Genomic DNA, 57,671 nt, shown 5'->3' with positions numbered 1-57,671 from the left:
CGACAATCGGTATTCGGTGAATTCACCCTGATATAGCTGCAGCACAAACTCGCACTGCTTTTGGATCTTGGCGGCATCATTCATCTGTTCCAATTCTTCCCCAAGGAACTGAATGAACTCGTAATCCTTGTCGCCGAACAGCCGCAGGTGTGGATGATCGCGAAGATCTTCGAGCACTTGGCCAACCAGAAAGATCGCATCTTGGCGATCACTCTCGATTTCAAACTGCCTGGGTACGGGCAACTGAATCAACAGCCAAACCAAGTAGAAAATCGCCAGCATCGACAGAACGATGTATACGATTGCCAAGCGATACACCCAGGTGTTCGCCGAGTACGACAAACGCTTGTTGATCGACGGAGAAACCGGTTCGTCGTGCAAGGGTCTAAATCAAGTCGGTGCTCTAGAAACGGATGAACGCTTTGCGTTTTCGCCCTGAAATAACGGGTGATGGCCTGAGCCAATTCGCTGACATCCCGGGCCAAATGGCTGACATTCCGGAACAGCTATGCGGCGACAGCCTGCTTCGCACGATCGTCTTCGATCAAGCCGTCTTTCATGCGCCAGCAGACATCGGCACCGGCAGCGATTTCGTCATCGTGGGTGATCATCAGAATCGTCATCCCATCGGTTCGATTCAATTCATCGAGCAACATTAGGATGTCGTGGCCTGTTTCGGTATCCAGGTTACCGGTGGGTTCGTCGGCAAGCAACATTTTGGGATCTGTCATCAAAGCCCGAGCGATCGCGACCCGTTGCATTTCCCCTCCACTCATTTCACTTGGACGGTGACTGGCACGGTGAAGCAACCCGACTCGATCCAACATCGCTTCGGCACGTTTGCGATTCTCGCCACGGTTTTTCAGATAGCGAAAAAACCCCTGGCCAATCATCGCCGGAACCAAAACATTTTCAATCGCGGAAAGCTCTGGAAGCAAGTGATAGAACTGAAAGATCACACCGATTTCATGGTTGCGAAAGTAGTCACGTCGCTTGCGAGATGCATTGTCAACTCGCTTCCCTTGAAACCAAACCTCACCGGCATCGGGCCGATCCAACGTCGCCAGCAAGTGCATCAAAGTGCTCTTGCCGCTACCGCTCCGCCCGACCAAGACCGTGACCAAGCCCTCTTCGACCTCAAGGTCAACGCCACGCAAAACCGGGACCGCGATTCGATCCTTGTGATAACTCTTGGTCAGCCCGCGAGCGCTAAGAACGATGGAGTCAGACATTGTGAAAGGATACTTTGGAAGGGACGGAATGTTTTCGGGGAGGGGAAGTTGTGCCAAGTGCAGCAACCCGCCTATTCAAAACGCAGTGCACGTACCGGATGCATACGGGCAGCACGCAGTGCCGGCAATACGCTCGCCATCACAGCGATCGTCATCGCACCAATCATCACCCAAACCAGAGTTAGCGGTTCAATGATGGTGGGGATCTCGCTGAAGTAATACACGGTTGGATCAAAGACCTCTTGCCCCGTGATCCGTTCGACAATTCCCGCGATCCCGTTGATGTTGTCGACGAATAGCAATCCGCCAACCAATCCTGCACCACTGCCGACAAAACCGAGCAGTAGGCCGTATGTCAGAAAGATACTGCTGACGCCATGGCCGGACGCGCCAAGTGCCTTCAGCGTTCCGATGTCGCGTGTCTTTTCAACGACGATCATGAAAAACGTTGCCAAGATGCCAAAACCTGCAACCGCGATGATCAAGAACAGCAGTATGTTCAGGATCGTGGTTTCAAGTCTGACGGCAGACAACAGTGGACCTTGCAAGTCACGCCAAGTCTGAATGTTGTAAGGGTAAACTTCCGGAGGAAAGCGACGACGAAGAGCATCACGCACCAGGTTCAACTCAACGCCTTCGGCGACTTTCAATTGAATTGTCGTCACGCTACGAACGCCCGATTCAGGATTGATCATTCCGCGAGCTTCCTGCAGACGATCCAGACGAACGAACGCAAATGTGCTGTCGTATTCGCTCATCCCAGATTCGTACAAATCCACGACCGTGAATTTCTGGTTGAGCACTTTAGGTTCGTCGCTCGCACTCGGAAACATCATCCGAACGTCATCGCCGGGCTGAGCGTAATAGTGGTCGACGACTTCACCATCAGGATTTCGGCCGCGAACGCTGCACGTTGAAATGCCCAAGATGATTCCGTCGAACTGGTTTTCCATCGGATCAACCGAATCGGCCAAACGGCTTTCGCTGCTACCAATGTTTTCCTCTGTCGCAGAGCTACCAGAAGCAGTGTCACCAGCACCGACCAGTGCGGAAGGCATCATCGACGCACCGAAGGTTGGCCCCGCAGCCGCAGCGGCATTGGCAGCTTCCTCGGCAGCAATCTCTTCCGGCGTCATCTGCTGACGTTTGACCTGTTCCAACAGTCGACGCTCTTCGGCCAGCATCGCTTCGATTTGACGATCGCTGGCAACACGTTCTTTGCGGTGAGCCCACCCAGCTTTGGAAAGCTCCTTGCGATCGGGTGCATAACCGTCATCACGCAATTGGAAACTCGCCGACTTTTGATTCTCGGGATGCAACAGGTATTTGCCGAAGTCGCTGACTCGGTCATAGGACACAGGATCCAAACCGATCAAATTGACGTGACGTCCGATCTGCTGGCCCCGATAGTTGATGTTCAACATCGCAGGCACACTCACACTGACCGAAGACCCAACGATGGCCGGTCCACAAACACGTTCAATTTCGCGTAAGTGACCTTCCGGATCAGGCATTCCGCCGGTCGCATGACATTCGATCATGATGTCCGATGCCAACCCGTGAAGCCGCTCGTGCATCTCGGCAGAGAAGCCGCTCATCACCGCGTTGACAACGATCAATGTCGCCACACCTAGCGTGACGCTGATGATCGAAGCGAGCGCGATATAACGCGTTTTCAAATAACGAAAGCAGAGTAACCAGCGGTACATTCGGCCCTTCCTTTGGCAAATCCCGTTCGGTGTGGCAAAGCATACGAGCCGTAGCTAGCCAAAATGTGTCGCCTTCCGCTCCGCGAAAGTAGCGATCAGTCGCGCATCGCAAACGCGCGATCGCCGCGAAGTGTACGAGAGTCAGACGCGCGGCGTAAAGATTGATGATAAAGTCGATTTCGACTCAAGTTTTGCATCGCCAGATGCCGGTCGCCTAGAAACCAAATCCGCCTGTCGTGCACCAAAATGCTAGCATCATGCAGAGCCAAACGATGTCCAAGAAGTGCCAGTACTGAGCTGCAAAATCGACCGGCCAATGACGCTCGTGGTCATAAAGCCCGATCGAAGCACGTGCGGCCACGATCCCGAGTGCAATGATTCCGCCGAGCACGTGCAGCGCGTGAAGAACGGCAAGGACAATCACCATCCCGGCCACGCCCTGCCCTGTCCCGGCAAAGGCATCTGAACCCAGCAGCATTTTCAACATAGCCCAGCACTGGATCACGGTGAAAACGATCGCCGCAAACGTACTGGCACCCAACAGGATGGCTGTTTGGCCAAATCGGTCCCGCCGGACCGTCCGCGTTGCCCAATGCACCAAACCGCTAATCGAGACTAAAAAAATCGTGCTCACCAAAAACGCACCTGGCAGCTCAATTGCGCTACGCGGGTCGTTTCGACGGCTGTAGACGTATAGACCGTACAGTAGAATGCTGGTGACAAAGAAAACCAGCAACGAGCCGATAAAAATCCAGCCCCCTTGGCGAACGCGTTCATCCACCGGCAAGACCGGACGTGTGGCTTCACGAGGATCCCCTGTTGGATCTGTTTGCAGTGCTTCTGAAGGCATTACGGCTAATTAGGGCGGTAACCAAATGGTTGTGAAGTCAGTATGCTGGCCAAAAACAGGCGGTCTGGAAAACGCGTTGGCAGGCACCGATTGGGACGCTCCCTTCGGCGAACAACAACGGTGATTTAACCGATAATCGATCGCTTCGGTAATCTGATCAGAGAAGTTTCCTACGTCAAATGCCCGAAATACGCGACTTCTGTAACGCCGACCTTCCAGACCTGACACGGGTTTGGAGTCAACATTGGTCCACAACAGGAACCCCGCCCCCGATCAGCACGACGATTATCGAACGTGCGATTTTATCACGGATGTTTTTTTCCAGCCGTGAATTACTTGTCGCGACGATCAACGGCCAAGTCGAAGCGTTTTGCCACTTTAGCCGTCCAGGGGCCCAAGGCGATGCCTGGGAAGACCAACCTGCCGAAGACGTCGCGATCCTTTCTGCGATTTGCTTTACTCCCGCGGGGCTGGAATGTTGCGACGATTTGCTGCTTGCCGCAATGGATCGAATGGCGGCGATGGGCTGCCATTCCATCCTCGCCGGCCCACTCCGTGATCAACAATGCGGATACGTCGGCCTACCACCGATTGGCCACGGGGTCGGCATCCCCGACTATGACGTCCGCGTTTCATCGCTGCTGTCACGGCACGGTTTTCGTCCTTGGGGAAGCTACACCCGAATGGCGGTGACAACGGCCCCATATCGCCCGCCGGTGAACCGTGAAATGATGCAATATCGGCGGACCACCCGCAGCGAATGCAGCGGCGTCGTTCCGCAGGATTCTCGATATGCATCGGCCATGGCCCACATGGATATCGAACATTACCAGTTGATCAATCACCGCAATGGCGACCGCTTGGCCAACTGCCGTTTATGGCTAAGTGACCCTGAAGCTCAGGTGATGAGCTGCAGCGAAGCACTTCTGGATTTGACCGTGATCGAACAGCCTGACCAGCTAACTCCCGCCGAAGTTTTCTTGGTTTCCGTCATGGTTCAATCATTGGCAACACGCTGTGTCTTTCGTGTCGAAACGGTAATCGACGCAGAACACTCCATGCTTGCCGAACAACTTGGCACCTTACAGTTTGAAAACATCAGTGGCGGCCAACGCTGGAAAAAGGAGTTTTAAACCATGTCGCGAAAAGAAAAGATCTTGGAAATGCTGGCTGACGATCCCAGCGACACCTTCTTGCGATACAGCTTGGCAATGGAGTTCCGCAAAGAGGGCGACCATGGTGCGAGCTTGGAAAAACTTGGCGAATTGACCAAGGATTCGCCGCCTTACGTGCCCGCCTTTTTTATGGCCGCTCAGCAACTTGTCGACCTTGGCCGCATCGACGAAGCCAGGACGCAGTTGCGTGATGGGATCGACCAAGCACGCTCGCAAAACGATAGCCATGCCGCTGCCGAAATGAGCCAATTGCTTGCATCGCTGGGCGAATTCGGCGAAGACGACGAACTTTAAATGGCTTCCGAACAGACGACGGCGATCGTCCTCAGAACGATCGAATTCAGCGAAACCAGTCTCGTCGTCCACCTGCTTACAAGAGACTTTGGGCAAATCGCAGCGATCGCCAAAGGCGCCCGCCGCCCCAAGAGTTCCTTCGAAGGATCGCTTGACCTGCTCGCCGTCTGTCGTGTAGTGCTGATTCGTAAAAGTTCCGATGCGCTCGATTTGCTAACTGAGGCAAAGCTCCAACGAAGATTTCGTGGGGCCGAGAAATCCATTCAACGACTCTACGCGGGATACTACGTCGCCGAAATGCTTCGATTAATGACGGACAATCACGACCCGCACCCGGCACTGTACGATGCCGCCATCGATGCCCTTGGGCAAATCGACGGCACCGGCAACTCCGCCGCGGCTTTGCTGGCGTTTGACGCATCCGCATTAAGACTGCTTGGCCATGCACCGACCACACGAAACTGTGCCGACTGCGGAAAGCCCGTTGCACGCGAACGTCGAATCTCATTTGCACCCATCGCCGGTGGTGTCGTATGCATGTCTTGTCGTAACCGACAAGCCTCGGTCATCGGCGTCGCAGCAGCCACCATTGAACAGCTCGAAACATTGCTAGCACCGCATACGCGAAGCCCAGTCTCTGTTTCCACGACAGTTTATGGCGAATTGCGACGCGTGCTGAACCGATACATCCAAGCAATCCTTGGCACGATGCCTCGGATGCAACATTTTCTGCCCGCCCGGATGGAACCGGACGAATGAAACGAACTGCCAATCAAAAGAAATACAAACGCATCATTCGCAACACGCCAACGGCTTTGGTTCTGATGGCTTGTGCCGTCGGTTGCCAGTCCTTTGGTGGTTCCGACAGCGGACAAAGTATGTTTCCGCCGCTGCCGTTCATGTCCAGCGCCGATGCGGACTCGTCGACGGAAAGCGAAAGCACGCCGACAACTCGCAAGCCGGGCACGAATCGGTTTGGCTCAAGCCACTTGGTTGGCTATGTGACCGGCGAAAGCGAAGACTTGCCCAAAGCAAAAGAGCTGTATCGCGAAGCCGATGCGATCTTCCGTGAGGCTGTCCAAGCCCCCGATGGCGAACGTGCGGAGATGTTCCAGCAATCGGCAAAGCTATTCAAGAAAGCCAGCAAGGAGGCCCCCGGGTCGGCGATTCATCAAGATGCGTTATTCATGCAAGGCGAAGCGTACTTCTTCGCTGACGACCTAAACAACGCTCGCGATTCGTTCGAAAACCTGCAAAAGGAGTTCCCTCGAAACCGCCATACCGACCGAGCTGCTGCTCGCCTGTTCTCGATCAGCAAATACTGGATCGACGTCGACAAGTCGGGAAGCGAATCGTGGTACACGCTGAACTTCTTTGACAAAAAACGTCCGATGCGTGAATCGTCCAGCCACGCGATTCGGGTGCTTGATCAAATTCGATACGACGACCCTACCGGTAAACTCGCCGATGACGCCACGATGGCCGCGGCAATCGAATATATCCGTCGCGAAGATTACGAGCGGGCCGATGAATTCCTAACTGACCTACGCGAAACATTTAGCGATAGCGACCACTTGTTCCACGCCCATCTACTGGGAATCCGTTGCAAGCTGGAAGTCTACGCCGGGCCGCTCTACAGCGAACGGATGCTCGATGAAGCTGACGACTTGGTCAAGCAAACTCGCCGACGTTTTCCAGACAAGCTGAAAGACGAAAAGTACGAAAAGATGGTTGCCAGGGCTGCTGCCGAAATCGAATACCACAAAGCAGAGAAGCTTGCCTTCCGCGCAGGCATTCGTGAAAAGCAACATGAATACAGCGCCGCTCGTGACCTGTATCGCAAGCTGCTCCGCGACCATCCCTCGGCGCCGCAGGCTGAACAAGCTCGCGAGACGTTGGCAAAGATCGAAGAGCTCCCGGGCTCTCCCGACCGCCCACTGGCGTTCATGACCAAAGTCTTTCCTTCGGCAAAACAATCTCCGCCGTTGGTCACGGTTGATACCCTGCAAGAGCAAGGCTCCGAAGAAGAATCCGCCCCCAGCGAATCGATTTTCCGATAGGCCTTCGCAATGGCCCAACCGATGGACCGCACCAGAACACCATTTCACAAGCTCGCAAACGCTTCCAATCAGGTCGCGTTCGCGCTGTTGCTGGTCCTTGCCGGTTCTTGTGGATGTGCGTCTTATCGTTTTGGCGCCGATGCGATGTACCCGGCAAACATTCGGACCGTTCACATTCCGGTCGTTCGCAACGAAACCTTTCGCCCAGACCTGGGCAAGCAACTGACCGAAGCACTGGTGAGTGAAGTTCAACGCCGCACGCCTTACAAAGTCGTGAGCAGTCCGATGGCTGATTCGGTCTTGAACGTCAAAATCATCACCCAGTCCAAAACGGTTCTCACTGAGGTGCTTAGTGATGACCCGCGTGCTCTTGATACGGCCATCACTGTCCATGCCAACTGGGTCTCGCGTGGCGGTCAACCTTTGATGCAAAACAGCATCGCGTCATTGAATAACGACATGACTGGGTTCAGCCAAAACGCTCGCTTTGTTCCCGAAGCTGGACAGTCCATCGACACGGCGAATCTGCAAGCCATCGAACAATTGGCGAGCCGAATCGTGTCCCAAATGGAATCTCGCTGGTAGCGACCGCTCTTGCAACTCGGTTGCAGCGGCTACACCAATGCATATTCATCGGGTTAAATATGCCCATGAATACACCCAGCAAACCGGCGAAACGTCCATCCACTTGGAATATCGGACAACGAAGCCTGCCGTTGTCAGAACGCCCATTGGTCATGGGCATCCTGAATGTCACGCCCGACAGTTTTTCTGATGGCGGACGGCACAACGATGTCGACCGTGCGATCGAGGTTGCACTGCAAATGCAGTCCGATGGAGCCGACATCATCGACATCGGTGGCGAAAGCACTCGTCCTTACAGTGATCCAGTCGCCACCGAAGACGAAATTCGACGGACAATTCCGGTTATCGAAGGCCTCTCCGATCGGCTTGCAATTCCGATCAGCATCGATACCAGTAAAGCTGCCGTCGCGAGCGCCGCGATCCAAGCCGGTGCGGAAATCATCAACGATGTCACCGGTCTCGAAGGCGACCCGCAGATGATCAACGTCGCGTTGCGAAACGAAGTCGGGATCTGTGCAATGCACATGCAGGGCACCCCACAGACGATGCAAGATCATCCAAGTTATGACGATGTCGTCGAAGAAATCTACGACTATCTGGTTCGTCGCCTGAATGCCTTGGAAGCAGCCGGAATCAGGCGAGATCGAATTTGTTTGGACCCTGGAATCGGGTTTGGCAAAACCCACGAACACAACTTCACATTGCTGCAGCACACCAAACGTTTTTGCGATATCGGTGTCCCAATTCTGATCGGGCACAGTCGCAAAGGTTTCATCGGTAAAGCGATCGGCGACAAAGAAGCCGATCGCGATGCGGGAACACTTGGAGTTTCATTGGCGGTGATGTTACAAGGCGCGGACGTCATTCGCGTGCACAACGTCCGACTCACCGTCGATGCCATTCGGCTTTTCAAATTGACCCAGGGATCGAATCATCAACTCAACCGCGGCTAACGCCATCGCGGCTCAAGGTCCAACAACTGAGCCGATACGCGCTAGCGTCGGTTCTCCATCACACAGATCCCAAACAACCACTCAACCGTGGCTAGCGCCAACACGGCTCAAGATCCAACAGCTGAGCCGATACGCGCTAGCGTCGGTTCTCCACCACCCTGATCCCAACCAACCACTCAACCGTGGCTAGCGCCAACGCGGCTCAAGGTCCAACAACTGAGCCGATACGCGCTAGCGTCGGTTCTCCACCACACAGACCCCAACCAACCACTCAACCGTGGCTAGCGCCAACACGGCTCAAGGTACAACAACTGAGCCGATACGCGCTAGCGTCGGTTCTCCACCACCCTAATCCCAACCAACCGCTCAACCGTGGCTGGCGCCATTACGGATCAGGGTATACGCCAATCGCTTTCCCGCTACTTGGCAAACGCTTGATAACGTTCTTCGATCTTGGCTGCTTCGACATCACCTGGGTGAAACAAAAAACGATATTTGAAGGTCATCGTTCCCCCCGCTTTAAGTGTCATGTCGCCGGTGCCGTCTTCTTTGCCTTCGAAGTCATGGACGCCAAACGGGTTTGCCGCGATCAAACCGTAATCGCGTGCATGCCACCAAGTGGGATGCCTTGGGTTGCTTGGGTGATCAAAGATCGCAACGCCAACGGTGTCACCATCGATTTCGCCCCAATAGTCAACCCACGCTGCACGCTTGCCCCACATCGCTCCGTCACGAACGCCTTCACTGTTAATGCTATGCCCACTGACGGTGTGGTTGCCGTGCTTTGCTGACGCTTTCAAGCGAAGGTTGGGGTTTGTACGAATACCCATGGTGCCTTCTTTTGTGTCACCGATCAGCAGATCACCCGAACTGGCGATCCAAGTGACCTCATAATCGATGTACCGAGCGTCTCCGACCGTACCAAAGCTTATCACTCGCTTGTCCGTGCAGACGGCCTCACCATCGGCACTTTGCCAATCGTTGGTTGTGACGATGCGGTTGCCTTCAATTTTCAAAGACGTTTCGATTTGCTTGCCAATGTTTTTGACGGGTTTGCCTTCGGTTTCCTCCATCCAGAAGCGAATTCCATTGACGTCGTCATGCGTGTACCAAATCGACTTGTGGTGTGGGTGATCGCTCGCCTCGTTGTCGACGTCTTTGACCATCGGATAGTTCCGAGTCATTGCCTTTCCGCCTGGGCCGATCACCGGATAGAGGATCGGTTTGGCATATTCGCTGTAGCGATATTCGGTGAAGGGCTGGCCATCGATGGTCACAACAGCTTTCTGCCCGTCGTCAACAATTTTCACTTCGCCGGCAGAAACGGCGACCGGCATGATGGCGAGGGCCAAGGCAAGAATTCGATTCATCGAACGACACGCGGGATAGTGGGAGGAAGGATGAAGAGAGGTCCCCGCATTGTAATCGAGAAACATCCAACCGTGGCGATCGCCAATGAGGCCCAGGCTCCAACAGCTGAGCCGATACGCGTTAGCGTTGGTTATCCAGCACCCTGACCCCAAACAGCCACTCAACCGCGGCTAACGCCTTCGCGGCTCAAGGTCCAACAACTGAGCCGATACGCGTTAGCGTCGGTTATTCAGCATCCTGAACCCAAATAAACACTCAACCGCGGCTAACGCCTTCGCGGCTCAGGATCTAACAACTGAGCCGATACGCGTTAGCGTCGGTTATTGAGCACCCCGAAACCAACCAAACACTCAACCGCGGCTAGCGCCTTCGCGGCTCAAGGTCCAACAACTGAGCCGATACGCGCTAGCGTCGGTTATTCACCACCCGGAATCCAACCAACCACTCAACCGCGGCTAACGCCTTCGCGGCTCAGGGTCCAACAACTGAGCCGATACGCGTTAGCGTTGGTTATCCAGCACCCTGAACCCAAACAGCCACTCAACCGCGGCTAACGCCTTCGCGGCTCAACGTACAACGACTGAGCCGATACGCGCTAGCGTCGGTTATCCAGCACCCTGAACTCAAACAAACACTCAACCGCGGCTAGCGCCTTCGCGGCTCAAGGTCCAACAACTGAGCCGATACGCGCTAGCGTCGGTTATCCAGCACCCTGAACTCAACCAACCACTCAACCGCGGCTAACGCCTTCGCGGCTCAAGATCCAACAACTGAGCCGATACGCGCTAGCGTCGGTTATCCAGCATCCTGAACCCAAACAGCCACTCAACCGCGGCTAACGCCTTCGCGGCTCAAGGTCCAACAACTGAGCCGATACGCGCTAGCGTCGGTTATTGAGCACCCTGAACCCAAATAACCACTCAACCGCGGCTAACGCCTTCGCGGCTCAGGATCCAACAGCTGAGCCGATACGCGCTAGCGTCGGTTGTCCAGCACCCTGAATCCAAACAAACACTCAACCGCGGCTAGCGCCATCGCGGCTCAAGATCCAACAGCTGAGCCGATACGCGTTAGCGTCGGTTATCCAGCACCCCGAACCCAACCAACCACCCAACCGCGGCTAACGCCTTCGCGGCTCAGGATGCTCTTATATTCCCTGCCAACTAGGAATCGATCTCGACGCGTTCGCCTTGGCCGTCCCGGCAATCCATCTCTAGGTGCTCCGGATAAAGTCCTTCGCTACCCAAAATCTGAACGGTCATCTTTCCCGCATCTTCCATTTCCATCACGCTTCGGCGTTTCTGGTTGTTCAGATGTGCGGCGACAGCGTCGTTGACACGAATCGTGACTCGCTGGATATGTTCGTTCTTGACAGCCAGCGCCAACATTCGCACCACCTCGATCGACATGCTTTCGGCGGTCTTGACCAAGCCACGGCCTTCGCAGCATGGACAATCTTGATAGATGCTTCGTTTCAAACTCGGACGAATTCGCTGACGCGTCATCTCGACCAAGCCGAACGGACTGGTGCGTAAGATTTTTGTGCGTGCACGGTCTTTCTTCATCGCATCGCGAAGCGCCCGCTCGACCTTTCGTCGATGGCTTTCTTTACGCATATCGATAAAGTCATTGACGATCACACCGCCAAGGTCACGCAATCGCAATTGCCGCGCGATTTCCTTTGCGGCAGCCAAGTTCAAGCGGAACGCATTCTCTTCGGCGGACTCTTCGCCGCCACGGAAGTTACCACTGTTCACATCGATTGCCACCAACGCTTCTGTCGGATCGATCACGATCGATCCGCCGTTGGGTAGCTTCACCTGACGTTGGTGAATCTTGATGATCTCTCGTTCCAGCTTGTAGCGATGAAACAACGGCTCGGGGCCTTCATAAAGCTTCAGCCGGTCGACAACGCGTGGCATGACCATCTTCAAGAAGTCACGCGCGTTTTCGAATGATTGCTTTTCATCGATCATGATGTGATCGATGTCATCGCTATAGATATCGCGAATCGTCTTGATGATCAGATCACTCTCTTCATACAACACGCCCGGACCGCCACCACCTTTGACTCTGCGAACGATGGTCTTCCACAACCGGATCAGGTAATCCATGTCGCGGCCCAGTTCTTTTTCGCTTCGTCCCGCACCGGCAGTGCGAACGATAAAGCCCAAGCCCTTTGGCGGGTTAAGCGAAAGCAAGCAACGTCGCAGGCGTTTACGATCGTCTTCGTCTTCGATTTTCCGGCTAACACCGACGCGTTCGAGCGCTGGCATCAGGACAAGATAGCGTCCTGGGATCGAAATGTACGTGCTTAAAGTCGGCCCTTTGGTGCCAATCCCTTCCTTGATCACTTGGACCAAGACTTCGTCGCCACGCTTAAAAATCTCTTGGATTGGTGGCTTGATCCGTGGCCGACCACCTTTGAATGCCCGTTTCGATCCACGCCCGGATTCGCGAGCACGTTTTGCGGCCGCTTCGGCCATCTCATCCGATTCGCGTTTGATCTCTTCGGGATCATAACCGCCCTGGCGAAAATACTGCGGTTCGACATCGCTGATGTGCAAAAAGCCATTTCGCCCGACGCCAAAATCGACGAAGGCGGCTTGGATACTGGGCTCTAGATTGACAATTTTCCCGCGATAGATGTTTCCTGCGTAGGCTTCGACGCTCTTCCGTTCAACATAAAGTTCTTCGAGTTTTCCGTCGTGCAAAATAGCGATGCGGCTCTCTTCAGGCTGGAGCACGTTCATCAACATTTCTCGTTTCATTTAAGCACCTCTTCGGTGGTTTCGCCTGCTTGGGGCGTGAGGTTTGCAGATGCGAATGTATTGGGATCGGTGGGTGTGACTTCGGTCGTCAAAACCACCTCTGTTCGAATGATTTGCGAACCGGCGGCAATCCAATCGGCGAGGCCGATCAGATCCAGCACATCGGTTGGCTTCAGTGTCGCCGCATCCGATGCGGCAAGTGTTAGTTCGAGGTTGTCGCCGAACGTCAGCGACAACACTTGTTCGGATAGCTGAACCGTCAGCGGCTTTTTCTTACGAGTCACCGTGACAGTTTCTTGTTTCAAAAACTCTTCGATTCGCGTTTGAATCGCGACTTCATCGACGTCGCAATCTCCCAGATCTGGATCCGGACGCGTGATTTTGTAGTCGGTGTGCTGCAGTTTTGCTTTACCCGAACCGGCGGGCAGCAACTGCACACTTTTGATTTCCAAACCAGGCTGGTGGTCGCTTCTCAAACGCGACAATAGATCAGCGGCTTCCAAAAATTCGGCTAATTCCAATTCGACGACTTCATCAAGTCCGCTGATTCCCAACGCAAGCGCAGACGGAAAGCTGATCCGCGGCTTGGGGTGGAAACCTTCGGTCATCGAAAGCTGCAGTTGGGCACGACGTAGCAATCGCTCCCATAACCGCGCAAGATCGCGGTGACTGGTCCAGCGCAGCAAGCCGGTCTTGGCAAATCGAATCCGATACCGCAAACGCAGTGGCGCCGCCGATTCGGTCGACTCTGCTTGCGAGTTGCTGTCTTGCTGATTCGATTCGGAAGAGGACATCAATTTTGAATTAGGTAACGATCAACTCGGGAACATACTCACCAAGCCGATCCAATAGATAAAGGTCCACATCACGCGCCGCTTCTAGCTGCATGACTCGATTGGCGATCTCAAGGCACTGATCAATCGAAACGGAACGGATCGCTTTCTTCACACGCAACAGCGAAGACGGTGGCACACTCAAATGCCGCACGCCCATCCCCAAAAGCAACAACGCGCGCGCCGGGTTACTGCTCATCTCGCCACAGATCGAAAGCGGCTTGTCAAATTGCGCCGCGACTTCGACACAGCGGGCAATCAACCGCAGGACCGCGGGATCGCTCGACTGATACAGGTCGGCAACGTTTTCGTTACTTCGGTCGACCGCCAGCGTGTACTGCGCCAAGTCATTGGTGCCGATCGACAAAAAGTCGACTTCCGGGGCAAAACGCTCCAACATCATCACCGCGGCCGGGACTTCGACCATCATTCCTACCGGGATATTGCTACGGTGTGGAATGCCGGCGTCGACAAGATCCTCGGCAACGACGTTCAACAACATCCTTGCCTGACGATACTCGGCCAAAGTCGTAATGAGCGGGAACATCACCCGAACATCGCCGTGAATGGCAGCTCGCAAGATGGCACGAAGCTGGGGACGGAACAAATCCAAGTTCCGCAGTGACAAACGAATGCTACGCAGCCCCAAGAACGGGTTGTGTTCGTGTTCAGCCATCGGGCGATGGCCCATTTTGTCGGCGCCAAGGTCCAACGTGCGGATGACCACCGGGCGACCGTCCATTTCGCGAATGACGCGGCTGTATGCCTGGTAGTGATCCTCTTCGCTTGGCTCCTCATGGCTCGACAGATACAGGAACTCCGTGCGATACAGGCCGATGCCGTCGGCCCCACGCTCGATACACGTCGATGTCTCGTGCGGGAATTCGATATTCGCACTCAAACGCAGCGCAGTGCCATCGATTGTCTCGGCAGGCAAATCGCGCAGCTCCGACAGCCGCGCGGTCAATGAACGTCGGTCTTTCAGCTTCTTGCGATAGAACGCGATCGTTTCTGCATCGGGGTTGATGATCACTCGCCCACGATCACCATCGACAATCACATTGCAATGGTCGCCGACTTGATCCAAGAAGCTTCCGATACCAACAACCGCGGGCAACTCCAAACCTTTGGCAACGATCGCGGTATGTCCGCCTGGGCCACCGGTTTCGGTACAAAAGGCTCGGACGTACTGACGATCCAGGTTTGCCGTTTCGCTGGGGGTCAATACATGCGACAGCACGATGACGGGCTCTGACAGATCCGAAAGCGGACCTGCGGAAACGGCACCCAAGCACATCAACAATTGCTTTTCGATGTCCAAAACGTCGTCGGCTCGATCGGCCAACAGCGGACTATCGACGCGGCGAATCGCGGCCGCGTAGTTGTGCAACACGCGGCTAACGGCGTAGGCGGCAGACTGACGCTCTTCGCGAATACGGCGACGCAGTTCGGCTTGAAGTCGCGGATCATGCAGCATTTGCAGCTGCGCCGCAAAGATATCACCGGTGTGCTCACCGGCAACGGCAGAGGTTTCCAATCGATTGGCTTCTAGGCCAGTGGAAACCTTATCGACCGCTTCGCGCAGACGCGCAAATTCCGCGTCCACCTCATCGGCGGCCAGCAGTGTACGAGGGATTCGGTAACCGGCAGCGTCCAGCACTAAGGCTGGGCCGATCGCGACCCCAGGTGAAACGGGGATGCCTTGCAGTTCGACCATCGTAGGCCGACGGTTCGGTGGTCATCTGCCGACAAGTGCCAACGCTGGGGATCACGTCGGACCCCGTGCAGCTTGCTCGCGTCCGCCAACGACAACTCGGGTTCACCACCAACAAGGCCAAGCAAACTGGCGCGGCCGAGAGGTGATTCAGTGCCGACCGGTCGTCGGTTCGGCAAAACTGGGTTGGTGCGGGTGTTCGCGATCATGCGCAGAGGCCTCGTGACTGACAGTCATTGAGCCAAGGCAGAATGGACCGATCCATCGATTAAGTGTGTGTACGGATAATTATCAACAACGTTGCCGACGTCGGACATCGGCGGGCGGCTCGGATGGGATTGATCGAGCCTGATCTACAAAGTTTTGACTTTCGGTATTTTTGTAATGTTCGGTTATGGACACCGACGGCGGAGCAAGTGCGTCACGCCGAGGGGGTCGAATCGGTTTGCCCCATGTTCCCGGTTTCCTCGCTGCACGAATCGTTATCGGCAGCATCTTCGTCACCCAGTTCGTCGAAGCCGCGCAAAAAGAGTTGCTCGATGGAATCAATCGCCGTTTTGGCGTCATCACCTTCAACTCGCAGCGACAATTCGGTCCCGCAGGCGGCACCGAGGGTCAACAGCGACAGGATGCTCTTACAATCGACGGCTTCGCCCCCACGGCTAATCAAAATGTTCGAAGTGAACTGATTTGCCATCCGGACCAACATGTCAGCCGGGCGCGCATGGAGCCCTTGCGGGTTGCGGACAACAACGGTTCGGCTGAGCGCCTTGGACATGCGGCAGGTGGGGACGAGGTGCGTGGGGCGAGGTGTGGGTTTGTTTTACAGTGAGGCAATGGCGGCGGCGTTCATGCCTCCGCCGGCAATCATCAGCCAGTGGCGAACTGGTTGTCGTCAGCTTCTTGCAACAGCTGCGAAATATCGTCGGGCGTTTTGCTCTGCTTAAGAAAACGGCAAAAGGTTTCGTCGCGAAGTTGACGCGAGATGTTTTCTAGAGCGCGAAGGTGATCGCCGGGACGTTCTGGAGGGCTGATCAGCAAGAAAAACAACTGAACACGCTCACCGTCGAGCGAATCGAAGTCGACGCCTTCTTCGCTGACCCCAACCGTGCCAACCAACTTTTGAACGCTGGGATGCTTGGTGTGAGGAACCGCGACGCCGCGACCGATACCAGTCGATCCCAGCTCCTCGCGTTTCATGATCGCGGCGATGATGTCTTCGCGTTGATCCGCGTCGATTTCGCCGGCTTCCAGAAGACTTCCGACAAGCTCTTCGATCGCCTGCTCTTTTGTCTTAGCCTGGAGTTCCGCCTTGATCGACGGTGTTGAGATGAAATCTGCAAACTTCATTGGTGTGGATTATATTAATGAGTGGGTGGTTCTTCCCCACACGGATATCAAAGCCGGGTCCAAATCAGGACTCGGCTTCGTCCGGCGTGGGAGCCTCAATGTGTTTGTGTCCGGTGGCTCGGTGACCGGTCATTTTCTCTTTAACGCGGCGAAGCTGCTGCTCCACCTTAGGGATCGCCATATCCAATGCCGCAATCACGGTGCTCGCGTCGGCATGTGACACGCATTCCCCAGCGTGTTCGATCGAGACTTGGATTTCGACAACAGGCTTCTCAGTGTGCTCCAGATCCACAGTCACTTCGATTGCGTTGATCCGATCGTTCAAACGCCTAAGTTTTGTGGCCTTCTCTTCAATTAGCTCTTGGTCACCCGGCTGAAGACTGCCGTGGCGTGCCGAAACACTTACCTGCATCGTTGCTTCTCTCCGATCGATGTTATTCGACTCCACGCTCAACTCGCCGACAGATTTCTCGGCTTCGAAGGCGAAATTCAGTGTCTAAGCCCGGATATCGTACGATTTGTACCAATGGCCCAGCACACCGCGCCAGCGCGGAATACTCCTGATATCCGGCAAGCATACGCGACAATTGCGTTCGCGGGTAGCGATCATTTTGCAAGATAGCCCAACCGGGTGGTTCACCTTTGCGGCCAACACCCTACTACCGAGTGAGAAGGCCACAAAACTTGACTTTTCCCCCGTGGCGACCTGTCCGGTCAACTGCTACGCTACAAAACGTTTTTAAAAGATTCTTCACTCTAAAGCCCGCTACCTGTCCATGGCCCGAAAGGTCGTTAGCCGAGCCGAAAAAGCTGCCGAAGCCGAAGCCGCAGAAAAGGCGCTCGCGTCAAAAAAGAAGAAATCCAGCAAGCGATCCAAGGCGTCCGATCATGTCCGCATGCGTCTCTATTGGGGGGTTTTCAGTCAAAACCTCAAGCGAGTCGCGGTCTTTGATTTCGACAAGAAAGGTGAAGCGGACAAACGAGCCAAAGAGCTCTCCAAAGGCGGTAAGTCGCCACACTTTGTGCAGAAAGTCAAAGAAGAAATCAAAGTCGAATAGTTGACTTGCCTCTCTCGCTTGAGATCGTGATCGCCTGATTCTAGGGCCAATAACACCTGAAAAGCCCATCCCCCGCAAGCAAATCAACACCGGTTTCATCCAACCACAGATTTGCCAGCGCCGAACCACGATCACAATCCACACAAGCTTCCTAAACCGGCAAAGCCCGTCGCCCCCGCCTACGCTGCCCATGCTTCGGACTGCCCCCTACTTCATCACTTGATGTGAACACAGTGACTAATGCGCCACACGATGCCGGCGGAAAACGTGTGCCCGCCGAGTGGGAACATGCCAAGGCAATCTGGCTCGCTTGGCCCCACAATCCCAACACTTGGCCAGGTCACTTTGATAGCATCCCTGAACGTTTCAGCGCGTTCATTCTCGCAGCCGCTCAATTTGCGGACGTCTGCTTGATCGGTGGGCCAGAGCTTCGACAACAAGCCCAATCGGTCATCGAGCAACATGATCGAGTTCACTGGGTCGAGATCCCAACAAACGATTGCTGGATCCGTGACTACGGACCTACGTTCGTCGTTGACGAAAGCGGAAAGCACTCCGCAATCGAATGGCAATTCAACTCCTGGGGTGGAAAGTATCCGCCGTGGGATTTGGACAACGCTGCGACCGAAAAAATCATCTCCCATGCGAACTGGCCGCATATCGATGGTGGACTCTGTGTCGAAGGTGGCGCGTTGGAATGGGATGGCACCGGCCGACTGCTGACCACGACGGATTGCTTGATCACCGACACCCGCAACCCGGGCCTGACAAAACAGCAAGCCACCGAAAGGTTCGAACAACTTTGCGGAGCACGCGAGATCGTCTGGGTTGATGGCGGCGCCCTTGAAGGCGATGACACCGATGGGCATATCGACCAACTTGTTCGGTTCATCGACGCCAGCAACATCGTTGTTGCAGTCTCTAGCGACCCCAACGATCCCAATCGTGAAGGTCTCGAAGCCAACTACGAACAACTTTGCCAATGGGGAAAAGAAACTTCACCCCACGTGACCGTCCATCGATTGCCAACGCCACCGCCACGTTACATCGATGATTCACGCGTCCCCGAGAGCTATTGCAATTTCCTGCGTGTCGGCCCACATGGTCTGCTAATTCCGACGTTTGGACACGAAGAGTCCGACAAGCAGGCTGAGGAAATCCTGACCAGAATTGCACGCCAAAGCACCCCCGACATCAAAGTTATCACGGTCAATTGCCGCGAAATGATTTGGGGACTGGGTGCACTGCATTGTGCTAGCTGTAACGAACCCCGTGGCTAGCTGCAATGAACCTTGCGGGTAGGCACCAGTTCCAGCGCATTCACCGGGCGAGTTCAGCGACGATCTGATGCGGTTCATGATCCGCACTACTTCAATCGATAGAGCCGTACCATGCCATCGCTAAATGCGAGGGCCAACAGGTTGGTGTTCACCTGCAAAAGCTTCACGGGTGTTTGATCCCCTACTTTCAAAATCCCGACGCGACGACCAACGCCATCGCGAATCGCGAAGCAATGCAACGTGTCGCCTGCCCAAGCAACGATGTTGCCACTAGGAAAGATCATCACCTGATCGTATTGATGGTCCGAACACAGCTTGATCGAAGTTTGCGAGTCCAGATAGCGAATCTCCAAACTGGACTCCGTGACAATCGCAAGTCGGCGCCTTGTCCTGGGGCGCGAACTGACAATACAGCGAACGTCGGAATCTAATTCCCAACATTCTGTGGTGTTTGCCTTCGTCGTAATCAGCTTCGCCCCAATGGCAACGAAGGGCTGGCCTTCGACAACAGCTAGCTTGGCTGGCGCGACTGCTGACATACGTTCGCTGAGTTCATCGTTTAGATAGATCGACAGGTCATGCGACACTGCGGCATCTGCAAGTAAAAAACGATCCCGGTCCTGCACCACAATCCACTCTTGCTTGCCGATCTCTCCCACCGCGGCAACGATCCCGCGTCGTGCCGCGACAAACAACCCGATGGGAGGCACATTTTCATCATGCCGAGCCGTTTCTAATAGATCTCGATAGGTCTCTGCATAGACACGCACGCTATCGGCCTTGTGGCTTCGATCAAATCCTGTCGACGAGATCCACGGTGGATGCTCTTCCCACGGCACACTCAGCTTTACCGCGCCGGAATGGACTCGATTGGAAAATCGCATCGACGAATCGATCTCTACTCGATGAAGCTGCAACCGATCGCTCCGAACACCAACCGCCAGCAACTGGCTCTTAAAGATTTGAAAATCGGTGTAGAGCAAACGCCGATCCAACTGCAGTGCCCCGATCTCGGCGAAGACGTCACCGCGAACTCGATCAACAGACTGACGTGCGGTTTGTTGATCCGATTGGACACCGCGATGCGTTTCATACAACAGGCAATCACGCCTCAGCTGCACGTCTCGGTGGTCAAGAATCCGCATCATTGCGAGGACTTCATCTTGGACCAAACTTGAACCAGATTTCAAAGCTCGGGAAACCGCCAGTCTGCACGTGTCATCAAACTTTAATTGCAGCGTTCTTTCTGGATATCGCTTTCGATGGTGACCTGTAATTTTGGCGACATCCGCGAAGCAACTTTCATCAGCCTGATCCAATAGTCGCTGCAAGAATTTATCAGCTTGATCGTGTAACCCATCGCGGCCCATCCAATCGAACGCCAGCTTTGCCGAATCAGTCACCTCATTGCCGCTGGGCCATTGCCGGCAAAGCAATTCGATCGCTTCGTCATGCCTTGCGAGTTTATCGCTTAGGATTTTCGCCGCGTGTATGACTGCCCCGCGCGAGAGTGCTTTTGCATAGGCATGTTCGAACATCTCGCTGGCGAGCTGTGGCTCATCAGCCTTAAGGTAAACTTCGCCAGCTTGCTCATAGTTGGATAGATCGATGTAGATCTTTGCCGCTTGCTCATACTGCCCGCCCAACGCCAAGCACCGAGCGGCATTCGGCAGAGACTTCAATTTATCGCGATGCAAAACCGCTGCTTCGGCATAGAAATGACCGCGTTCCAGTACTTTTGCGGCTTCATGAAAATCGTTCAGCAAATGCGCATAGATATACGCAGCGCGGCGGAATCGTCCCGCCGCGACTTCTTGGTTTGCAAGTTCACGATACGACTGTCGCAGCTTCGCTTGGTACTGATCGCCGATCGCCCATAGGTCGATTGCACCACCACCGGTCAATCCATCAAACGAGTAATTCGCCAGCCGCGATGCGAGCGTCAGACCAGGCATCGCGAATCCGCGAAAGGCATTGGTCAGACCACCGATCGGAATTGCAAATTTCAAGCCACGATCGGGATCATCTTTCAGCATCCCGAGCAGCTTGTCGATCTGTTTTTCGCGTTGCTCCTGCAACATCGATGCAAGACGCATCGCCATCGCCGCCGAAATTTTTGCCGCGATCCCTGCCCCTCCTGCTCCCGTTCCCGAAACCCGACCGATTTGCTTCGACTGGAGATTTGCAGGCGATCGCTGAGACCGAGATTCCTGCGGTTCGGCGTCATCGTCTTTCTTTCGGTTAAGTCCTTTTGCAAGCCTGTCGAGCTTAGCCAACAGCCACTGCCCACTTCGAGCAAGCATTGAACCGGATTGAGCACCACTGTTCGGTTGATCGGAATCCCATAGCTGCAAATCCGAGACACCAAGCTCGCGCTGCATCTGTTGATCAAACGAATCATCCGTGGGTAGTTGCAGCGAAGAAAGTTCAGTTAGTCGGCTTGGAATGATATCGACTTCTGGAGGCCTTACCCACGACTGCATCGATGTTGCAGCAGGCGTCTGAATCCAATCATGACAGCGAACCCGATCCCCCGATCCGAACCCAACCAACCCCAGATTCGAAAACCAAACCAAGTCATCAAAGTGCTTCGGAAACACCCCATCGATAATATGATCGGGCAGCTGTACCGAAAGCTCTGCGTCGCATGGAATCCAAACCTTCGGCGTCGCCGGTTTACGAAGTCTTTTTAAGACAACGATGCCGCTTGGAAGACCGCGCTGAGGCAACCCATCATCCGCCAAAAACACGATGCCGTCGGGCTTGATGTCTGTTCGGGACCGGGGAAGCAAATAACATCGTCCGGACAACTTCCGTTCCCGCAGCTCAATCAGCACGTCAATCAATCGATTGGTGCGCAGGAAGAAACCTTGAACCACACCGCCACGATTCACATCGCTGGCCTTTGCCCTCGAACGATCCATCGCCACGGTCGCTGCTTGGCGATTCAATTTGATCAGGATACTAGTGCTTCGTTCCATATGAAAATGCGGGTTCGGGTCATCAGCCGACGGGCGTTAGCCCCGGTTACTGCACTCAAACCGTGGCCGGCGCCATACGACTCATCCTAAAATCGAGTTGGAACGAAGCACTAGACATTGCCTCGTGAACTCATTGAGCCAATGGAAAACATCATCCGAAGGCGGACAATCGGCCTGCCCGGTGAAATACCGATTCCCAAAAACCTCTCCCCAGCTGGTCCATCCGCTTACGATGGTCTCATCCAGAGCCAGTGTCATTTCCGACCGGTCACTACCTTTGATCAGATGCAACAATCCGCGGCTATCCATGATGACTCGGTTGTTCCCGAGGTCCACCGAACGAAGCTTCCATGCAGACGTACCGTCGGTGGTTTTAATCGAGTATGGGTTCGATAAAGCGTGAGAACGGCCACTTCGAGATTCAGCTTGGATAACGAGATGCCCATTCGAAGCCCTTGCAAACTTCTTCTCCCGGTTACGTTTTAACTGAATCCCCAACTGCCCTGTTGCGATACATACGGCGTTGACCTGCTTCAACAACTGCCGAAGCTGGACGCTTCCAATGGCGGCTTGATCAAACCGACTGACAAAAAACATGTTCGAAACATGCGTCCGTGTCAGCGACTCTCCGGACACTTGGTTGACCCAGTAAGTCGAATTCGCATCATTATGTTGACGGACAACAAACCACTGGCGATTGGTCGAATGGGCGATCACATCCAACGGTGCTCCGAAAACCTCATTCAGATCCATCACCAATGGCACGACTTTGCCGAACCGGTTTCTGACGAAGCTTGCCACCTGCTTGCGGATCACATCACAGGACAGTCGATGCTGAACGATCTTGCCGGACTGTTCGGTCAAAACATAAAACCTGTTCGGATCCGCAATGACTGGGCCACCAAAATGCTTCTGATCGCTTCCCAGCGGAATCGTATCCTGAACATGACCATCGGCGTCGATCAATTCGACCTCTTTGGAAAATCGAAGCAGGCTCCCGCGATCAATCGCGTACTTAGGACTCGGAAAGTCACAATCATCGATCGGCACAATGTCGACACCAAAGGTGTCCAACCAAAAGCGGATCAAGAAGTGCCGATTCTGCTCACGCTTTAGCACCACACGAATCGCATCCTCGCGAACTTCATAGGCCACGACGGTTCGTGCGGGCAGCACTGAATTGACTTCGATCGCACCACTCTGCGGCTCGTCATACAACAGCAGCCTTCGGTCAGCCGTGATCGCCAGCACCCGGGATTGGTCAATAGCGACCATCCACATCCCGTCGCATGTGTCCGAAGTTCGCAGCGGAGGCAACTGTTGATTCAAATATAAGTTGTCGGCTTTGTCCAAGTGCACCTGGGTGCCACTTTCAGAAACCCGTTGATCAACATCAACCAATAGCTGCTGCAGGGTTTCTTGCCCTCTGGAAGTTCGCCGAATTAGACGAATAACGTTGTCTGATTCGATCCTTGCCAGTAGCGTTCCAACCGGCATTTCATCCAGTGCGATTCGAAACCGCGGATCGGACTCGGTCGCTTCACTAGCGATAACGATCGGCTCTGCAAACACGTCCTGCTCTTCGCGGGCAGCTTCGAGCCACTTAAGCATGGCTTCGCCGGGCTGTTCATCAGTGCTGAGCCGTTCGAGTTGCTGAACCACACCCTCACGGCTGGCCAAATTTTCCTGATAACGAAGGCGTCCTTGAATCGTCCAAAATCGGGTTGGCGGTTTCCCCAAGCGTTCATCGATCGCACCGACCGCAAGTGCGATCGCGATGGCTTGGCAGCGTTTTTTGCCCCAAGTTCGAATGGTGGACTCGATCAACACGGGGCGATAATTCGGCGAAGGCCCCGGCGGAGACTCACGTCTTAAATACAACGCTTGACCGGTTGCGATCCTCGCCAGCAAGACCATCGGTGGCTGTGCAAGTTCGGTAAACAGCAATCGCTCGGGCGCGCCTCGATTGACAACGTCTGAAACGCCGCCGGTTGGTAAATCACTTGGATCGCTCGGCCGGTGTGGAATCGCCAACAAACTGGAAACATCCATCGCAGCCGACGCGATTCCACAAAGCTCAGCATCGACGCGTAAGCTCGATAACAATTCGCTGATCGGTCGGCTGGGTGGCTCTTCGATCAGGCCTGCTTTGCCGGGGATCGGTACCTTTGTGACCGCAGTTCGCTGGAAGTCTCGTAACGACGCCTTGTCGATCACGACCGAAGTCATGCTATGCAACGATTGCCAAACTTGCTTGACGCGATACTCCGGCGGATGCAACTGAAATGTTTGGCCCCAGTGTTCAGACCGGTCTTCCGACGACAACCCGAGTTCGACGAGCATATCCTCCATCGCATTCCCTTTAAGCTCGAAACACTCATGGGGACAACCGGCTAAGACAAACTCCAAAAGGGCGATTTGTGATTCGACCCCCTGACGCAAATCTTTGGGTAGCGATTGGATATCTGCAAACCACTGGATGATCGAATTCAAACGATCCGTCTTCGTTTCGAAATCGGCTTTGCCCGATGGGTGCCACTTCGATTCCAACGCGAGCAGTCTTTTTCTGCAGCGTTCTGCCGTCCAACGATCGCTGCATGCGTTTAGTACAAACAAAGCGGAAGTCAACGCTGGAAGCTGACCGACTCTTTTGGCAAGCCCACTGAGCACAAGATGCAGCTGGCCCGCCATCGCGGCGGTTTCTTCCGCTATGCCATCGTCCCCCGAAACCCAAGTGATGGCATCTCCGCGATCCTGCCATTGCCAAAGACCGGGAACAGGCGGACACAAATATCCTGATCGAATTGATTGCTCCTTCGATGTCACGGTGCCTGCCTTTGGATTCAACCTAAGTGAAAAGAGAGTTCTAAATCGCTTCGCCTATGTCACCCGCCCAAGCTCTCACTGAAGCTCGATACAGCATTTGAAGTTGATCGTCCGGTACGAAGGTCCATGGCTCATCAACCAAACAAACCAGCAGAGCTGACTGATCATGAATCGATTCGATTCTTTCGAATTGAACGAGTGATCGGACTTCATCGCTGGAAACCAATGGATCAAACCGGTACCCCGCTTGCACAAGGACTTTTCCGTCTTGGTAAAGCAGTTGTCCTTCGATCGGTGGAAGCGGATCTCCGATAACGAGTGCCCTTCCCTGGCGCTCGACACACCACCGCAAACGCTTCAACCTGATATCACTGGCATCATCAACCCACGAAACAAGATCGCGCTGCTGAACGATGATCGCGTTGCATGGACGTTCAACATCACAGCGAACAAGTCGCAGCGATACTGAACATTCCTCATCGTCAGCTTGAAACGATCCCGCCAGCAGCGGAACCGGCACACTCCATTCCAAATAAGCGTCAAGCGACTGCCAGTTCAATTCGTTTTGAAGTACCTGCCGAGGAACCTCTTTGCCATGCTGAACCAAAACGCCATCGGCACGCCCCCAGTACATTGTCCCTGGAATCAACGCGAACCTCAGCTCGACTTCGGAAGACAAATTGCTTGCACCGGCCTTCGAAGAAAGGTCATACCGTAGCCAAGCGATCCGCCCATCCGTTTCGGCAAATTGCACCTGCAATCCGATCAATGAAGCAAGCCTTGACGGCAAGCAACGATCATCGATTCGAAGATACAAGGCGTTTGACAAAAGTCGCGTCCAATCAATGAGTCCCGAATTCCTAACGTGATTTAATACGCGTTCACGAATGACAAGATCACGACGTTCTATTGTTTCGTCGCGTTATCCAATCACACTGACTCGCTGTCTCAGGTTTTTCCAGATGATGCTTCAGAAGCAAACGTTCGTAACTGCTCTCGAACATCGCCGATACGCTGACGGAGGTCGTCACGAGCGACTTCATTATTGACCCATTCGACCCGTGCAGCCAACAAAGACAATTGATCTGCGGCGGCAGGATGTCGAATATCGGCGGTGATCATTTCGATCGCCTTGACCAGTGTCTCCGGATCGACGCCTGAATCCATCTGCGATAACGGATGCCGCGAGATTCCTTGTTCGACGGACTCAGATGTGTGCTCAGCTGATACCGAATCAATATGCGACGCCAGCAACTCCGCCTGGGCAGGCGTGTCCCAGATATAACGAACGATCCACAGGTCAGAAACGTCTGCCGACTCTCTACCGCACAAGATGGCACTTGCGGCAATCACACGCTGTAACCGCACCGCCCGACGATCGCTGATCGGCATTCCGGCAAGACGTAAACTGCGGATGAGCTTTAGATACGCATCGCGTACCGGCGAAAGATCCACGTGCAAAGTCCGTTGACGAAGTTCCTTTAACTCGTCGATAGGCATTCCGATCGGTGGCGGATCGGCAGACTCACGCTGCCATCCGGCTTGCAAAACAGACTCTAAACCATCGTCGCTGACATTGTCACAAACGACGCGCAACAGAAAACGGTCAAACAACGCGGCCAGCGCATCATCATCAGGAAGCCGGTTGCTCGCACCGACAGTCAATAACATCGGCAGCTGAATCGTTTGTCTTCCTCGTCTGAAAATCCGCTCGTTCAGCGCCAACAGCAAACTATTTAGGATCGCACTATTCGCGTTAAGCAACTCATCAAGGAATACGAAATCAGCCTCGGGAAGCATACCTTCGGTGTTGGTAACCAGTTCACCGTCTTTCAGCTTTCGCAAATCGAAAGGCCCAAACAACTCGCTCGGTTCGGTGAAGCGTGTTAGCAAATAGTCAAACGCGTTCCCTGAAAGACGCGAAGCGACTTCTTTCACCAACGCACTCTTCCCTGTTCCGGGTGGACCGAGCAAAAAAAGGTTTTCTCCGGCAACCAACGATACCCCAAGCACCTCGACTATTTCGTCTTTGCCGACCAGAACTTTTTTCACCGGTTGCAAAACGTTGTCGCGCAATCGGGAAGCAAGTGAAGCGGTGCTTCCAAGCGGTTGACCATCTGTCATCAGAATCTTCCTAAGGTCTCAAATCCGGGAACCCGCCTACGACTTGCTCATAATCTGCCTTGAGCCGATCGTCTGCTAACCATCCAGGATCCTGCCGAAGCAGGACACGGTCAACCATGATTTTTCGCAGTGAAGAATCAGCGAAAACAATATTACAAGCGTTTTCATCATGCTCTATTTTCATCCCCACAGCCGACAAGGGCCATAAAGAAAAGAGCTTCATTAATTCTTGATGAAAATCATCGTCCAGCGAAATACTTTCCGAGCGTTTCACCAAGTCAAACCCAAAACGAAACACAAGATCGACCGACCAGTGTTCCTCGACCGATCGCGGTTGGGGCGTCAGTTCAGCCAACCATCCGGGCATCTCGGTCATGGTTTCGGCTCGGTCGATCAACATCCCGCATGCCCACGCGAAAGCTTCCGCCGCCCACATCGCTGCTTCTAGACGAAATCCTGGAGCATTGCCCGGTGCTTCCCATGCGGCGGTGATGGACGCTTTTGTCAAAACCTCAGCAGCGAGCTGTCTATCGTTTTGATCCGCACGCTCTAGATGCAAGCCTCCGCGCGTTCTCGCCCTGCCTTCTGTAAAGAGGTCGCGTAAAAAATCGGCCAAAGGAGCATCGGAATCCATCGTCAAACAATCAACCCAAGCTTACCCGTTTCTTTGCTACGTTCACTTTCCCCAACTGCAATCAATATGGTAATTCATAAACACTATAAGTTTCATTCTGCTGGCTCCCAACAGGATAGATTTTCGCCAATGGAACCGATTCAGCGATACGGTTGTCCACAACCATGAAGCGAACTCCATAGCGATCGCGATAATGACGCAGCTTTGAATAATTGATTGGGACTCGCATCGCATTGATCGAAATTTCTCCGACCTGCTTTGGAAATACATCTTCAAATCTATCGAGCCATTCGATCAACGACTTTGCATCTTGGGGCACATCTTTCCAATTGACGACTTCCCCGCGCCCCGAATACCACTTGAAAGTCTGTTGATGACGCGGTGTCAAAAAGACCTCATCGATCGGTGTTGAGGTTCGCGCCCATCGGCAAACTGCCACCCAATCGTGAAAACTCTTCTGCTGTCGATGAACCGGAGCGTTTGGTTCTAGCCCTAATAAGCGGTGACTGGCAGAACCGGGCAACCCGAGACTTAGCCTTGCTAATGATGATTCACCGACCACCAAAGTCCCAATCAACAACGCACCAGCAGCAACAAGACGTAAACCTTTTTGCAATTCCGGCGGCCAGGATGTTCCTCGCGCCGCATCGACCAGCATGATCGCAATAACCAGCGGGACGATCGCGTCACCAAGCCGAAACCAATAATACCGGAGCAACTTGGCTGCTAAATCAGGCGCGAATGGTGGCAGCATTCCTACCAACAAACCGGTCGCGGTAATCGTGCTCGCGCCGATCCCGATCCACCCCAGTCGTCGCCTGCTTTCCGATGCACGCCCTAGCACGAACAAAGCAAACATTCCGGCAACCAGCATTCCGTGCCTGATAAACCAATGGGCCGGAAAGTTGTTAGGCAGCAGGTGGTGCCGAATCCGAACATAGCTATAGATTCTCGCGGCAAGGTTTCGCTCTTCGGGGCTTGCGGCCATGGTCAAGTACAAGGCAGGAACCAACCCCAGCAACGCGATGGCGCCACCGATAAACAGTCCGCGCGAAAAGAAGGCGGCGCGAACAGCCGACTTATTGCCGTTTGCGTCTTCGCTAATCCGGGTACCAACCCTGCCACGAATTTCAGTCGCGGCAAAAGCGATCATCGACGCGACTACCAACCATCCGCCGGTTAAGACGTGGAACGCCGACGCGATGCCAAACCAGATCCAGGCGATCGACCACCTGCGCTGGATCACTTTCGAAATCCCGATCAAGCCGAATCCGTAGGCTGGCACTTTACCTTCGATCCCACCAACGACCCATTCACCCGCCAGGTTGCCTTGTTCGATCCCGGCCAACCAAAGGATTGCGACGCCAAGTGATGCGAAGGCTGGCAATTTAAATCGTCGACAACAGAGGATCAAACCGCACGCCAAAACTCCCCAACCGACCAAACGGCCAATCCAAGCGCTCGCTTCCAACGAAACATACTTCGTTAGCCAACCGAAGACGATGTAGAACGTTGTGTGAGCCTTCCCTGACGATGCAAACAGGTCGGTCGAGGCGAACGTGGGGTCCCAATAGTTTTTCGCCTTCACCAGATAATGGGCTTCATTGACCGACGGTGGAAGATCGCCGGCATACACGAAAAACAGAGCGAGCAGCGCGAGCAGCTCAATCGCTGAAATGAATCGACTCGGTTTATTGCTGTCGCAATCCATGACTAGCTAAAACTTGGTATCCAAAATCCACGGTGAAGAACCGGTTTTGTTTCAAAAGATGCGTGTGGATTCAGCCTATAAGAATCCAACGTTCCACGCATGCTATTCGCCAGACAGAAATCTCGCCAGAGATGCTGTAGCCACCAGCCGCGCCTTCACTTGTCTTTCCAGTGCCACTTTGACACCGATTTACCATCGAATTTGCATTCTGACGATCGAACTCCCGCCCTGGCCAGCAACTCGATTGGCAGCCGAACCCCTTTCGGTGCTTTTCAATGAACCCCAAGCAGGATCCCCGAGCAAGACAGGCCCATTACATGTTCGCGATCTCACGATTGTCTCGCCGGATTTCATCGTACCTTTGATTGCCGTTCCGGCTGTTGAACCGATCGGCGTATCGCTGGGCTTCACTGGCAAACCAGCCGGACAACTCTTTGATGTCGTAGGTATCGCTGTCGCGATGGCATCCCAATTCGGGCGGAATCCGCATTTTTTTAGGCTTCGGTTTCTCTGCCGCCAGAGCCTCCAGAAAGAGCGCAACTGCATCAAGGAATCGAAACTTTAGCTCGCCTGCGGCACAATCAACGACCCACGGCAGGTGCTTGGTGACCTGACGAACCCCCACATCGAAATTCCGATTGCGGGTGGTAATCAGCATCAGATCGCCAATCGTTCCAAGGTATTTGCGATCCCTGCGAATTAACTTGTAGCCGGCCTCGGCGCGCTCAGTCGCTTCGTTTTCCTTTCCAAGTCGGGCCAGCGATTTGACCAGATGCCCGTTGGTAAATTCCGGGACTTCACCACATCGCATACGCCCCGACATGATGGACTTGCCAAGCTTCAACGCATCTTCATCACGATGCATTCGCACCATCAGTTCGACTTGTCGATCTCGCTCGCAGGCATCGCAATCGGACATATCCGATCGCTTCATAGCCATATAGGCGTCCTGGTATTCGGATGCCTTTTCATAGTCACCCATGCGCATCAGATTCCACGATCGATAGTAGTGCGCCGTTCGCTCTGATTCACCCAAGAATTCCAAACGCTTGGCCATGTCTTCTTGCATCTTGGTGATCTGATCACGGGTGACCGTTTCAAAGATCGGGATCAACTCCAAAATGACTTTGTATTGCCATATTAAGTCATACGGATCATCAAGCTCAGGATCTTTATCAAGCTGAGTCAAACACCATGAAAACGCGACAATGCCTTTTTCTGGAAAGCCTTCCTCACAGGCCGACGCGGAATACTGGCGGCGGAACTCGTACGCCGATTCGAGATCCTTGTTGGCATCGGCCAAGCGAATCAATTCCTCGTAGACCGCTAACATTTCACGTCCAGAGGCTTGGTACAGACGCTGGAAAAGCTCGTTGTAATCAGAACTCATGGCTACTCTCCCAAGAAGTGTTCGATCAAACCCAACAACCCGTCGCCCAGAATGGTTCTCTCGGATGTCGACAACGGATAGTGCCCCAATAACAGTGACTGCAGATAGAGGATTTCGATGATTCGTTTCAGCAGCGCCCGATCTTTAATCTCGATAAGCTTCCTGACCAATGGATTGCGGTAGTTCAGAACTAATTGGGCATAACCATCGTTTCCAACGGCTTCAGCCACATTGTCCAGGATCCCACCCCACATCTCGTCAGCCTCTTCTTTCGATTGATCGACGGTCCGAAGAAACGTTGCCGTTTCGCTGGCGGTATACAACGTCGGAAGTTCATCCGGATCAAACTTCCTGGCTTCAGCCGAGCACTTGTATTTCTGCAGTACGACGTCGGCTAGCTTCACGAGATCAAAAATTTCCTGCTGCTCATCCAAAGTCAGCTCTTGGAAGTTTTGAATCAGATCCGTCGCATCGATCGCCTTGACATCGCGTCCTGGAAACTCCTGAGACACCAAATCCAATAGATCTGCGTCGTACGTGTACCCGCCATTGAAAACGCAAAGGTTCTGGGCACCGGCGACACTGGCAATTTGCCGAAACTGATCAAAGTCTCGGACATATCGAATCAGCGTTTTCTCGCCCAGTGGCTGCTCGCGATAGAATTCATCCAAGGTTACCGAACCGATGGATGTTTCGAACGGCAACCAATCGATAAACAGGCGGAAAAATTCTTCGTCCTCCACCGCCAGTGCTTTGATCGGTAGGTAGTGCAGTCGGATAATTTGGTCGAGCTTTTCTCGATGACTTTGGGATAGCTGTTTCAGGTGTTCTTTGAGACAGCGACCAATTTCGGCCCTCGTCTGTTCCAGCAAGTCATCTTCATAGAATGCTTCACGTGCGGCATTGGGCCGAAGCCGATTCGAGTTGACAACACAACGAATAAAGAATGCCCAGTCCGGAACAAGGCCTTCCACCGACTCAGACAACAGCATTCGTTTTAGATAGACTCGATGCGATTGACGAGACGCAGGACTGACTGCAAACGGCAGGATGTAAGCCACTCCGGAAACGCCGCCGGATTCGCTTTGCAATTCGATCGCATCAAGAAAATCGATACCAAATACTTCGCGACCGTAGTCGAGCAGCTGCGCGTCGGTCACCCTGCTCGACGCGCTGTCCCATGGCGCGGGCTCGTTGATTTCATGGATAACACCACCTGCTTCCAATTCGATCTTATGTGGCAGATGATGACCGTAGTAGCTCAGCAAGTCTTTGACTTTCTCCGCGTCGAAAAAGACTTCCTTACCCTCTTTGGCACGAAGATAAACCCGGGTGCCTGGTGTCAGCGTCTGCTCCAGCTTTCGAACCGAATAAGTTCCATCGACACGCCCCTTCCATTCGACTGCCGAGTTGGCTTCCTTGGCCGATTGAGTAATGACGGTGATCTCATCGGAAACGACAAATGCGGACAACAACCCGATTCCAAATTGCCCAATGAAGTCGTCTCTTGAAAAATCATTGGACTTGGAAGACTGCCCAATGGTCGCAAGAAACTGATGCACCTCATCCTCGGTCAAGCCAATGCCGTTGTCTTCGACCAAAATTGTCATCGCGCCTTCAGACTCGATCACTTCGACTCGAATCATGCCCTGATGATCGGGTTCCAGTAAACGTCGCGCCGTGATCGCGTCGACACCATTTTGAAGCAGTTCACGAGCGTAGACTTCTGGACCACCGTAGAGGTGATCAGAAAGCAGACGAATCACACCGCTCAAATTGACTTGAAAGTTCTGGCCGAGTGACATCGAATCTTGTGTGACGAGAGGCAGCGATTAGGAAAGATCCGCCATTGTACCGCAGCCAGATACGGGCAATGGTCGGCCGCCTGTCTTTGTCCCGTCGTCGCCAAGATCCAGAGCATCAAGGCTGGCGTCTAGCGGCCTAGATCAATCGCCATCGCGATCGCCGAAAGCATGCTGCCGGTCTTGGCAACGCCTTTCCAAGCTAAATCCATGGCCGTTCCATGATCAACGCTGGTGCGGACAATAGGTAAACCCAAGGTCACGTTCACCGCATCATCAAACGACAATGCCTTTAGCGGGATGAGCCCCTGATCGTGATACATGCAGACATGCACGTCGGTCGCGTCTCTCATCGCTGGCGTGAATGCGGTATCCGGTGGCAGGGGGCCGATGATCTCCCAGTTTTTCCCCTGCTGCGATAGCCATCTTTGAACCGATTCAATTGCCGGGCGGATCAACGTTTCTTCTTCACCATGACTTAGCAGCCCACCTTCACCAGCGTGTGGATTCAGCCCCAGCACGGCCACTCGTGGGGGTCGAGCGTGTCGTTTTTCCATGGCGTTTCCGCCGTGGACGATGGCTCGTTTTATTTGTTCGATCGACAGATTCTTTATCGCATCGATGAGTGGTAGATGGATCGTTGCCAAGACGGTTGAGCAAGCTTCGCCTGAAAGCATCATGCAGTAATCAGTCGTCTCAGTTTTGTCGGCAAGCAACTCCGTATGGCCCAAGTAGCCTGTTTCTGCGGCGTGCCAAGCTTCTTTCTGAATCGGTCCCGTGACGATCGCATCAAACGTGCCCGCCATGGTCTGTTCAATCGCCAGCTCCACCGCCACAAATGACGCACGCCCCGTCGCCGCCGAAAACTGCCCCGGCTGGAAAGAATCCGACGCAACCTCACCACACGGCAGTAGCAACGCTCCGGATTTCACGCCGCCTGATTGCAATGATTGAAGATCGACGACTTCGGGTAGTGAAAGGCTCAATCGCGCGGCGACTTGTTTCAGCGGTTCGACCGGACCGATTAGAATGGGTTGGCAACGTTCAACCACCGATGCATCCGCGGCACATTTCAATGCCAACTCCGGGCCGACGCCCGCGACATCCCCCACGGTGATGGCAAGACGAGGCAAATGCCGTGATCGCTCCGATCCGCTTCCCGCGGACGCCTTGTCGCTGGAGACACTGCCTGGAGTTGATTCGGTCGACATTGGTCTGGTGCCAGTAGAGAAAATCCGTTGAGATACTTCTAACGGAGTATCCCGTCACTGAAAGTTGATGCGACCTTCAATCTAGCAATTGGCTATCGATTCCTGAAGCTGATTCCAATTTAGAATTCGCTGAGCCGCAAAAGATGTCTCGAATACCAACGACCCTATTGAATTGCCGCCGAAAAACGGTGGCACTTGAACCTTTGCTCGGCTGGTCTTCACCCAAGATGGCCTTCAGGAAGTGCTTGCAAAGCGTGTGGGTGACGCTATTGATCTTTCTGGCGTTCGGCAATGGACAAGCCTTTTCGCAGGATCAAATCGAAAAAACGTCGGTCCTGGTCGTCTGCCCCAACGACTTTCGAGACGCATTGAATTCATGGATTCAGTATCGAAAGGGTCAAGCGATCGACGTCCGTCTGATCGAATCGGAATCGAGCGCCGCGGCATTGCAAAAGTCCATCCAGGACAACGCGCGTCCGTCGGATCACGCCATTGTCTTGATCGGTGATGCCCCAGTGATTGGGCTACCATGCGATGTCGATACACAAGTCCCAATGCACTATGTCGCCACCACAGTGTCGGCGAAGTTCGGCAGCACTCCGTCAATGGCAACCGATCATCCCTACGGTGACATCGACCAAGACGGAAAGACCGACATCGCCGTCGGCCGTCTACCTGTCCGCACCGGAGACCAACTGCGTTCGTTTACCGAACGGATCAAAGCCTACGAAAACAGTCGTAACTTCTCCGATTGGCGTCGACAAGTTCAGTTGGTCGGCGGAGTCGGTGGGTTCGGCATGCTAGCCGATGCCGCGATCGAATCCGTCACTCGAATGATCGTCACCGCATCCTTGCCGATGCCAGTGCAAACATCAGTTGCCTTTGGAAGCCCAGGGCATTTGTTCTATCCCCGCAAACGATTTACTGAATCGGTCACTGAACGCTATGCGGGCGGTTGCCGCTTTTGGGTTTATGCCGGGCACGGAATGGTCGAACAACTCGACCGAGTCCCATCGGGTCCTTCCGGTATCCCTGTGCTCGATAAGAACTCGGTCGCGAACCTGCAATGCGATCCGGGCAACGCCCCAATCGCACTTCTGCTTTGCTGCTTCACCGGCGCGATCGATGCAGGTGTCGAAAGCTTTTCGGAACGTTTGTTAATGCACCAATGCGGGCCGATCGCCGTCATCGCTGGAAACAGGGTGACGATGCCATATGGCAATACAATACTAACTCTTGGGCTGATCGATTCGATCTATGGAACTTCGCGTGTCATTGATGGGAAAGCGGTTGATTCGGCGCCTGCGGAGACACTCGGCGAAGCTTTCTTAGCGGCCAAACAACGACTCGAAGCCGACGACAACGACGAAAAATCACACTTCAGGACCCTGGTGGACTCGATCGCGATGCTTGTTAGCCCAGCGGGTACTAAACTTTCTGACGAAAGGCTCGAACACGCCGCGCTGTACGGATTGCTGGGCGATCCGCTGCTGAAAATGCATCCGCCGCTGGCCGCAAAAGTGGTCACGGAAACAGGATTCGATTTCGGCGCGCCCATTTCGGTGACAGTAACGAGCCCGATTGATGGTGAGTGCGCGGTCATGCTGGATCATCCGCTTGGCCAAGGGCCGCGTCCTAAACCGGGTCAAACGGCCCGAGACCCCAACCGCGTCACCCTTGCCCAACAAACACTCCTCGTTCAGGCTGGCGAAACCACCACACTGACAATCCCGTTGGTTGACCCCGAACCCGGAATGATCGCCGTTCGAGTTCATGTCAAAGGCGACGAAACGTGGGCCAGTGGTGGAGCTCAAACCAACATCCGCCCCAAGCAATAGAATTCTCCCCGGATAGAGAACCACCCTTTCATGAAGGTCATACCGCTAAACTGCAACCATTGCGGAGCACCGCTGGAAGTCGCCGCGAAAGCTCGTTTTGTCACTTGCAGTTTCTGCAACGCACGCCTGTCGATTCAACAAACCGGCAGCAGCTATTCCACCGAAGTTCTCGACGACATCCGGGAAACCACCCAGCAGATCGCTAGAGACGTTCAACAGTTGAAGTCAAACTCGGCGATCGAACAACTCGATCACAAATGGGAACGCCAGCGTGGGCGGCACCTCGTCAGCGACAAACACGGAAGGCAACACTTACCTTCGAAAGCCGGCGCGATCTTCGGTGGTGGGCTGATCGTCGCCTTTGGAATCTTTTGGATGATCATGGCGTTCGGAATCAGTTCGGCCGGGCGTGCGATGGGCGCTCCAGGCGTGTTCGGAATCTTTCCGCTGTTCGGATTGATCTTTATCGCCGCTGGTATTTTCAATGTCTTTCGAATTGTTCAAAAGGCTGACGAATATCAACGCGACCACGACGACTATCTGCGTGAACGACGCGAGTTGGCTAAACGGGTGATGGATCAGGAGTAGGGCTTCGGTCAGCTTGAATTGCGGATCAACCGAGTGAGTGTTAGTCCCGGTTACCCGTGGGAGAACCGCCGCTAACGCGGTACGGCTCATGGGGCTCTGACTCTCGGATTAACCGATTGGCGTTAGCCACGGTTGACCGCACGATAACCGCCGCTAGCGCGGTACGGCTCATGGGACTCCAACGCCTACTTGGTTCTCGGATTAGCCGATTGGCGTTAGCCACGGTTGTCAGCACAAAACCTTCCTCAAACCTCAGCCAACCAATCGGCGACTTGTTCGACCGGACGATAACCTGCTGCATAACCCGAAAACGCACGGACGTTCTCCTGGATGACCCGATCACCCCAAAGCCGGTTCAGATCCTCTCCGATCAGCTGCGGATCGGGCCTCAAACGCAACCCGATTCCGTGATGGACGATTCGGGCGGCATGATCGAACTGGTCGTAATCTTGCGGCCACACCAAAACCGGTATCCCGGCCCGAATACAGGCATACGTCACACCGGTCCCGCCGTGATGGATCACCGCATCGTAACGGTCAATCCAAGCTTGGTAGGGGATGTAGGGGTATGAAAAAAAGTTACCCTCTGAGGCCACTTCGTCAAGCTCGTAGTCGCCATGTGTAAAGTGAACGACGAGATCACGACGATGCTTTGCCAGCTGCCGCATGATCTTACGTGCACGCTCTTTTGCCCATCGCAGGTGCGTCCCCAGCGAAACCAACACGTGCCGTTTTCCTTCGACGAAACACGGTGACTGATGATTGCGAGTCGGGCTGGCGGTCAGTGGGCCGATAAAATCTAAACTTGCTGGCCATCGACACGGAAATTCGAATTCTCGGATTCCAAGACCTAGAATCCTTTCTTCTGAATAAATTGCTTCGTATCCATCCTGACGATAGATAGCATCGAGCCCCAACTGCTTTAGATCACCACGATAGGCTCGATAAACACCACGCTTGAATCCACGTACCAGTTGTCTGCCGAAAGTATCTCGAAATTGGCCAACAAAACTTTTCGGTGGTGCCCAACCGCCGAGATATGCAGGCGTCCCGTCGGGCGTATCTAAGACACAAACGGTCGGTAGTGAAGTCCACCAACGGATCCCGATTTGCCTCGCAAGTAGCCCTGCAACGGGTACGGTAAAATCGGCGACAACCAAATCAGGACGTTCGTGACTCCAAGCTTCCTGTAGCTCAGATCGCAACTGGGACATCAAGGACAGATTCAATTTGAACTGACCATGTAAACGCAACGGATTACTGCCGATCGGCTGATCCGTATTCGCGATTTCAAAAACAATGTGACTGCGGTCAGAAACCAAGGGGCAAAGCGAAAACCCACTCGCCTTGATCGCCGATTCGGCTTCTGGGGTACTAAAAAAACGAATCGAATCAAATCCGCGGTCGGCAAGCCCCTTTGCCAGTTGCAGCAGTGGATACAGGTGACCTGCAAAGGGTGGCGCGAGGAAATCGATCCGTAGTCGCCTAGACATACTTTTGTGTTTCCGGGCAATGGCAAGCGATCGGTTCCATTCCGGTCCTGGCAACCAGCTTATGAATCCCTTCGTTGGTCCGGCACGTGTCTTCGTACGAATTCAAAATACGCCGCGAAAGCCATGGAAGCTTCCTTCCAGATTCAAAAACCGAACGGTCCCAGAAGGCGTCGACAACGTATAAGCGAGGTCCCTGATCGGTATTCAAAATGTATCCCGTATGCCCGATCGCATGACCGGGCAAATCGATCAGGATTAAACTTCCGTCGCCCCAATAGTCTAGCGATCGGAATTCTGCACACCGCATCGGACTGTCTTCGAAAGCAGATTCTTCAATCGGGACACCTCGTTGCACAAAGTCATCGGGCAACAAGGACATCACAGTCGCCTCATCCAACTGCTGCCACTTGGTAAGGCTGTTCAGACGCCGCATGGTATCTGATCGATAGACGAATCGCGCGTTGGGAAATAAACGCGTCGCGCCGATATGGTCGGCATGAAAATGCGAAATAAAAATCGTCGCTTCCGCCGACGAATCAATCCCCAAGCTCTTCGGATAGCCAGGCTCGAATACTGTCTGCTTTTTTGGGATCGGGGTCAGCCATCGCATGATCCGAAAGGGAAATTTACGCGTCGCTTCCCTGATCGCGGGGCCGTAACCGGTATCGATGTAGCAACACCCATGAACCGGGTGCTGAAACTGTAAAAACACCGCGTAGAAGCGTCGAAAGCAAAAACTGCGAACTCCTGAAAAGTACAGATTTTGGATGCAGTATCCGCCGTTGATAAATCGCAGATTGCTTAGTTGCATGATGATTTCAAAGATGAAAAACGATTGCAGCTTGCGAGTATCCGGCCGAAGTTCCTAGCAGCATCACAGGGCAACCGTCATCGACCAGTTGTTGTTTTCGAACTCGGTCGAACATTGCCGGGATACTTGCCGCGACCATGTTTCCAATTTCGTTGACGGCGACATGATAGCGTTCGTGGGGCACACCGATAATTCTGCGGATCAATTCGACCGCTTTCGGCGAAGCCTGATGGGGAATTACATGCATCGTTTCGGAATCATGATCGGCAATCGACTGAAAGTCTTCTTGAATCCCTCGAACCATCGGCGGTAGCAATTTGATCGCGATACGAAACAGGTTTCTGCCATCCATCTGAAATCGATACTTCGATGCCAAGTCTTCATGATAGCGATAGGCAGGCAGGTGATGACCACCACCATCGACAACACATAGCCCAAGGTGCTCGCCGTAGGTTTCATGAACGAACGCGAGTGAAGCCGTCGGCTTTGCCACTTGCAAAACCAAAGCGGCGGCTCCATCACCAAACAACCCTGCACTTTTTTCGTCGTTCCAGTCCACGCCTTGGAGGGCGGTTTCGGACGCCACAATCAGAATGTTGCGATAGACACCTGTCGCAAACAACGCGTTGGCAAGGTTGATCGCCATGATCGATCCCAGGCAAGTGCTTTGCACATCAACACACGGGATCCTTTGAGCTTCACGTCCGATCGCCTGTTGAAAATGAGCTGCGTTGCATGGGATGGGGCGATATTTTGAAGTACTACAATCGATGATGTAGTCAATGTCCGGCCAACCCAGCGCCGCATCGTCCAAAGCCCTCTCGATCGCCCTGCACCCCATGGAAACCATGGATTCAGGCGGGACACATTCGTGGCGAGTACGTACTCCAAGGTTGGCTTCGGTCCAACCCTCGGACCGACCTATTCGCTGATCGATGTCTTTTGCGGTCGTGACTTTTGCAGGGAAATAGCTTCCGCTTCCGACAATTTTGAAATTCTGTGTGATAACCAACGCGACACCAACGTTCGAACTTCGGAGTTTTGCCAATATTGCATGTGACCGACACCTTTGATTGGATAGTCGACACGTCGATAGAACAAGCCAGAGATCCAGTCACGATCTCCTCGCGCCGTCTGGACTCGCAGTGTATGAAGTCGGCCTGCCTGAGCTTGCCCTGTCTGGACTGGAATCGCCGGCGATCTGAAACTGACAGGGCCCAAGGACAAGACTTCGATGCGCTTATGTTTTAGAAAACGGTGCTGCTGCATATTGTGATCGATCGAACGCAATAGCTGAATTCCACAGCTACCGGTCACGAAATAGAACCGCTCAGCAGATCGAAACAACGCCTGCCAATGAGGATATGCCAGTTCACGGAACGATACTCGATGACTTGCGATAAACTGTCGGGCATTGGCAAGACTGGCCGCCATAATCCCTGGTGCTGTGCTGTCGCTTTTAGAGGTCTCGACAAATGGAAAATTGCGTCGCACCTTCCATTCGTCGGGAACCTCGATCGAATCCAGTAACGAGCGTTGATCTTCGCTCAGAGAGCAATGATTCGGATCGCTCAAGCCAGTCACGATCGCGATCTTGACTGGCGTCGTCGCGTGCTCCACGGCGGGCTCCGTCAGTATCTTCACGATGCGTTCTCCTCAACCACTCGGAAACCTTGTCCCCGAGTCAGCCGAATCCGTCGACTTCGCCAAATGATCGTTGGTCGCAACATGCTGCTAGCGGTATGAATCGGCTGCATCAACTCGGAAAGAATTGACAGTATCGGGTAGAAACGTTCGAGCGGCACGACGACTCGCTTCTGGGTCAACATCAACAAAACCTGTCGCAGCACCAAGGTCGCAGCCACCGCGACAATCCCCCAAAACGAACCGCAACCCAAAACAATCCCTACGAATAATAGGATTGGTGGTAGTCCAAGCAAAACAAGCAAGCATCCTTGCACGATCAAGGTCTGGTCCTTAACCAGCAGAAGCGAAAATAAAAACCACCGATGCATCAGCTGCCAGTATTGCTCGAAACGGCTGACGCTGGTTCCGACCGATTGAAAAGACACGCCCTGTTGAATCGTCCATCCCGATTGACAGGCGAACTTTTTCATCGCGTAGTCGTCACACAATTCAGACATGATCGGAACGAACCCGCCCACCTGACGCATCGCTGCGGCATCGACAACGTAGAACATTCCGTTGATCGACAAAGGCGGCATAAAATTCAGCAAAGGAAGGTAGGTGACGACAGAGTTATTATTTACAAATTGAGTGACAAGCTTCCCCCAAAAATTCCTTGCGGGACGATAGACAGGTAGCCCGGTATATAGCCCGTGATTTTTCAGCGAATCCTCGGCTGCCACCAACGCATCTGGGCCGACAATGGTGTCGTCATCCAACACGACAAAATAGCGGCGGTCCGTGATCGCCAAAGCCCGCTGCAACTTAAAAGTCTTTGGATTGACATCAGGACCGGACGCCGGACAGCGTTCGATGAAGACCTGCGGAAACGACTGTGCCAGATCTTCGGCAATTCGAATCCCTTCGCTGTCCTGCTGGTCCACCAACCAGATGAATCGCACTTCATCTGGTAGTGATTCGACATTCTTTCGCAATGTTTCACGAAGCAGAGGGTCTCCACTGAGAATCGGCTGAGCGATCGCGAACTGACTGGACGACTTTGCAGTTAAGCGGCGTGCCCGGAATGAAAGATCTTGGCGTTCGGCATAGCGGATCGCCAAAGTCACCTTGGCCAGCTGGATCACGAGATACACCACCAGCAACGCGATACTGATGTTTAGGATCACGGCTGACTCAGCCCGTACGGGTCGACTTCGTGCACCCAAGCGACAAACCGATCAACCGACTGGGCAGTTGTCAAAGGCGGCGGTCCCAACCTTTCCAACATATTGGCCACATCGAAGACCTTTGAATAGGCAAAGACATGAACACCAAACCGAGTGATCGGAGGTTCTTTCCAAGGCAAAAATGCCCCGTAGAGCAGTTCGATCACCCGTGCGATTCGAAAGGCTGTCGCGACAGGAATCTGCTTGGTCGGCCTTGCGATTCCCAACCGATCAAATACGTTTAGCAAGAAAGCAATGATCTCTTGTGGTTCATTATCGGTGAGATTGAATTCACCCAAAATTGACTTGTCTGTTGCCGCTTTGATGATGTAATGCGCGAGGTTGTCAATGGAGATCAGGTCTCCGACGACCGGTGAATCAGGTCGCGTTAGCAAAGGCAGCTTCCCGGCTTTCGCCGCTGCTAAAATCCGTGGAAACAAAACACTGTCGCCTTTGCCATAGACCGCCCTGGGTCTCAAGATCACCCAGTCGCCACGGTAGTTTTTGACAACGCGTTCGGCAAGCTGTTTGGAATCGGCATAGTGGTTCACCGCCGGAACGGCCAACGGAGTGAACTCGTTAATCCCGAATTGATCTTCGGGACGATAGTACACACTGGATGACGAGACGAACAATAATTTGGGACAGCCGTTATCCTGGCAAGCCTGCACGATGTTCTCCGTCGCGGTAACGTTGGCAGCATGGAATTGCTTCCTTGTCCCCCAAGGAGAACTTCGTGCAGCAGCATGCAGCACCACATCGACGCCTTTGATCGCGGCGAGCACATCGTCCGTGAAGGGCTTTGCAAGATCAGCACGAATATAGCTGGACTGATCGGTTTTTCTTCGGCCGATCCCAATTGTCTGCCAACCTGCGTTGGCAAACTCCTCACGCGTGCAACTTCCGACAAAGCCACTGCTACCGGTAATCAAGACGCTAGGCATTTTGCCTCAATCGATTCGTGTAAATGGTGACGAGGAAGCTATTTCAATCGCCATCGTACCGTGCTGCGTAGCCCATCGGATTCGAACTGCATATTTAGCTTTAGCGATTCGATGCGATGCATTAGACCAAAGGGCTGTTGTGGATCGAAAGCCGGTTGTCGCTGTCGCATGGGTTGCCCATACACTTCACTGACCATGAGCTGATTTTCCCAGGACCAATGATCACCTGGAAATTGGCGGGGATGAAAACCGAACATCCGCTGGTGATCGGCCATCGCTGTTTCGACACTGTCGGCACCAGCCAACATGAACGGGTACAGTCGCCCCAGCCCGGACATCGTCGCTGCTCGGCTGTTGTCTGCCGCAGCGGCGTGTAACCCTGGTAACTGCTCTTGGCATGCCGCAGGATTGACCTCCAATTGGGCAGCATTCAAGCCAGCGACTTCGGTGTTCACGACACGATCGTTGCTAGACCACGGAATGTTCCGGATCACCAAGTATTTGTCGACGACTTCAACCCCGTATCGCAGCTTGACAACTCCCATGATGTCCATCGTCCAAACCCAGCGATCCTGATCACCTTCTTGGTAAAACGATGTCACAGCCCAGCCAACTCTCGGGTTGGCTTCGGAATGTGCGATCGCCGCTTGTCGAAGGTAGCGAGCCGTTCGCTCAGGAGATTGTGTTTCGACCATGATGCTGCAAGGCCTTGTCAGCATCGAAATAAACACCGGAGCGGTGACCATCATGGTTGATCGGCCGCGGAATGATGTCCCACCGAAAGCACCAAACACGTCACCGCTTCCGAGTGCGATCACCGGATCGGCATCAAAGACCGCCACATGAGCACTCGGTCCAAAGTCATCCAGGATCGCGGAACTCACTCCCGAATACTGCGAAAAGAAATCAGAGAAATTCCCGGCAATCTGTTGCCATGCGATGTCACGTAAATTGACTGAAAACTGTAAGACCGGCGTCGGCTGGACAACCGGGATGCGAAGCTCCTGTTGATCGCCTTGGTCTTGTAACACGCTACGAAGCCCGTTGTAGATTGAGTTATCAACCAAGGGCAGGATGAACGTGGAAAGTTCTAATTCACCACGACCGACGTCGTTCAATCGGATTGCGATCGGATCGAAGAACTGTCGCCAGTAAAGCGAGTAGTTCTCGCGATAACGTTCGTACGCTTCGGCTTCTGCAGGTGTCACCTTTTCGATCGGCGTCTCAGGCAACGTGCGCATGTTGGGCAATGCTCCGTATCGTTCCGAACGGACGAAACCGTTGGGCTGAATCGATAAACCGTTGTGGTCCCATTGACGCGGCACATAACCCTGACTGGCAAGTTGGGCGACGGAAATATCTTGCCCTGCCCCGTTCAGCTTTGCTTTCAGGGCCATCGCGGCGGTTGCTTCCATCTGTGCTTTCGCGAGCATGCGCCGGTGCTGTCCGATTTTGACTTCTGGTCCGACCAATCGCCGGACAAACGGGTCCGAAAAATATGCATACAGCCGAGTCTCTTCGTTGACTGACAACTGTTCGAGCATATATCTGAATTCGTCGCTCGCCCCCAAGCTTCCTTCGCCATTCTGCTCACGCAATTTCAACGAAAGTTCGATCTCGTGGCGATTGGTACTCAGGTAAAGCAAGTCGTCACGCAGCGCTACATAGGCTGAGCGATCGCCAGATCCCGGAATCTCCATCACACCACGATCTGCCGTGACGTGTTTGCCTAAGCTATCCCCACCCAACATCGACAGCATCTGTTGCAACAACTTTGGTTGTCGCAATCGTGCGATCACCGTCACATCGGTGCCATCGATAAAGAATAGATCAGGCGTGTAAATCGACATCTCGCTAGTCAGGCCGGATGCCAGCACCTGATCAACCCATTCACGATTCAAGCCTAATCGAGCTAGATAGCGGTTTTCCAAGTTGTATTGCAAGCAGTTGCCCGACAAAGCCGTTCCGATGCTTGCGATAAATGGGGCGCCGCTGTCAAACATCGCCGGGATCGACTCTGGTTTTCCGACGTAGATAAAAAAGCGATCGTGTGGAACATGGTTCGCCATCTCTAGATGACCACCTTCGCTGTCACCCAACATTGACTTGAAGGGATGAGATTCGACTTTGACGCCTTCGATCGTCGAGAGATCGACGGATGCTTCGTCTTCGGAATCCGTGGTGACCAAATTCTGCAATTGCAGTGTTTCCTCAATTGCGGCACGACCACCAAGGATCGAAAACATCGTCAGATCACGTCGACGATCGTCACTTGGCTCAAAGACCGTTTTTTGGTTCCAGACATCCAACACACCTCCGCTCCGTGCCGCCACGTAGGGCCTCCAACCGTACCGCCGTGCATCGGAAACGATTGACTTTAAAGCGACGTTATCAATCGCCTTCGCATCATCCAAATTCCAGTCCAGTCGAAGCTGCTGCCCAGTAACCGGGTTGCTTAGCGAAAGCTCCTCGACCCCGGAAAGCGTCTGTTCTGCGATCGCCGTGATCGTGTAAGAAGCCTTTTCAGCCTCGAATGCCCCATCGATTTCGGTTTTCGATAGCACCGGCCGGATGGACACCTTTTGTTCTTTAATGAGCGTTGAATCGATCTCGACCCGCTCGCAGGCCCCATCGGTATAGAGGACCCAATGTTTTCCATCATCGATCAAAGGGCGTAATTGAAACGCCAGTATTTCTCTCTGATCCTTGGGAACTTCTCGTGGGGCAAACCTTTCGTTTTCCCCTTCACCGATTTTCTTTCGTTCGGCGAATCGAAACTTCGCACGGGGCACCAAATGAACAAACGGGCCCTCAAGTTTGTCCGCCTGGATAACATCTTCAAGCTCCGATATCGCATAGGAAATTCGATTCCAATTCAAAGGATACCTATGCTTCTCGTCGTAATACTTCGAAAGCTCCTTCAGTGACGCAGGACCGATGTTTTTGTGTTCCAAGGCGTATTCTTGTGCAGGTCCATGCCCCTGCCGAATCTGCCATCTCATGTTTGCGATCACTCGATCTTCGATCGCTTCGTACATGCGTTTGCCAATTTGCTGAACCCGCATGGGATTCGTGGGCACGAGATAGATTTCGCGCACTCGCTCGCTTCGTTGATCACCGTCCGTGTTGATTCGCCAAATCCCGTCCGCAGGCAAGTCCATCGAACCGACATAGACATGGCGTGTTCCGTCGCCAATCGGTCCGTGTTTGATTTCTGTAATCGATGGTTCGTAATCATCCGCTGTGGCCAACAACGGAACGGTAGTCCATTGGACCAAAATGGCACAGAGAGCCGAACGGAGTGTGCGGCCGCGAAAGAAGGCAGACGAGGTGGACATCGTCGCTTACCCTTGAGAGATTTGGGAAAAAAGTCGAATCGGCGATCGGCATTTGCCAATCCCTGTTCGAGCCCAAATCAGACCATGAGTCGCGCCGAAAGTCAAAAAAAGAGTCGTGCCGAATGAATCGGTTTCAGCCAGCCCGGTTAGCCCAACCAGCCCAGCTAGTTTCACTAATTTGCGAAGGTGCTTTGGATCCCGACGAAGATCTTTCCTTCGTTATCTGCTGGATCGATATCGAACATCCGCAGATACAATCGACCGGTCTGTTTATTGACGAAGTCCTTGCCCGGTTGAATCGGAAATGCTTTTGCCGTTTCCAAGTCAGATGGTGAAGTGGCAACGACTCCGATCAATGTGCCCAGCTTGATGCGAGAGTCTCTCGGTCGCAGCTTTTCAGGAATATCGATCCCTTGATGGTCGGTTTCTAAAACAACCTTCCATGTCCCACGAACTTCGATGTGCACTGGCATGCCTTCTTGCAACGTCACCCCGGTATCCTGCCATCCGGAATTCGCATCGACATCGATGACCTTGCGATCGGCCATCGTCTGCATTTGACGAATCCGTTGCAGCCCCGCTTCGGCTTCGGCATGCTTGGGAACCAAGCGAACCATCGCTTCAAGAACTTCACGAGCTTTGTCGAACTGCTTTTTACGTTCGTACTCGACGGCAAGCTTTTCGGCTTTGACAATGAAGTCGCGGTGCAAGCTTAGAAGCTGTGGATCGCTTGGCAACTGAGCCTGATTTTCAGCAGCCTTTTGCATTTGCAGCTGATAATTGCGTTGAGCTTGTTCTTGCTGTCGCTGATTTCGACGACCTGAAGCCCCCTGAGCCATGACGTTTGTTGGCAGACTGACCAATAACCCTAAACCCGCGAAGACGCAAAACCAAAGCCGCTTGGTTCGAAGTTGAATCGATAGCATGTCCATCATGGATAACCGTCAGATAAGTCAAGTGAACGTGTCATTCGCCAGCTGCTAAACCAGCCGATCGCAATTTCGCCAAAGCGTCCGATCGCACCAAATTCCGAGCTTCATAGTGTCGAAGACGGTAGCCATGCGTCGCAGCAAATTGATGAGCAGGAATCACGACAAGCGAGGCGAGCATCTCGCACGACGATGCGAAAGCGCTCGCCTGTAAAAGCAAAAGCGTCTGAAAGCCTACCTTAAAAACATCCGCGAAGGCAAAGATGTACCCACAATTGCGGACAGACCGGTATGACCGCATTGTGGTCCCCCGAATGTGCGATGTGCAAAAGTTCGCGAAAGGAAGGACGATTGACGCGATCAGAATCTGTTTTCCGGATCACCTATTCTTTCTCGACCAACTGATCCAGGTCCAATCGATAGAGCACTTGGTTGTAATCGTGCCGAGGGGTCGGATCGCTGGTACTTGAAAAGGTGTAGGTGTAGGTCGCTTGGAAAAGCAAGATTGGTGAACCGTTCTCCGTGAATTCGGGATGCAACTGCGGGTTGTAAAAAGTGTACTTGTCGTGCGTGACAACTTTAATCGCGTCACCCCACGGCCCCATCGGCGAATCTGCTTCGGCATACCAAAGCTCGCCAAGATGCGACATGTCGCCACCAAACTGCGTGAATACTGTCACCCATTTTTTGCGATAGGCATTCCAAGCGATCGCGCCACGATGGGGACGAATCGATTCACCAGAGTTCTTTGCAGGAATCGAATGCTGGGGTTCGAGCAACTCCCAGGTACTTGGATCTGACCACGATTCAAACGTTGCTTCGCATCGTAATGTGGGAAGTGGATCACCGAACAACGCCCATTGCTTTGCGTTGTCATCTTTCCATATCACCGCATGTCCTTGCGGTGTCGGGCGGGGACGTGATTGATCGCGGGACTTTTCCCAAATGACTTTTGCCTGTTCAAAGTAGTTCGTGGCATCATTCCAGACACACAAACCGACCTCATATTCCGCAAGCGGCGGTTCAATCTTTGAATAGGTCGCGACAAGATGTTCCTTGCCTGCCGCATCAGGCAAACTGGCGTAGCCCATCAACCACGTTGGCCCTTTGCCTGGCATGGGGGCGACATTGCGTGGGACCCCATCGTCGTCGGTAAAGTAATCGTAGCGAAGCTTGATTGGCGGTTGAAAATCATCGAGCGGTTGAATCACCGATGATGCACCAATCGTATTGAAACGTCCCAGCGGATAACTGGCCAACGTTGTGTCACCCCAGGCCCAATAGGTTTTGCCTTGATAAATCGCATTTTGAACGCTGTCGCAGCCCAAGATGCGTTGTTCCTTCCAATCGAGGTGCTCACCCAGTTTTTGGCTTTCTGCAAATAGTCCGCCACCGGTGATTCGCCCCAATCGACGCGCGGGCAATTCGCGATTGACTTTGATCGTGATCTCGCCGCCCTCAGTCGGAGTCACACGGACGCCGCGATAACCGAAACCGTCTTTGGGTACGTTGTAGCCGTGCCCCTGGACCGTCAACCAAATCTGGGTGTCCATCAATTCGGGAAGATCAAATGCGACGACTCCCGCATTGTCGGTGACGAAACGAACATGATGCGTTGTTCGCAATTCGACCAACGGAACAGGCCAACCGTCTTGGGCATCCACGACTCGAATCCGACAAGGCTCAATCGCCAGTGCACCTTGTGGAGCAATTAAACAAGCCAGTGATAGCGTCAAGAACGCGAGTGTCGGACGGCCGCAAATATGTCTGATCATGAATCTTGTCTTAATGGAAGCAAATCAATTCGGTCACTCGCCTTTGCAGGGGAATGACCTTCGCAATGTAGTCATCACGTTATCATTGAGGCTACGAATCACTGCGATAAGCATGACATTTTCTAACTCCGGTGAAATGCCATGCATCAAGCCCCCCCAGAACGGAAAATATCGCACTCTGCTGAGAAGCGTTTTCTGTGGCAAGACGTCGCCCTTGCATTGGTGCCATCAAGGGCGGAAAATTCAGTGGACATCATGCCGTCGTCTACCGTCAACGCACTTCTTTGCATCGGTCGCCAGAATGCCTTATCGAAACCGGATCAAGCAGCTGACGTTTCTCAGCCAACGACTATTGGCCTGTGTATGCTTCTTGGCCGCCGTCGCAACTCATCAAGAATTGCTGGGTGCGGATGCCCGGACGTTACCGGCGTTTGATCTACCCAGTATCGACGGGACCAAAGTTAACCTGTCGAAAGATTCAGCCTCGCCAGTCACGGTTTTGTTTTTCGTTGGCACCGAGTGTCCTTTGGTAAAGATCTATGCCAGCCGTGTTCAGAAAACGGTTCAAGCGATCAACAGCACCACAGCTGACCAAGCGAATGCCGTACGTTTGATCGGAGTCTGCAGCACGGCACAGGACTCGCTTGATGACCTGAAACGCTTTGCCGACGAGCAGCAGATCGGATTCACCTTGGTCAAAGACTTTGGCGGAGAAGTCGGAAAAAGCGTCGGTGCGAAACGCACATCGGAAGTCGTCGTTGTCGACCAAAACTTGGCGATTCGCTACCAAGGTCGCGTCGACGATGAATACGAACCCGGTGTCTCCCGAACGAAAGCGAATCGTGATGATTTGGCCGAAGCGATCAACGAAGTGCTCGGTGGCAAAGACGTCTCGGTTCCGATGACGAATTCGGTCGGTTGTCTGATCGGCTATGCCAGCGATGAACCGGTCACGACGGACTTAACTTACGCACGCGACATCGCTCCAATTCTTGATCGCCAATGCAACGAATGTCACCGCGAAGGCGACATCGCTCCATTCGCCCTAACTGACTATGCCGAAGTTGTCGGCTGGGGCCCAATGATGGTTGAGGTCATGGACGAACAACGCATGCCGCCATGGCACGCCGATCCAAACTTCGGAAAGTTTTTGAACGCTCGGCACATGCCCGAAAAGGAAAAGCAAACGATCAAAGAATGGGTTAACGGAGGGATGCCATTTGGCAACGTCGATGACCTGCCAAAGAAATCCATCAACCAACCACTGGCGGTCACCAAAGATGGGAACGAATGGCAGTTCTCTCGCGAACCCGACGTCGTGGTTCCGATGGCGAAGCAACCGTTCCTGGTCCCGGCAGACGAATCCGTGGACTACCAGTACTACGTCGTTGACCCAGGATTCAAAGAGGACACGTGGGTCGTCGGTACGGAAGTTCGCCCCGGAAACCGATCGGTCGTTCACCACTGCATCGTCTTCATTCGCCCACCGGACAATGCTGATTTCCGTGGTATCGGTTGGCTAGGTGCCTACGTCCCTGGTCAACGAGGTGCGGAGTTCCCGCCGGGATACGCGCGGCGGATTCCGGCAGGATCGAAACTCGTTTTCCAAATGCACTACACGCCGACCGGCACTCCGCAAGAAGATCTAACGCAAGTCGGTCTATTGCTTGGAAAGAAAGAGGAAATCGATCGGGAGATCATCACACTGACGGCGATTAATAGCGAGTTCGAAATTCCACCACATGCCGATGACTACCCGGTCACCGCGTCGATCCGACAATTGCCCAATGTCGGCGAATTGCTTGCCGTAGCACCGCACATGCACCTCCGTGGCAAAAGCTTTCGTGTGTTTGCAAATCATGCGGATTCATCTGGCAACGAAGCCACACCAGAAACGCTGCTATCGGTTCCGAACTATGACTTCAATTGGCAACATGTCTATGCCTTTGCAGAGCCTCTGCCGTTGAACACGGTCGATAAAATTTGGTTCGAAGCACAATTCGATAACTCCGCCAACAATCCTGCCAATCCTGATCCGAGTGCGCCAATCTACTGGGGCGACCAAACAGATGAAGAAATGGCAATCGGATTTTTCGAAGTGGCGATCCCGCGAAACGTGACAGACCGGTTGCGTCAACAGGCAGTCAAACGCACCGATCAATCATCCGCACTGAGTTCCCAAGACAAACAAAAAGCTCAACAGCTTGCCGAGAAATACATCACTCGTTGGGACAAGAACCAGGACGGCAAACTCAATCGTGATGAACTGCCACGATCAGTTGCTCATTTCGGAATGGACCAGCTCGACCGAAACGGGAACGGAACGATCGAATTGGAAGAGATCGAACAACTACACCTACGACGACTTAAAAATCAAACGAATTGATGACACGCATTCTGACTCGTTGTTTCTCAGCAGCGGTGGACCACCCAGTGTTGGTGTTTCTATTCCTGCTGTCGATGACGGCTATCGCCACTGTCGGTCGACGCGATCCTCAGTTAATCACCGAGTTGTTCAGCCGGGCCCAGGATGCCGATTCATCATCGCCGAACGTGCCGATCGACGAGCAAGATTCGTCATCGAAGGATGATAGCGGTCGTTCTTCCGGTGGGGTTCGCGGCGGACAACTGCAGATCAATGACAATGATGTCGCATTGATCGTGCAATGTGACGACTTCTTCACTCCCAAAGGCAGCGAAGCGATCTTGGCGATGGTCGATCGGCTCCGTTCGCTCGACGTCGTTTCAAGCCTTTTCTGGATGGACGACACACCACCGATCAACCTATTCGCGCTTCGGGACGCGGTGATCCCCAAGCCCTCGTCATCGAAACACCAGTTCGATCGCGCCCGATCGCGTGCACTGAACCATCCACTGATCGCCGGGCAGCTGCTTTCCGAAGACGGCAAGACGTTGCTATTGTTGATGAAGTTAGATTGGCTATTTGTCGAAGACGACAATACCGCGATCGACAAGATCCAACAGACCGCTGTGGATACCGCGGCAAACTATCCTGACTTGGGACTACAAATCCAAGTCGCTGGGCGTGTCCCGACGACAATGGCTATTCTGGAGGCCCGTGACCAGAACCAAAAACGATTTGTTTGGATCGCTCTGGGGATGGTCACGTTGATGGCGATCATTTTGTTCCGTGGCTTCGCAAGCGTCGTGATCGTTGCCGCACCGCCGATCATCGGCGTCTACTGGGCGCTGGGTTCGCTGCCGCTACTGGATCTGCAAGACAATCCTTTCAACGAAATCGTAACGCCGGTTTTGATCGGCATGGTAGGCTTCACCGACAGCATCCACCTGTTCCTCGATATCCGGCGTCTTCGCAATCAAGGACTCTCGCCGCGTGATGCGGCCAAACGTGGAATTGAACGAGTCGGAATGGCTTGCTTCTTAACATCGCTGACCACCGCGATCGGACTTGGTTCGCTAGCGCTCGCACAAAACGAAGTCGTTCAAGAATTTGGACTCAGTTGCGTCGTCGGTGTTTGTCTGTCGTTCTTGGCCGTCATGATCATCATCCCTTTCGCGTGTGCATCGCGTCTGGGTAACAGAGTTCAACTGACTTCCAAAGAAAACGTGATCGATCGCAATTTGGCGAAGATCGGCCCCGTGATCGAATGGTCTATGCGTCACTACCGAATGATGGGCAGTATCGCGATCGGCAGTACAATCGCATTGCTGTTAATCAGCCTGCAAATGAATCCGGACCAACGCGTCGCAATGCTGCTTCCTAACGACGCGCCCGCACTTGTTGCGATGGCAACGCTGGACGAAGCGATGGGCGGTACGGAACCGGCAACGGTGCAGATCCAATGGAACAACGATGTTAAAGACGGTTCCGATGAGATTCGCGAGGTGATCGCTCAAGCACAGCAATTGCTCGATCGCGAAGAGCTGATCGGAAGTCCGGTATCACTTCAGCGATTCATCGACGTATTGCCAGGGGATCCTGACGCGAGCGCTCGTCTTTCGATCGCCGAACTGCTGCCGCCACCACTGAAACACGCTTTCTACAAACCTGATGACCGTTCTGCCGTTGTCAGATTCAAAATTCGAGATGTCGGGATTGCCGCATACGCACCTGTATTCAAACGCATCGACGAAGGACTGGACGCGATCGCAGCCGAACACCAAGCTTTTGATCTGCGGTTAAGCGGCAGACCCATCAACCGTTGGAAGAATCTGTATCAAGTCGTTTTGGATCTGGTTTACAGCCTGGGTAGCGCCTCGATCATCATCTTCGTGGTGCTAACGATCGCGTTCCGGTCGATCAGGCTTGGTTTAATTGCGATCGTGCCGAATACGTTCCCACTGGCCTTCACCGGGGCCTGCTTCTACTGGATGGGTCAGTCGCTAGAGATTGCCGCCGTTTGTGCGTTTACGGTTTGCCTTGGGATCGCTGTCGACGATACGATCCATTTCCTATCCCGATACCGGGAAGATGCCCAACAAATGAATCAGCGGGATGCGATCCGCTCGGCCTTTGTCAGTACCGGTAGCGCGCTGATCATGACGACCGTCATCCTGGTTCTGGGTATCTCGTCCGTCTTGATTAGCGGGATGCGGGAACAGAGGATCTTCGCCGTCATCACCTGCTTGACCATCGGATCGGCCCTATTTGGTGACTTGCTATTGTTGCCACCGCTGTTGGCTTGGTTTGGCAGGAGCAAAGCGATTGAGGCTGAACAGCCTGCAGTGAACTGATCGCAGAAGTGCAAGCAGGTTTGGTGTCTGTACCGAACCTGCTTGCCAGTCGCAGCTTTGCTTGACTATCGAAGATTGCGTTCGATCAAATTGATGAACGACTGTGGCGATTCGACCGCACCAGCCACCGTCGTTTCTGGGAACAACAACTTAGGAATCGTTCCGCTGCCGGCACGCTGGTAAAGCGTGACATGTTTCGAGATGTAGTCGCTCGGCCCGGTCCCACGCATCGTCGAATCAAGTTTCGCAGCGTCGACCATCGTTCGTGCTTTCGCATACGCTTGGCTGTAGCGTGGTCGCGATTCAAACAAATAGTTGTGGAACGCGTCGAACTGATCTCGATCAGTCATCCACACCGCAACGGCTAGCTTTGCAAGCTCGCAAGCTTCCGCATGGCTGCTGCTTGTCGAACGGACGGTCGGATTGCAGTCACGATCCAAGGGAACCGGCAACGAGATCACAGCTAGCCGATCACCGAAATGCTTACGAGCGGCTTCGAGCGAACGGTGGGTTCGTTGGCAGTGAGGACAGGTGTAGTCGAACATTTCGACAAATACCAATTCCGCATCTGGCTTACCGATCAGGGGCCAAGAGGCAGTCTCTAGCTTGACGTTCTTCAACAACCGAACAGTACTGCTGGGAACAACGTCAGCAGAGTTCGTTTCGGCAGCAGACGGCTCATCAGCCGAGTCAGTGTCTTCCGCAGTAACTTGATTGGTGACGATTGAAACGGGACTGAACATCGACATCGCGAATGCAATCATCTGATGGTCACTGACGAGATGGGTCGATTCGCTGGAATCTTCAGCCTGCATCCCGCTAGACGAGGAATCATTAGACGACAGCGTAGGAGCCTCGAACAGTTCCATTTCCGTCGATGTTTCTTCGAGGGATTCGGTTCCGACTTCTGTAGCGGCTGGAGCTGTGTGATCAATGACCTCGTAAGTCACCGGTGCATCGTTCAAAAATTGCAGGCCGATGAAACCCGCCGTTCCGACCAATGCGACCAAAGCCAACGCAACTTTGGATACCCCATGATAAGTGTGCCCACTGGTCAGGTACGCCCCCAACACGATTAGGCCTGCTGTGTGTGCGGCGAGGCAATAGGGACACAAGTGCTGCAACCAGATGAACTGCAATCCGACAAACCAGATCGCAGCAGCGGCAACTGAAAAAGCAAGTAGGCCTAAAATCGACCAACGCACCTTCGATGCGGCCTGTGACACTGGTTGCCAAAACAACATCCCCAGGATGGTTGCGTGGGCAATCATTGCAGGAATGCTAACCGGTACAGACATCACAGACGAAAAACGACTGTGAAGTACGTTCGAGCAGTCAAACAGGTCGCCACCGCAACCGGCAACGCTTGAAGACGTCAACGAAGACCAGGCGAGATAGCTACTGGTGATCAGCGCGATCGATGATCCGACAAGCATCACCCACCAATTTACCGATCGCTCGAAAACAGTTTTTCCAGCAAATGTCGAAGATTTTCCACCGATCGGCCCATAGACGGGATCGTAGCCCGCGGCTGGGTTTCTCAATTTAGGACGGTAAATATCAGCAAGAGACATGTCACAGGGCTCTAGTGGGTGGTTGCGAAATCTTGGTGTGCGTCCGGTGCTTTGATGTCCGGGCATCTAAGGCATATACCATGCCAATTCGGAAATGCCGAGTTTTTTAACGCTCACGCGAGAGCTAGCGTCCTCGCATGGCGTATTCGAAATCGAGCGAGTCGATACCTACTTGGGAGAGTGGGCGTCGACGGTTTCTGCAACCAAATCGCCCTCATCTACCTTCGCTTCGACCAGGACTAAGAATCCTTGACGCAGAGCCTGATCATCCACCGATTTTCCATCGAGGGTGACTTCCGCAGTCTTTGGCAGTTCCGCTTCGATCATCCCGCGGCGGAAGTCCCGAATCAGAATGTGCTTGTCAGCGATCAGCTCAATCGTCCCGCGCACCGTTTTGGTCGTCGGCTTTAGCGCACTCACTTGTCCGTCACGATTGTGCGATTCACCACGGAAGCCGACCAACGATTCCACCCGCTGGTGAATGCCCTGTTGGTGAATGTATTGACCTTCGCGATTGACGCGAATTCGGTTTTGCACCGCACGCACGCCGGCCAGTTCTTCAACGACGTCTTCGACCCTCATCCGATCGATGTAGCTGGGAACGCGTCCGCGAAGCTCGACTCGCCCCGCGATCACACGGGCGTGTAAATCGGGTGACAACAGCTGGAAATTGGAGCGTAATTCACGCTGAACCTGATGCTCAACAGCAAGATCCGGCTTACGTGTCTCGGTCGGGTCATCAGCCCAAACCGACGAAGCCAACATGAACAGGCAAGTTAATTGAGTAGTGATTTTGGTAAGACGCATGACGATGTCCTTCCAGTGAAAAGTGATTTTGAAAAGGAGCCAACGAAGTCACTTCGAAGGCGAGAAAAGATCAGAGAAGTCGCCGGATGTCAGTTCTTCCGGCAGTCAAGATTTTTGCAACTCATTCCACTCTGCCCACGGCAGCTCTTCCGCTTGTGGAAAGTCCGCCTCGGAAAGCGGCTCAAAACTGCTCAAGCTTGAATCTTTGCCTGGGATATCACTCGAATCGATTCGGTGGATGTCGATCGTGAGTGGACGACTGTCTTGCTCATCAGCCAGATCGCCCGAGAGCAACTGCGACGTTCGAAAAAGAAGCGACGCCGTCTGATCTTGCGCATCGGAACGGTTGACCGAATCCGCCTGCTGGTCTGTTCGCTGTCGATCGATAGGCGAACTCCGAAAACAATGGTCCGGAAGATAATGTTCAGGAAACCGATCCGTATCGGGCAATGTGCTTAGCTGCATGATGCTTAGGTACATGGCTGTCCCCTCCGTCATTTGCTTCGACAGAGTTTCAATTTTGAGAAGCAGAGAAAAGTGATGACTGCCCAATGAGTGCTCGTTGCGTGCCAATCACACGGTCTGCTGGGAACTCAATAGCGGCATCGTCAAGCCGAACTCACATGACGTTGACAAAACATCCCTATGGATTGACCAAAGACGTTCGATACCAGTCCAGACTGACCGAATAGCGTCCATCGACTACATCGCTCTGGCGATTGGGTCACTCGTTCGATAACTCGACAGACGCCCCCAGCAACATAGCTATCCAACTGTTTCTTTCTGAGCATTGAAACATTCAGGCTGCGCTATGCCAGCAGATTTCAGCACGGAAGAGATTCGTTCGGTTTTTCGCTTCTACGATTGCTTTGGTATGGCGGTTGCCGTTTGGTCCCTGTCCAAACCAACAACACCTGGAGAACTCTAATGCGATTCGCATCACTATTCGTCGCCGCTCTTGCTGCCCTTCCCGCCGTTGCCGATGAGCCTGTTAACGCCCCGAACGACACAACAATCGAGAAACTACAAGGCCGTTGGGAGATCCTCGAAGGCTGGAACCAAGGCAGAATCTTGGACGAGTCAGCTGTTGACGGTTCATTCGTCATGATCAAAACAAATCAAATCACTACTTTCGATACCGATCAGAAACAGACCTATCAGGCGATGTTCCGAATCGATGAAAGCGCAACGCCCGTCCGAATCACGATGACAGCTCTTTCACCTGATATCGAAGCGATCGAGAACAATTCGTTGAAGGAACCGACCAATACACCGCCCGTTGCGGCCGGAATCTTGAAGTTCACTTCTGATAACAAATTGACGCTTTGTTACGCATTGCCAGGTGGCGAAGCACCAACCAAATTCGAATCGCCCAAGGGCAGTAAAACGATGATGTTTGTGATGGAACGCCGCAAGCCGAATAAGGATCTCGTCAAGTCTATCTCGCCGATCGAATAGGATTGCTTCCTATTCTTCATGCATCACGCGCATTGGCGTCACTCATCAACGTCCCACGACCACTGTCAACCCGATGGCCGCTGTCAATAAGTTGACGAATTCTGTCTTATCCGGCAGTTCCCAATCGTTGTCCATCGGCGAAACACGTTCGCCGATTTTCGCAGTGATCAATCCACGTTCGGGATGTGGCTCTGGAGCTGAGATCGAATCCAAGCTCCGTCAAGCCGCTTCCGAGCGAGGCATCGAATTATCAATTCAGCAGATTGACAACGATGCTGAAGAACGGATCCAAAATGCCGTTGATCAAGGTGCGAAAACGATCATTGCTGTTGGCGGAGACGGTACGATTTCAAATGCGGCCAGTGCTTGTGCGACCATCCATTGTGCGGGCCACGATATCGACTTCGGAATCGTGCCAGCCGGCACTGCAAACCTGATTGCGAAAGCACTCGGCATTCCAGAACAATGTGACGCGGCGGTCGATTTGATCTTCGGGCAACATAGCCAAGTTCACATCGATGCGATGAGTCTTCAGTCTCAGCTTGCGTTTTCGCACGTGTCAATGGGCACGTATTCGAAGATCGCCGTGAATGAAGATTCCAAATTGAAACGGCGGATTGGCAAGCTTGCTTAC

General features: G+C 53.5%; 47 protein-coding genes (2 of these 47 cut by a window edge). 15 read left to right on the top strand and 32 right to left on the bottom strand.

Annotated features, from left to right (window positions below):
- Positions 1–282, bottom strand: partial view of a hypothetical protein gene (locus LOC67_RS00375; RefSeq protein ID WP_230260326.1) — the 5' end (the start) only. The gene continues 483 nt to the left of window position 1, outside the view; the window shows 282 of its 765 coding nt (coding positions 1–282); its start codon is at positions 280–282; its stop codon lies beyond the left edge, outside the window.
- A 10-nt stretch (positions 283–292) separates the two neighbouring features.
- Here LOC67_RS00375 and LOC67_RS00370 point away from each other — a divergent pair, with 10 nt between their 5' ends.
- On the top strand, positions 293–439 hold the full coding sequence (locus LOC67_RS00370; protein ID WP_230260324.1) for a hypothetical protein: 147 nt from the start codon (positions 293–295) through the stop codon (positions 437–439).
- A 67-nt stretch (positions 440–506) separates the two neighbouring features.
- Here LOC67_RS00370 and LOC67_RS00365 read toward each other — a convergent pair whose 3' ends face one another.
- From LOC67_RS00365 to LOC67_RS00355, 3 genes are all read right to left on the bottom strand, one after another.
- The gene (locus LOC67_RS00365) at positions 507–1,232 is read right to left on the bottom strand and encodes an ABC transporter ATP-binding protein (protein ID WP_230260322.1); all 726 of its coding nucleotides are present in this window, start codon (positions 1,230–1,232) and stop codon (positions 507–509) included.
- 71 nt (positions 1,233–1,303) lie between these two features.
- Positions 1,304–2,941 (bottom strand): ABC transporter permease, encoded by a 1,638-nt coding sequence (locus LOC67_RS00360; RefSeq protein WP_230260320.1) that lies wholly within the window; start codon positions 2,939–2,941, stop codon positions 1,304–1,306.
- Between the two features lie 214 nt (positions 2,942–3,155).
- A complete protein-coding gene (locus LOC67_RS00355) occupies positions 3,156–3,791 on the bottom strand; it encodes a cytochrome c oxidase subunit 3 (RefSeq protein ID WP_230260318.1) in 636 nt (211 codons plus the stop codon).
- A gap of 179 nt (positions 3,792–3,970) precedes the next feature.
- Between LOC67_RS00355 and LOC67_RS00350 the strand changes: the two genes are divergently transcribed.
- From LOC67_RS00350 to folP, 6 genes are all read left to right on the top strand, one after another.
- Positions 3,971–4,924, top strand: a complete 954-nt coding sequence (locus LOC67_RS00350) for a hypothetical protein (protein WP_230260316.1) — start codon at positions 3,971–3,973, stop codon at positions 4,922–4,924.
- A gap of 3 nt (positions 4,925–4,927) precedes the next feature.
- A complete protein-coding gene (locus LOC67_RS00345; protein ID WP_230260314.1) occupies positions 4,928–5,260 on the top strand; it encodes a CDC27 family protein in 333 nt (110 codons plus the stop codon).
- Positions 5,261–6,019 (top strand): DNA repair protein RecO, encoded by a 759-nt coding sequence (gene recO / locus LOC67_RS00340; protein WP_230260312.1) that lies wholly within the window; start codon positions 5,261–5,263, stop codon positions 6,017–6,019.
- Positions 6,016–7,320, top strand: coding sequence for a tetratricopeptide repeat protein (locus LOC67_RS00335; protein WP_230260311.1), 1,305 nt, complete (start codon positions 6,016–6,018; stop codon positions 7,318–7,320). The genes recO and LOC67_RS00335 overlap by 4 nt, the downstream gene beginning before the upstream one ends.
- 21 nt (positions 7,321–7,341) lie before the next feature.
- Positions 7,342–7,905, top strand: a complete 564-nt coding sequence (gene lptE / locus LOC67_RS00330) for an LPS assembly lipoprotein LptE (protein WP_230260310.1) — start codon at positions 7,342–7,344, stop codon at positions 7,903–7,905.
- Between the two features lie 65 nt (positions 7,906–7,970).
- On the top strand, positions 7,971–8,858 hold the full coding sequence (gene folP / locus LOC67_RS00325; protein ID WP_410001103.1) for a dihydropteroate synthase: 888 nt from the start codon (positions 7,971–7,973) through the stop codon (positions 8,856–8,858).
- A 419-nt stretch (positions 8,859–9,277) separates the two neighbouring features.
- Here folP and LOC67_RS00320 read toward each other — a convergent pair whose 3' ends face one another.
- The 7 genes from LOC67_RS00320 to hpf form a co-directional block, all read right to left on the bottom strand.
- Positions 9,278–10,228: a PmoA family protein gene (locus LOC67_RS00320; RefSeq protein ID WP_230260308.1), complete on the bottom strand. Its 951-nt coding sequence runs from the start codon at positions 10,226–10,228 to the stop codon at positions 9,278–9,280.
- A 1,164-nt stretch (positions 10,229–11,392) separates the two neighbouring features.
- Positions 11,393–13,000, bottom strand: coding sequence for a ribonuclease E/G (locus LOC67_RS00315; RefSeq protein WP_230260307.1), 1,608 nt, complete (start codon positions 12,998–13,000; stop codon positions 11,393–11,395).
- Positions 12,997–13,794 carry a TIGR03936 family radical SAM-associated protein gene (locus tag LOC67_RS00310; protein ID WP_230260306.1) on the bottom strand — a complete coding sequence of 266 codons (798 nt, stop codon included), beginning with the start codon at positions 13,792–13,794 and terminating at the stop codon, positions 12,997–12,999. Before LOC67_RS00310 ends, LOC67_RS00315 begins: the two co-directional genes overlap by 4 nt.
- A gap of 10 nt (positions 13,795–13,804) precedes the next feature.
- Positions 13,805–15,550, bottom strand: coding sequence for a phosphoenolpyruvate--protein phosphotransferase (ptsP, locus tag LOC67_RS00305; RefSeq protein ID WP_230260305.1), 1,746 nt, complete (start codon positions 15,548–15,550; stop codon positions 13,805–13,807).
- Between the two features lie 418 nt (positions 15,551–15,968).
- Positions 15,969–16,325, bottom strand: a complete 357-nt coding sequence (locus LOC67_RS00300) for an HPr family phosphocarrier protein (protein ID WP_230260304.1) — start codon at positions 16,323–16,325, stop codon at positions 15,969–15,971.
- Between the two features lie 92 nt (positions 16,326–16,417).
- Entirely contained in the window at positions 16,418–16,897 is a 480-nt protein-coding gene (locus tag LOC67_RS00295) for a PTS sugar transporter subunit IIA (protein WP_230260302.1), read from the bottom strand.
- A 64-nt stretch (positions 16,898–16,961) separates the two neighbouring features.
- Positions 16,962–17,345 (bottom strand): ribosome hibernation-promoting factor, HPF/YfiA family, encoded by a 384-nt coding sequence (gene hpf / locus LOC67_RS00290; RefSeq protein ID WP_230260300.1) that lies wholly within the window; start codon positions 17,343–17,345, stop codon positions 16,962–16,964.
- Between the two features lie 328 nt (positions 17,346–17,673).
- Here hpf and LOC67_RS00285 point away from each other — a divergent pair, with 328 nt between their 5' ends.
- Both LOC67_RS00285 and LOC67_RS00280 read left to right on the top strand, forming a co-directional pair.
- Positions 17,674–17,955 (top strand): hypothetical protein, encoded by a 282-nt coding sequence (locus LOC67_RS00285; protein ID WP_230260298.1) that lies wholly within the window; start codon positions 17,674–17,676, stop codon positions 17,953–17,955.
- 233 nt (positions 17,956–18,188) lie between these two features.
- Positions 18,189–19,235 carry an agmatine/peptidylarginine deiminase gene (locus LOC67_RS00280; RefSeq protein WP_230260297.1) on the top strand — a complete coding sequence of 349 codons (1,047 nt, stop codon included), beginning with the start codon at positions 18,189–18,191 and terminating at the stop codon, positions 19,233–19,235.
- An 86-nt stretch (positions 19,236–19,321) separates the two neighbouring features.
- On the opposite strand, the gene LOC67_RS00275 is transcribed toward LOC67_RS00280, so the two are convergent.
- From LOC67_RS00275 to pdxA, 9 genes are all read right to left on the bottom strand, one after another.
- Positions 19,322–22,216, bottom strand: coding sequence for a hypothetical protein (locus LOC67_RS00275; protein ID WP_230260295.1), 2,895 nt, complete (start codon positions 22,214–22,216; stop codon positions 19,322–19,324).
- Between the two features lie 81 nt (positions 22,217–22,297).
- Positions 22,298–25,042, bottom strand: a complete 2,745-nt coding sequence (locus tag LOC67_RS00270) for a hypothetical protein (RefSeq protein ID WP_230260293.1) — start codon at positions 25,040–25,042, stop codon at positions 22,298–22,300.
- A 40-nt stretch (positions 25,043–25,082) separates the two neighbouring features.
- On the bottom strand, positions 25,083–25,871 hold the full coding sequence (locus LOC67_RS00265) for a hypothetical protein (protein ID WP_230260291.1): 789 nt from the start codon (positions 25,869–25,871) through the stop codon (positions 25,083–25,085).
- A gap of 119 nt (positions 25,872–25,990) precedes the next feature.
- On the bottom strand, positions 25,991–27,166 hold the full coding sequence (locus LOC67_RS00260) for an AAA family ATPase (protein WP_230260289.1): 1,176 nt from the start codon (positions 27,164–27,166) through the stop codon (positions 25,991–25,993).
- A gap of 10 nt (positions 27,167–27,176) precedes the next feature.
- The gene (locus LOC67_RS00255; RefSeq protein ID WP_230260287.1) at positions 27,177–27,800 is read right to left on the bottom strand and encodes a hypothetical protein; all 624 of its coding nucleotides are present in this window, start codon (positions 27,798–27,800) and stop codon (positions 27,177–27,179) included.
- Between the two features lie 61 nt (positions 27,801–27,861).
- Entirely contained in the window at positions 27,862–29,511 is a 1,650-nt protein-coding gene (locus tag LOC67_RS00250) for a DUF6798 domain-containing protein (protein WP_230260286.1), read from the bottom strand.
- 313 nt (positions 29,512–29,824) lie between these two features.
- Positions 29,825–30,901 (bottom strand): hypothetical protein, encoded by a 1,077-nt coding sequence (locus LOC67_RS00245; RefSeq protein WP_230260284.1) that lies wholly within the window; start codon positions 30,899–30,901, stop codon positions 29,825–29,827.
- A gap of 2 nt (positions 30,902–30,903) precedes the next feature.
- Complete coding sequence (locus LOC67_RS00240; RefSeq protein WP_230260282.1) at positions 30,904–32,706, bottom strand: HSP90 family protein; 1,803 nt, start codon at positions 32,704–32,706, stop codon at positions 30,904–30,906.
- Between the two features lie 128 nt (positions 32,707–32,834).
- Positions 32,835–33,914: a 4-hydroxythreonine-4-phosphate dehydrogenase PdxA gene (gene pdxA, locus LOC67_RS00235; protein ID WP_230260280.1), complete on the bottom strand. Its 1,080-nt coding sequence runs from the start codon at positions 33,912–33,914 to the stop codon at positions 32,835–32,837.
- Positions 33,915–34,057: 143 nt separating this feature from the next.
- On the opposite strand from pdxA, the gene LOC67_RS00230 reads away from it, so the two are divergent.
- Together LOC67_RS00230 and LOC67_RS00225 are read left to right on the top strand one after the other, a co-directional pair.
- On the top strand, positions 34,058–35,752 hold the full coding sequence (locus LOC67_RS00230; RefSeq protein WP_230260279.1) for a C25 family cysteine peptidase: 1,695 nt from the start codon (positions 34,058–34,060) through the stop codon (positions 35,750–35,752).
- A gap of 30 nt (positions 35,753–35,782) precedes the next feature.
- Positions 35,783–36,340: a hypothetical protein gene (locus LOC67_RS00225; RefSeq protein WP_230260278.1), complete on the top strand. Its 558-nt coding sequence runs from the start codon at positions 35,783–35,785 to the stop codon at positions 36,338–36,340.
- Between the two features lie 245 nt (positions 36,341–36,585).
- Here LOC67_RS00225 and LOC67_RS00220 read toward each other — a convergent pair whose 3' ends face one another.
- The 9 genes from LOC67_RS00220 to LOC67_RS00180 all read right to left on the bottom strand — a co-directional run bounded on the left by LOC67_RS00220 (position 36,586) and on the right by LOC67_RS00180 (position 48,482).
- Positions 36,586–37,833, bottom strand: a complete 1,248-nt coding sequence (locus LOC67_RS00220; RefSeq protein ID WP_230260277.1) for a glycosyltransferase — start codon at positions 37,831–37,833, stop codon at positions 36,586–36,588.
- Entirely contained in the window at positions 37,826–38,644 is an 819-nt protein-coding gene (locus LOC67_RS00215; protein ID WP_230260276.1) for a hypothetical protein, read from the bottom strand. Before LOC67_RS00215 ends, LOC67_RS00220 begins: the two co-directional genes overlap by 8 nt.
- A 7-nt stretch (positions 38,645–38,651) precedes the next feature.
- Positions 38,652–39,485 carry a 3-oxoacyl-ACP synthase III family protein gene (locus LOC67_RS00210; RefSeq protein ID WP_230260275.1) on the bottom strand — a complete coding sequence of 278 codons (834 nt, stop codon included), beginning with the start codon at positions 39,483–39,485 and terminating at the stop codon, positions 38,652–38,654.
- An 80-nt stretch (positions 39,486–39,565) separates the two neighbouring features.
- A complete protein-coding gene (locus LOC67_RS00205) occupies positions 39,566–40,288 on the bottom strand; it encodes a hypothetical protein (RefSeq protein ID WP_230260273.1) in 723 nt (240 codons plus the stop codon).
- Positions 40,285–41,457, bottom strand: coding sequence for a glycosyltransferase (locus tag LOC67_RS00200; protein WP_230260271.1), 1,173 nt, complete (start codon positions 41,455–41,457; stop codon positions 40,285–40,287). Before LOC67_RS00200 ends, LOC67_RS00205 begins: the two co-directional genes overlap by 4 nt.
- Positions 41,454–42,440, bottom strand: a complete 987-nt coding sequence (locus tag LOC67_RS00195) for an NAD-dependent epimerase/dehydratase family protein (protein WP_230260270.1) — start codon at positions 42,438–42,440, stop codon at positions 41,454–41,456. Before LOC67_RS00195 ends, LOC67_RS00200 begins: the two co-directional genes overlap by 4 nt.
- 38 nt (positions 42,441–42,478) lie before the next feature.
- The gene (locus tag LOC67_RS00190; RefSeq protein WP_230260269.1) at positions 42,479–45,778 is read right to left on the bottom strand and encodes a hypothetical protein; all 3,300 of its coding nucleotides are present in this window, start codon (positions 45,776–45,778) and stop codon (positions 42,479–42,481) included.
- Positions 45,779–45,951: 173 nt separating this feature from the next.
- Positions 45,952–46,704, bottom strand: coding sequence for a DUF4670 domain-containing protein (locus tag LOC67_RS00185; RefSeq protein ID WP_230260268.1), 753 nt, complete (start codon positions 46,702–46,704; stop codon positions 45,952–45,954).
- A 386-nt stretch (positions 46,705–47,090) separates the two neighbouring features.
- Positions 47,091–48,482 (bottom strand): DUF4185 domain-containing protein, encoded by a 1,392-nt coding sequence (locus LOC67_RS00180; RefSeq protein WP_230260267.1) that lies wholly within the window; start codon positions 48,480–48,482, stop codon positions 47,091–47,093.
- A gap of 301 nt (positions 48,483–48,783) precedes the next feature.
- On the opposite strand from LOC67_RS00180, the gene LOC67_RS00175 reads away from it, so the two are divergent.
- Both LOC67_RS00175 and LOC67_RS00170 read left to right on the top strand, forming a co-directional pair.
- Positions 48,784–50,868, top strand: coding sequence for a redoxin domain-containing protein (locus LOC67_RS00175; RefSeq protein WP_230260266.1), 2,085 nt, complete (start codon positions 48,784–48,786; stop codon positions 50,866–50,868).
- On the top strand, positions 50,868–53,198 hold the full coding sequence (locus tag LOC67_RS00170) for an efflux RND transporter permease subunit (RefSeq protein ID WP_230260265.1): 2,331 nt from the start codon (positions 50,868–50,870) through the stop codon (positions 53,196–53,198). The genes LOC67_RS00175 and LOC67_RS00170 overlap by 1 nt, the downstream gene beginning before the upstream one ends.
- Before the next feature lie 65 nt (positions 53,199–53,263).
- On the opposite strand, the gene LOC67_RS00165 is transcribed toward LOC67_RS00170, so the two are convergent.
- The 3 genes from LOC67_RS00165 to LOC67_RS00155 form a co-directional block, all read right to left on the bottom strand.
- Entirely contained in the window at positions 53,264–54,772 is a 1,509-nt protein-coding gene (locus tag LOC67_RS00165) for a vitamin K epoxide reductase family protein (protein WP_230260263.1), read from the bottom strand.
- A gap of 168 nt (positions 54,773–54,940) precedes the next feature.
- Positions 54,941–55,579: a BON domain-containing protein gene (locus tag LOC67_RS00160; RefSeq protein WP_230260261.1), complete on the bottom strand. Its 639-nt coding sequence runs from the start codon at positions 55,577–55,579 to the stop codon at positions 54,941–54,943.
- Positions 55,580–55,684: 105 nt separating this feature from the next.
- A complete protein-coding gene (locus LOC67_RS00155; RefSeq protein WP_230260259.1) occupies positions 55,685–56,077 on the bottom strand; it encodes a hypothetical protein in 393 nt (130 codons plus the stop codon).
- A gap of 429 nt (positions 56,078–56,506) precedes the next feature.
- Between LOC67_RS00155 and LOC67_RS00150 the strand changes: the two genes are divergently transcribed.
- Both LOC67_RS00150 and LOC67_RS00145 read left to right on the top strand, forming a co-directional pair.
- Positions 56,507–57,037, top strand: a complete 531-nt coding sequence (locus tag LOC67_RS00150; protein ID WP_230260257.1) for a TIGR03067 domain-containing protein — start codon at positions 56,507–56,509, stop codon at positions 57,035–57,037.
- A gap of 163 nt (positions 57,038–57,200) precedes the next feature.
- Positions 57,201–57,671, top strand: partial view of a diacylglycerol/lipid kinase family protein gene (locus LOC67_RS00145; RefSeq protein WP_230260255.1) — the 5' portion only. Its footprint extends 420 nt past the window's final position; the window shows 471 of its 891 coding nt (coding positions 1–471); its start codon is at positions 57,201–57,203; its stop codon lies off the right edge, out of view.

It is taken from the genome of Stieleria sp. JC731, from assembly GCF_020966635.1.
Lineage (GTDB): Bacteria > Planctomycetota > Planctomycetia > Pirellulales > Pirellulaceae > Stieleria.
Note: the sequence above shows the minus strand (reverse complement) of the source record. Positions and strands in the feature narration are given on the sequence as shown.

What these genes read in the sequence shown, in the direction of transcription:
- LOC67_RS00370 (WP_230260324.1), top strand. Translation starts at nt 293, where the DNA reads ATGTATACGATTGCCAAGCGATACACCCAGGTGTTCGCCGAGTACGAC.
- LOC67_RS00365 (WP_230260322.1), bottom strand. Translation starts at nt 1,232, where the DNA reads ATGTCTGACTCCATCGTTCTTAGCGCTCGCGGGCTGACCAAGAGTTAT.
- LOC67_RS00360 (WP_230260320.1), bottom strand. Translation starts at nt 2,941, where the DNA reads ATGTACCGCTGGTTACTCTGCTTTCGTTATTTGAAAACGCGTTATATC.
- LOC67_RS00355 (WP_230260318.1), bottom strand. Translation starts at nt 3,791, where the DNA reads ATGCCTTCAGAAGCACTGCAAACAGATCCAACAGGGGATCCTCGTGAA.
- LOC67_RS00350 (WP_230260316.1), top strand. Translation starts at nt 3,971, where the DNA reads ATGCCCGAAATACGCGACTTCTGTAACGCCGACCTTCCAGACCTGACA.
- LOC67_RS00345 (WP_230260314.1), top strand. Translation starts at nt 4,928, where the DNA reads ATGTCGCGAAAAGAAAAGATCTTGGAAATGCTGGCTGACGATCCCAGC.
- recO (WP_230260312.1), top strand. Translation starts at nt 5,261, where the DNA reads ATGGCTTCCGAACAGACGACGGCGATCGTCCTCAGAACGATCGAATTC.
- LOC67_RS00335 (WP_230260311.1), top strand. Translation starts at nt 6,016, where the DNA reads ATGAAACGAACTGCCAATCAAAAGAAATACAAACGCATCATTCGCAAC.
- lptE (WP_230260310.1), top strand. Translation starts at nt 7,342, where the DNA reads ATGGACCGCACCAGAACACCATTTCACAAGCTCGCAAACGCTTCCAAT.
- folP (WP_410001103.1), top strand. Translation starts at nt 7,971, where the DNA reads ATGAATACACCCAGCAAACCGGCGAAACGTCCATCCACTTGGAATATC.
- LOC67_RS00320 (WP_230260308.1), bottom strand. Translation starts at nt 10,228, where the DNA reads ATGAATCGAATTCTTGCCTTGGCCCTCGCCATCATGCCGGTCGCCGTT.
- LOC67_RS00315 (WP_230260307.1), bottom strand. Translation starts at nt 13,000, where the DNA reads ATGAAACGAGAAATGTTGATGAACGTGCTCCAGCCTGAAGAGAGCCGC.
- LOC67_RS00310 (WP_230260306.1), bottom strand. Translation starts at nt 13,794, where the DNA reads ATGTCCTCTTCCGAATCGAATCAGCAAGACAGCAACTCGCAAGCAGAG.
- ptsP (WP_230260305.1), bottom strand. Translation starts at nt 15,550, where the DNA reads ATGGTCGAACTGCAAGGCATCCCCGTTTCACCTGGGGTCGCGATCGGC.
- LOC67_RS00300 (WP_230260304.1), bottom strand. Translation starts at nt 16,325, where the DNA reads ATGTCCAAGGCGCTCAGCCGAACCGTTGTTGTCCGCAACCCGCAAGGG.
- LOC67_RS00295 (WP_230260302.1), bottom strand. Translation starts at nt 16,897, where the DNA reads ATGAAGTTTGCAGATTTCATCTCAACACCGTCGATCAAGGCGGAACTC.
- LOC67_RS00285 (WP_230260298.1), top strand. Translation starts at nt 17,674, where the DNA reads ATGGCCCGAAAGGTCGTTAGCCGAGCCGAAAAAGCTGCCGAAGCCGAA.
- LOC67_RS00275 (WP_230260295.1), bottom strand. Translation starts at nt 22,216, where the DNA reads ATGGAACGAAGCACTAGTATCCTGATCAAATTGAATCGCCAAGCAGCG.
- LOC67_RS00260 (WP_230260289.1), bottom strand. Translation starts at nt 27,166, where the DNA reads ATGACAGATGGTCAACCGCTTGGAAGCACCGCTTCACTTGCTTCCCGA.
- LOC67_RS00255 (WP_230260287.1), bottom strand. Translation starts at nt 27,800, where the DNA reads ATGGATTCCGATGCTCCTTTGGCCGATTTTTTACGCGACCTCTTTACA.
- LOC67_RS00250 (WP_230260286.1), bottom strand. Translation starts at nt 29,511, where the DNA reads ATGGATTGCGACAGCAATAAACCGAGTCGATTCATTTCAGCGATTGAG.
- LOC67_RS00245 (WP_230260284.1), bottom strand. Translation starts at nt 30,901, where the DNA reads ATGAGTTCTGATTACAACGAGCTTTTCCAGCGTCTGTACCAAGCCTCT.
- LOC67_RS00240 (WP_230260282.1), bottom strand. Translation starts at nt 32,706, where the DNA reads ATGTCACTCGGCCAGAACTTTCAAGTCAATTTGAGCGGTGTGATTCGT.
- pdxA (WP_230260280.1), bottom strand. Translation starts at nt 33,914, where the DNA reads ATGTCGACCGAATCAACTCCAGGCAGTGTCTCCAGCGACAAGGCGTCC.
- LOC67_RS00230 (WP_230260279.1), top strand. Translation starts at nt 34,058, where the DNA reads ATGTCTCGAATACCAACGACCCTATTGAATTGCCGCCGAAAAACGGTG.
- LOC67_RS00225 (WP_230260278.1), top strand. Translation starts at nt 35,783, where the DNA reads ATGAAGGTCATACCGCTAAACTGCAACCATTGCGGAGCACCGCTGGAA.
- LOC67_RS00220 (WP_230260277.1), bottom strand. Translation starts at nt 37,833, where the DNA reads ATGTCTAGGCGACTACGGATCGATTTCCTCGCGCCACCCTTTGCAGGT.
- LOC67_RS00215 (WP_230260276.1), bottom strand. Translation starts at nt 38,644, where the DNA reads ATGCAACTAAGCAATCTGCGATTTATCAACGGCGGATACTGCATCCAA.
- LOC67_RS00210 (WP_230260275.1), bottom strand. Translation starts at nt 39,485, where the DNA reads ATGGGGTGCAGGGCGATCGAGAGGGCTTTGGACGATGCGGCGCTGGGT.
- LOC67_RS00195 (WP_230260270.1), bottom strand. Translation starts at nt 42,440, where the DNA reads ATGCCTAGCGTCTTGATTACCGGTAGCAGTGGCTTTGTCGGAAGTTGC.
- LOC67_RS00190 (WP_230260269.1), bottom strand. Translation starts at nt 45,778, where the DNA reads ATGTCCACCTCGTCTGCCTTCTTTCGCGGCCGCACACTCCGTTCGGCT.
- LOC67_RS00185 (WP_230260268.1), bottom strand. Translation starts at nt 46,704, where the DNA reads ATGCTATCGATTCAACTTCGAACCAAGCGGCTTTGGTTTTGCGTCTTC.
- LOC67_RS00180 (WP_230260267.1), bottom strand. Translation starts at nt 48,482, where the DNA reads ATGATCAGACATATTTGCGGCCGTCCGACACTCGCGTTCTTGACGCTA.
- LOC67_RS00175 (WP_230260266.1), top strand. Translation starts at nt 48,784, where the DNA reads ATGCCTTATCGAAACCGGATCAAGCAGCTGACGTTTCTCAGCCAACGA.
- LOC67_RS00170 (WP_230260265.1), top strand. Translation starts at nt 50,868, where the DNA reads ATGACACGCATTCTGACTCGTTGTTTCTCAGCAGCGGTGGACCACCCA.
- LOC67_RS00165 (WP_230260263.1), bottom strand. Translation starts at nt 54,772, where the DNA reads ATGTCTCTTGCTGATATTTACCGTCCTAAATTGAGAAACCCAGCCGCG.
- LOC67_RS00160 (WP_230260261.1), bottom strand. Translation starts at nt 55,579, where the DNA reads ATGCGTCTTACCAAAATCACTACTCAATTAACTTGCCTGTTCATGTTG.
- LOC67_RS00155 (WP_230260259.1), bottom strand. Translation starts at nt 56,077, where the DNA reads ATGACGGAGGGGACAGCCATGTACCTAAGCATCATGCAGCTAAGCACA.
- LOC67_RS00150 (WP_230260257.1), top strand. Translation starts at nt 56,507, where the DNA reads ATGCGATTCGCATCACTATTCGTCGCCGCTCTTGCTGCCCTTCCCGCC.